47 protein-coding genes and 2 pseudogenes (1 of these 49 running past the window's edge) are annotated in these 57671 nt (G+C 62.5%); 29 read left to right on the top strand and 20 right to left on the bottom strand.

Going from position 1 to position 57671, the window contains the following annotated elements:
* The 5 genes from F753_RS26540 to F753_RS26520 form a co-directional block, all read left to right on the top strand.
* Window positions 1-593: the end of a type I restriction-modification system subunit M gene (locus tag F753_RS26540; protein ID WP_023443830.1), read on the top strand. The gene continues 874 nt to the left of window position 1, outside the view; the window shows 593 of its 1467 coding nt (coding positions 875-1467); its start codon lies beyond the left edge, outside the window; the stop codon is at window positions 591-593.
* The gene (locus F753_RS26535; RefSeq protein ID WP_003285667.1) at window positions 590-1558 is read left to right on the top strand and encodes a virulence RhuM family protein/type II toxin-antitoxin system death-on-curing family toxin; all 969 of its coding nucleotides are present in this window, start codon (window positions 590-592) and stop codon (window positions 1556-1558) included. Before F753_RS26540 ends, F753_RS26535 begins: the two co-directional genes overlap by 4 nt.
* Window positions 1555-3276 carry a restriction endonuclease subunit S gene (locus F753_RS26530; RefSeq protein ID WP_023443829.1) on the top strand — a complete coding sequence of 574 codons (1722 nt, stop codon included), beginning with the start codon at window positions 1555-1557 and terminating at the stop codon, window positions 3274-3276. Before F753_RS26535 ends, F753_RS26530 begins: the two co-directional genes overlap by 4 nt.
* A 15-nt stretch (window positions 3277-3291) precedes the next feature.
* A complete protein-coding gene (locus F753_RS26525) occupies window positions 3292-4377 on the top strand; it encodes a PDDEXK family nuclease (protein ID WP_023443828.1) in 1086 nt (361 codons plus the stop codon).
* Between the two features lie 476 nt (window positions 4378-4853).
* Window positions 4854-6815: a methyl-accepting chemotaxis protein gene (locus F753_RS26520; protein WP_031297117.1), complete on the top strand. Its 1962-nt coding sequence runs from the start codon at window positions 4854-4856 to the stop codon at window positions 6813-6815.
* Between the two features lie 97 nt (window positions 6816-6912).
* On the opposite strand, the pseudogene F753_RS26515 reads toward F753_RS26520, so the two are convergent.
* The 3 genes and pseudogenes from F753_RS26515 to F753_RS26505 all read right to left on the bottom strand — a co-directional run bounded on the left by F753_RS26515 (window position 6913) and on the right by F753_RS26505 (window position 13110).
* Window positions 6913-9050: pseudogene (locus F753_RS26515) on the bottom strand (TonB-dependent siderophore receptor).
* A 224-nt stretch (window positions 9051-9274) separates the two neighbouring features.
* Complete coding sequence (locus F753_RS26510; RefSeq protein WP_031297116.1) at window positions 9275-10825, bottom strand: sensor domain-containing diguanylate cyclase; 1551 nt, start codon at window positions 10823-10825, stop codon at window positions 9275-9277.
* 407 nt (window positions 10826-11232) lie between these two features.
* On the bottom strand, window positions 11233-13110 hold the full coding sequence (locus F753_RS26505; RefSeq protein WP_023443823.1) for an NAD(P)/FAD-dependent oxidoreductase: 1878 nt from the start codon (window positions 13108-13110) through the stop codon (window positions 11233-11235).
* 257 nt (window positions 13111-13367) lie between these two features.
* Here F753_RS26505 and F753_RS26500 point away from each other — a divergent pair, with 257 nt between their 5' ends.
* On the top strand, window positions 13368-15254 hold the full coding sequence (locus F753_RS26500) for a sigma-54-dependent Fis family transcriptional regulator (protein WP_023443822.1): 1887 nt from the start codon (window positions 13368-13370) through the stop codon (window positions 15252-15254).
* Window positions 15255-15285: 31 nt separating this feature from the next.
* On the opposite strand, the gene F753_RS26495 is transcribed toward F753_RS26500, so the two are convergent.
* The 8 genes from F753_RS26495 to F753_RS26460 all read right to left on the bottom strand — a co-directional run bounded on the left by F753_RS26495 (window position 15286) and on the right by F753_RS26460 (window position 25940).
* Entirely contained in the window at window positions 15286-16269 is a 984-nt protein-coding gene (locus F753_RS26495; protein WP_023443821.1) for a lipid A deacylase LpxR family protein, read from the bottom strand.
* Between the two features lie 77 nt (window positions 16270-16346).
* Window positions 16347-17411: a hypothetical protein gene (locus F753_RS26490; RefSeq protein WP_023443820.1), complete on the bottom strand. Its 1065-nt coding sequence runs from the start codon at window positions 17409-17411 to the stop codon at window positions 16347-16349.
* Window positions 17412-17414: 3 nt separating this feature from the next.
* Entirely contained in the window at window positions 17415-17663 is a 249-nt protein-coding gene (locus F753_RS26485; protein ID WP_008567163.1) for an acyl carrier protein, read from the bottom strand.
* Window positions 17660-19561 (bottom strand): HAD-IIIC family phosphatase, encoded by a 1902-nt coding sequence (locus F753_RS26480; protein WP_023443819.1) that lies wholly within the window; start codon window positions 19559-19561, stop codon window positions 17660-17662. The genes F753_RS26485 and F753_RS26480 overlap by 4 nt, the downstream gene beginning before the upstream one ends.
* A 21-nt stretch (window positions 19562-19582) precedes the next feature.
* Window positions 19583-21121 carry an MBOAT family O-acyltransferase gene (locus F753_RS26475; RefSeq protein WP_023443818.1) on the bottom strand — a complete coding sequence of 513 codons (1539 nt, stop codon included), beginning with the start codon at window positions 21119-21121 and terminating at the stop codon, window positions 19583-19585.
* Between the two features lie 399 nt (window positions 21122-21520).
* Window positions 21521-21754 (bottom strand): hypothetical protein, encoded by a 234-nt coding sequence (locus tag F753_RS26470; RefSeq protein ID WP_014819843.1) that lies wholly within the window; start codon window positions 21752-21754, stop codon window positions 21521-21523.
* Between the two features lie 135 nt (window positions 21755-21889).
* On the bottom strand, window positions 21890-22549 hold the full coding sequence (locus F753_RS26465; protein ID WP_023443817.1) for a response regulator: 660 nt from the start codon (window positions 22547-22549) through the stop codon (window positions 21890-21892).
* On the bottom strand, window positions 22536-25940 hold the full coding sequence (locus F753_RS26460; RefSeq protein ID WP_023443816.1) for an ATP-binding protein: 3405 nt from the start codon (window positions 25938-25940) through the stop codon (window positions 22536-22538). Before F753_RS26460 ends, F753_RS26465 begins: the two co-directional genes overlap by 14 nt.
* Before the next feature lie 416 nt (window positions 25941-26356).
* Between F753_RS26460 and urtA the strand changes: the two genes are divergently transcribed.
* The 14 genes from urtA (at window position 26357) to F753_RS26390 (ending at window position 39959) form a co-directional block, all read left to right on the top strand.
* The gene (urtA, locus tag F753_RS26455; RefSeq protein ID WP_312723655.1) at window positions 26357-27526 is read left to right on the top strand and encodes an urea ABC transporter substrate-binding protein; all 1170 of its coding nucleotides are present in this window, start codon (window positions 26357-26359) and stop codon (window positions 27524-27526) included.
* Window positions 27527-27589: 63 nt separating this feature from the next.
* Window positions 27590-28507, top strand: coding sequence for an urea ABC transporter permease subunit UrtB (gene urtB / locus F753_RS26450; RefSeq protein ID WP_003295665.1), 918 nt, complete (start codon window positions 27590-27592; stop codon window positions 28505-28507).
* Window positions 28508-28553: 46 nt separating this feature from the next.
* Window positions 28554-29750 carry an urea ABC transporter permease subunit UrtC gene (gene urtC, locus F753_RS26445; protein WP_023443814.1) on the top strand — a complete coding sequence of 399 codons (1197 nt, stop codon included), beginning with the start codon at window positions 28554-28556 and terminating at the stop codon, window positions 29748-29750.
* Window positions 29747-30499: an urea ABC transporter ATP-binding protein UrtD gene (gene urtD, locus F753_RS26440; RefSeq protein ID WP_023443813.1), complete on the top strand. Its 753-nt coding sequence runs from the start codon at window positions 29747-29749 to the stop codon at window positions 30497-30499. Before urtC ends, urtD begins: the two co-directional genes overlap by 4 nt.
* Before the next feature lie 143 nt (window positions 30500-30642).
* The gene (gene urtE / locus F753_RS26435) at window positions 30643-31332 is read left to right on the top strand and encodes an urea ABC transporter ATP-binding subunit UrtE (protein WP_023443812.1); all 690 of its coding nucleotides are present in this window, start codon (window positions 30643-30645) and stop codon (window positions 31330-31332) included.
* 283 nt (window positions 31333-31615) lie between these two features.
* Window positions 31616-32845 (top strand): formamidase, encoded by a 1230-nt coding sequence (fmdA, locus tag F753_RS26430; protein ID WP_023443811.1) that lies wholly within the window; start codon window positions 31616-31618, stop codon window positions 32843-32845.
* 78 nt (window positions 32846-32923) lie between these two features.
* Complete coding sequence (locus F753_RS26425; protein ID WP_023443810.1) at window positions 32924-33271, top strand: FmdB family zinc ribbon protein; 348 nt, start codon at window positions 32924-32926, stop codon at window positions 33269-33271.
* A 104-nt stretch (window positions 33272-33375) separates the two neighbouring features.
* Window positions 33376-34416: an aliphatic amidase gene (locus F753_RS26420; RefSeq protein ID WP_023443809.1), complete on the top strand. Its 1041-nt coding sequence runs from the start codon at window positions 33376-33378 to the stop codon at window positions 34414-34416.
* Between the two features lie 268 nt (window positions 34417-34684).
* Complete coding sequence (locus F753_RS26415) at window positions 34685-35722, top strand: AAA family ATPase (RefSeq protein ID WP_023443808.1); 1038 nt, start codon at window positions 34685-34687, stop codon at window positions 35720-35722.
* A 70-nt stretch (window positions 35723-35792) separates the two neighbouring features.
* The gene (locus F753_RS26410; protein WP_023443807.1) at window positions 35793-36668 is read left to right on the top strand and encodes a YihY/virulence factor BrkB family protein; all 876 of its coding nucleotides are present in this window, start codon (window positions 35793-35795) and stop codon (window positions 36666-36668) included.
* A gap of 154 nt (window positions 36669-36822) precedes the next feature.
* Complete coding sequence (gene gpgS, locus F753_RS26405) at window positions 36823-37938, top strand: N-acetylglucosaminyl phosphatidylglycerol synthase (protein ID WP_023443806.1); 1116 nt, start codon at window positions 36823-36825, stop codon at window positions 37936-37938.
* Window positions 37931-38692, top strand: a complete 762-nt coding sequence (gene gpgD, locus F753_RS26400; protein WP_023443805.1) for an N-acetylglucosaminyl phosphatidylglycerol deacetylase — start codon at window positions 37931-37933, stop codon at window positions 38690-38692. The genes gpgS and gpgD overlap by 8 nt, the downstream gene beginning before the upstream one ends.
* The gene (gene gpgF, locus F753_RS26395; protein WP_023443804.1) at window positions 38689-39681 is read left to right on the top strand and encodes a glucosaminyl phosphatidylglycerol flippase; all 993 of its coding nucleotides are present in this window, start codon (window positions 38689-38691) and stop codon (window positions 39679-39681) included. The genes gpgD and gpgF overlap by 4 nt, the downstream gene beginning before the upstream one ends.
* Window positions 39682-39767: 86 nt before the next feature.
* A complete protein-coding gene (locus F753_RS26390) occupies window positions 39768-39959 on the top strand; it encodes a CsbD family protein (RefSeq protein WP_014819859.1) in 192 nt (63 codons plus the stop codon).
* A gap of 80 nt (window positions 39960-40039) precedes the next feature.
* Here the strand turns inward: F753_RS26390 and fdxA are convergent, their stop codons facing one another.
* The gene (gene fdxA / locus F753_RS26385) at window positions 40040-40363 is read right to left on the bottom strand and encodes a ferredoxin FdxA (RefSeq protein ID WP_003285709.1); all 324 of its coding nucleotides are present in this window, start codon (window positions 40361-40363) and stop codon (window positions 40040-40042) included.
* Window positions 40364-40484: 121 nt separating this feature from the next.
* Window positions 40485-43064, bottom strand: a complete 2580-nt coding sequence (gene mutS / locus F753_RS26380; RefSeq protein WP_023443803.1) for a DNA mismatch repair protein MutS — start codon at window positions 43062-43064, stop codon at window positions 40485-40487.
* A 470-nt stretch (window positions 43065-43534) separates the two neighbouring features.
* Here mutS and F753_RS26375 point away from each other — a divergent pair, with 470 nt between their 5' ends.
* The 4 genes and pseudogenes from F753_RS26375 to recA all read left to right on the top strand — a co-directional run bounded on the left by F753_RS26375 (window position 43535) and on the right by recA (window position 46994).
* Entirely contained in the window at window positions 43535-44647 is a 1113-nt protein-coding gene (locus tag F753_RS26375) for an acyltransferase family protein (protein WP_014819875.1), read from the top strand.
* A gap of 97 nt (window positions 44648-44744) precedes the next feature.
* Window positions 44745-45242: a CinA family protein gene (locus F753_RS26370; RefSeq protein ID WP_014819876.1), complete on the top strand. Its 498-nt coding sequence runs from the start codon at window positions 44745-44747 to the stop codon at window positions 45240-45242.
* Window positions 45243-45325: 83 nt separating this feature from the next.
* A pseudogene (locus F753_RS26365) lies at window positions 45326-45844 on the top strand (ATPase domain-containing protein); the annotation flags it as partial.
* Between the two features lie 103 nt (window positions 45845-45947).
* Window positions 45948-46994, top strand: coding sequence for a recombinase RecA (recA, locus tag F753_RS26360; protein WP_023443801.1), 1047 nt, complete (start codon window positions 45948-45950; stop codon window positions 46992-46994).
* 312 nt (window positions 46995-47306) lie between these two features.
* Here the strand turns inward: recA and F753_RS0124545 are convergent, their stop codons facing one another.
* From F753_RS0124545 to F753_RS26330, 7 genes are all read right to left on the bottom strand, one after another.
* Window positions 47307-47630, bottom strand: coding sequence for a hypothetical protein (locus F753_RS0124545; RefSeq protein ID WP_187272758.1), 324 nt, complete (start codon window positions 47628-47630; stop codon window positions 47307-47309).
* A gap of 182 nt (window positions 47631-47812) precedes the next feature.
* A complete protein-coding gene (locus F753_RS26355) occupies window positions 47813-48286 on the bottom strand; it encodes a nuclear transport factor 2 family protein (protein ID WP_023443799.1) in 474 nt (157 codons plus the stop codon).
* A 48-nt stretch (window positions 48287-48334) separates the two neighbouring features.
* Complete coding sequence (locus tag F753_RS26350) at window positions 48335-50395, bottom strand: pyridoxamine 5'-phosphate oxidase family protein (protein WP_031297110.1); 2061 nt, start codon at window positions 50393-50395, stop codon at window positions 48335-48337.
* Window positions 50396-50442: 47 nt separating this feature from the next.
* Window positions 50443-51072 (bottom strand): glutathione S-transferase family protein, encoded by a 630-nt coding sequence (locus F753_RS26345; protein WP_023443797.1) that lies wholly within the window; start codon window positions 51070-51072, stop codon window positions 50443-50445.
* A gap of 122 nt (window positions 51073-51194) precedes the next feature.
* Window positions 51195-52121 carry a LysR family transcriptional regulator gene (locus F753_RS26340; protein ID WP_023443796.1) on the bottom strand — a complete coding sequence of 309 codons (927 nt, stop codon included), beginning with the start codon at window positions 52119-52121 and terminating at the stop codon, window positions 51195-51197.
* 1 nt (window position 52122) lies between these two features.
* The gene (locus F753_RS26335) at window positions 52123-53037 is read right to left on the bottom strand and encodes a LysR family transcriptional regulator (protein ID WP_031297109.1); all 915 of its coding nucleotides are present in this window, start codon (window positions 53035-53037) and stop codon (window positions 52123-52125) included.
* Window positions 53038-53177: 140 nt separating this feature from the next.
* On the bottom strand, window positions 53178-53846 hold the full coding sequence (locus F753_RS26330) for a transglutaminase-like cysteine peptidase (RefSeq protein ID WP_023443794.1): 669 nt from the start codon (window positions 53844-53846) through the stop codon (window positions 53178-53180).
* A 238-nt stretch (window positions 53847-54084) separates the two neighbouring features.
* On the opposite strand from F753_RS26330, the gene tnpA reads away from it, so the two are divergent.
* The 5 genes from tnpA to F753_RS50270 all read left to right on the top strand — a co-directional run bounded on the left by tnpA (window position 54085) and on the right by F753_RS50270 (window position 57417).
* On the top strand, window positions 54085-54420 hold the full coding sequence (gene tnpA, locus F753_RS26325; protein WP_023443793.1) for an IS66-like element accessory protein TnpA: 336 nt from the start codon (window positions 54085-54087) through the stop codon (window positions 54418-54420).
* On the top strand, window positions 54417-54752 hold the full coding sequence (gene tnpB, locus F753_RS26320; RefSeq protein ID WP_023443792.1) for an IS66 family insertion sequence element accessory protein TnpB: 336 nt from the start codon (window positions 54417-54419) through the stop codon (window positions 54750-54752). The genes tnpA and tnpB overlap by 4 nt, the downstream gene beginning before the upstream one ends.
* Window positions 54753-54840: 88 nt before the next feature.
* Window positions 54841-56385, top strand: a complete 1545-nt coding sequence (tnpC, locus tag F753_RS26315; protein WP_023443791.1) for an IS66 family transposase — start codon at window positions 54841-54843, stop codon at window positions 56383-56385.
* A gap of 216 nt (window positions 56386-56601) precedes the next feature.
* Window positions 56602-56946, top strand: a complete 345-nt coding sequence (locus F753_RS0124540) for a hypothetical protein (RefSeq protein WP_023443790.1) — start codon at window positions 56602-56604, stop codon at window positions 56944-56946.
* Window positions 56947-57072: 126 nt separating this feature from the next.
* The gene (locus F753_RS50270) at window positions 57073-57417 is read left to right on the top strand and encodes a GFA family protein (RefSeq protein WP_084799352.1); all 345 of its coding nucleotides are present in this window, start codon (window positions 57073-57075) and stop codon (window positions 57415-57417) included.
* Window positions 57418-57671 lie beyond the last annotated feature (254 nt).

The raw sequence follows: 57671 nt of genomic DNA, 5'->3' as shown, positions 1-57671 counted from the left end.
CCGCCTTCCGTACCCGTGAAACCGCCGACCTGTTTCTCGTGCTGATCATGCACCTGCTGAAAGAGGGCGGTCGCGCTGCCGTGGTGCTTCCTGACGGCTTCCTGTTCGGTGAAGGCATCAAAAGCCGCATCAAGGAAAAGCTGCTCACCGAGTGCAACCTGCACACCATCGTTCGCCTGCCCAGCGGTGTGTTCAACCCCTACACCGGCATCAAGACCAACCTGCTGTTCTTCACCAAGGGCACGCCGACCAAAGAGGTGTGGTTCTACGAGCACCAGTACCCAGCCGGCGTGAAGAACTACTCCAAGACGCGCCCCATGCGTATCGAAGAGTTCGCCGTAGAAGAGGCGTGGTGGGGCAGCGAGGCCGATGGTTTTGCCGCACGCGTGGAAAACGAGTTCGCCTGGAAGGTCAGCCTGGATGACCTGAAAGCTCGCAACTGGAACCTCGACTGCAAGAACCCCCATGTCGGCGAGCAGATCAGCCACGACCCGGACCAACTGCTGCGGGACTACGCCCAGCTGCAAGGCGAAATCAGCCAGCTGCGCGACCAGCTCAAGGCCGTGCTGGCCGAGGCGCTGGAGCGGCCATGAGCGACGTCGCGATCTATGAAAGTGCCAGCGGCCAGATCGCCGTCACCGTCGAGCACGACAGCGTGTGGCTACGCCAGGAGCAGCTGGCCGAGCTGTTCGGCCGTGACCGCACTGTGATCGGCCGGCATATCCGCAACGTCTTTGCCGAGGGCGAGCTGGAGCGTGAAAGCAATGTGCAAAATCTGCACATTGCTGGCTCTGACAAGCCGGTGACCTTTTACAACCTCGACGTGATCATCTCTCTCGGCTACCGGGTGAAGTCCCGTGAAGGCACGCGCTTTCGCCAATGGGCCAATGAGGTACTCAAGCAACACCTGACACGCGGCTACAGTCTCAACCGCGAACGCTTCGAGGCCAACGCTCGCGAGCTGGAGGCGGCATTGGAACTGGTGCGCAAGGCCGCTCGCACGCCCGAACTGGGCGAAGCCGGCGGGCGTGGGCTAGTGGAAATCGTCAGCCGCTACACCCAGACCTTCCTCTGGCTGCAGCGCTACGACGAAGGCCTGCTCACCGAGCCAACGGGCAGCCCCGGCGGTGAGTTGCCCGACGCAGCCCAGGCGCGCCGGCAACTGGCTGAACTCAAAGCCCAGCTGATGGCCCGTGGCGAAGCCAGCGACCTGTTCGCCCGCGAACGCGGCGATGGCCTGGCTGCATTGCTCGGTAACCTCGAACAGAGCGTATTCGGCGAGCCGGCCTACCCGAGCCTGGAGAGCAAAGCGGCGCACCTGCTGTATTTCGTGGTCAAGAATCATCCCTTCGCCGATGGCAACAAACGCAGCGGCGCCTATCTCTTCGTCGACTTCCTGCACCGCAACGGCCGCCTGCTCGATGCTGAGGGCAATGCCGTGATCAATGACACCGGTCTGGCAGCCCTAACCCTGCTGGTTGCCGAATCCGCCCCCGCACAGAAAGACACCCTGATCCGCCTGATCATGAACATGCTTGCCCCGGAAAATCGCCCATGACCGCTCTGCTGACCGACAACCTGCCGCTGCTGGCCGGTGCACCTAATGGCATCAAGAAACTGCGCGAACTGATTCTGGAACTGGCGGTGCGCGGGAAACTAGTGCCGCAAGATCCGAATGATGAGCCGGCCAGTGAGTTGCTAAAGCGCATTGCCGAGGAAAAGACGCGGTTGGTGGTCGAGGGCAAGATTAAGAAGCAGAAGCCGCTTGCGAAGATTGAGGACCAAGAAAAGCCATTCGTCATACCCACTGATTGGGAGTGGGTAAGGCTTGATTCTCTGCTCAAAAAAATTGGGGCCGGTAGCACTCCATTAGGCGGGAAGCAGGCTTACGTGGCTAAAGGGGTCAAATTCCTTCGATCTCAGAACGTTTGGAATGAAGGACTTCGTCTTAATGACGTTGCTTTCATACCTGAAGCAACACACCAAAAAATGTCAGGAACACATGTTGAAGCAGGTGACCTGCTTTTCAATATCACAGGCGCGTCCATTGGGCGCTGTGCCGCAGTTCCTTCTAACTTTGATACAGGTAACGTTAGTCAGCACGTAACTATTATTCGGCCAGTTTCAAGCAACACTCAGCCGTTCCTTCATGTGGTGCTGGTCTCGCAACTGGTCCAGCAGACCGTTATGGATGTGCAGGTAGGGGTTTCGCGTGAAGGACTCAGCATTGGGAAGCTGTCTCAATTTCTAATACCTTTCCCCCCCGAAGCCGAACAACACCGCATCGTCGCCAAAGTCGATGAGCTGATGGCCCTGTGCGACCGCCTGGAAGCCCAGCAGGCCGACGCCGAAAGCGCCCACGCCCAACTGGTGCAAGCGCTGCTTGATAGCTTGACTCAAGCCGCCGATGCCGAGGACTTCGCCGCCAGCTGGCAGCGCCTGGCTGAACACTTCCACACCCTGTTCACCACCGAATCCAGCATCGACGCCCTCAAGCAATCCCTGCTGCAACTGGCCGTGATGGGCAAACTGGTGCCGCAAGACCCCAACGATGAGCCAGCCAGTGAATTGCTTAAGCGGGTTGCTGAGGAAAAGGCGCGGTTAGTAGCGGAAGGCAAGCTCAAGAAGCAGAAGATACTTTCTGAAATCGACGAAGAAGAAAGGGCTTTTGAGTTGCCACAAGGCTGGCAATGGGTGAGAAAAGCAGAGGTTTTCAGCTTCCTTAATGGCTACGCCTTCAAAAGCGAATGGTTCCGACCAGAGGGCATTCGGTTACTTCGCAACGTCAACGTTTCGCATGGAGTAATCAACTGGAAGGAAACTGCCTGCATTTCGGAAGAGCAGGCGGCCGAATTTGAAGGATTCGTACTGGACGAAAACGATGTCGTCCTGACGCTTGATCGTCCGATTATTTCAACAGGCCTGAAGTATGCGGTCATACGCTGTGCTGACCTTCCCTGCCTGCTGCTACAGCGGGTAGCCAAGATAGCCCCGTATGCGGGCGCTGTTACCGTCAGTTATCTATCTGCTTGGCTAAATTCACGCTTCTTCGTCGACTCCATTGATCCGGGAAGGAGTAACGGGGTTCCACATATATCGACGAACCAAGTCGCGAGCATGCCTTTTGCTCTCCCCCCCCTTACCGAACAACACCGCATCGTCGCCAAAGTCGATCAACTGATGGCCCTCTGCGATCAACTCAAAACCCGCCTGACCCAGGCTCGCCAACTCAACGAACAGCTGGCCACCGCATTGGTCGAGAAGGCTGTGGTCTGAACAAGGAGTGCAGGGATGCCTATTCGCACGCAAGTCTGGACTGTCGGCGCGCAACCCGTAGCCCTCAAGGCGGCGCGGTTGGTCAGCGAGCAGCTGTTGGAAAACATGATCGTCGCAGCGCCGGCGCTGCTGTCCGAGGACTGGCTGCTGATCGGCCAGCAGGAAAGCACCGGCTACGGCGGGCGTATCGACCTGCTGGCGCTGGCGCCGGATGCCTCGCTGGTGCTGATCGAACTCAAACGCGACCGCACCCCACGCGAGGTGGTGGCACAGGCGCTGGACTATGCCGCCTGGGTCGAGCGGCTGGAGGCGGACGAGATTGCCGCCATCTATCAGCGCTTCAAGCCGCAAGGCGATCTAGCCGCCGATTTTCAGGCACGTTTCGGTGCGCCGCTGGATATCGAGTCGCTCAATCAAAGCCATCAGATCGTCATCGTCGCCGCCGAGCTGGATGCTAGCAGCGAGCGCATCGTCAGCTATCTCAGTGAGCGCGATATCGCGATCAATGTGCTGTGCTTCCAGGTGTTCCAGCTGGGCGAGCAGCAACTGATCAGCCGCGCCTGGCTGTTCGACCCTGCCGAAACGCCGCAACCCACCGCAGTGGCCAAGCCTGGCACACCCGGTGAGCCCTGGAACGGCGAGCTCTACTGCTCCTTCGGCCACGGACCCAGCCGCTCCTGGCCCGAGGCACGGCAGTACGGTTTCATCTGCGGGGGTGGTGGCAGCTGGTACAGCAACAGCCTGAAGGTGCTCAGCCCTGGCGACCGCATCTGGGTCAACGTACCCGGCGCCGGGTATGTGGGCGTTGCGCTGGTTACAGGCCATGCCACCCCGGCCCTTGAGTTTCGTATTCCCTATCAGGGCAACGAGGTCCCGGCGCTGGAGCTGCTCAACGGCGCTAATTATCACCGCGACCTGGCCGATGACCCGGAACGTTGTGAGTACTTCGTCTCAGTGGAGTGGCTGTTCAGCCTGCCGCTCAACGAAGCCATCAAGGAAGTCGGCCTGTTCGGCAACCAGAACACTATCTGCCGCCCAACCACCCCGAAGTGGCGCTGGACGGTGGACCGATTGAAAGAACGCTTCGGCGTGAAAGCCTGATTCGCGAATTGGTTTGATCCACTTCTGCTTCTTTCTCCAGAGCCAATGAAAGAAAAGGTCAGCTTCGGCTAGCCCTTTGGCTTTTGGTGTGTTCGCCGAACTATCCCTTCGTTGTCAGACTCAGGCTGCATTACCAATCCCTTCTCGCCAAGCCCGGCTAACCGCCGCGGTTCTGGACTGTTCGATTGCCTCCGGGGCTATGTCCGACAGCCGGCAGTAGCTTGACGTTAATTTATTGACTTTGGTCAGGGTTATGCGCCTGTGCAACAGAAAGAATGTGTGCCAGTTCAAAACGGTCGCTGATAAGCCCTGTAAGGGCCGTTCGTCCTGCGACGTGCTACAGCATCAACGCAACGGTTCGACCGACCAATAAACCGATAAATCGCTTCCTCGCGCGTACCGAACGGTGCGCGGCGGTTGCGCGCACCCTGCCTTCTGCCACTGGTAAATCCATGACCTGGAGCACTGAGGTACACATGCTTAGAAACATTCCTTTGAGCGCGAAGCTTCTTTTGATCCTCGCGTGTCCTATGCTCGGTTTTCTATGGCTGGCCAGCCTGTATGTCGCTGACAGCTACGCCACCCTGAGACAAATGGAGCGCACCGTCGAGGCCAGCGTGGCCGCGCAGAACGTAAGCCGGCTGATCACCGCATTGCAGCGTGAGCGTGGTGCGAGCGGCGTCTATCTGGGGAGCCAGGGACGTACCATGGCCAGGCGCCTACCGGGGATGCGGCAAGCGACTGACGAAGCGTTGAGTGCCATGCAGGTGCTTGCCAAACAGGAAGGCTCGCAGATCGGGGGCGTCTTGGCCTCGCTCGATGAGCTTCAGGCAACACGTTCGCAAATCGACTCGTTCGTAATCAACAGCATCGACTCCGGTTCTCGCTTTACTGGCTACATCAAGGCGTTGATCGGCTTTACCCACGAGGTAGAGCGCAGCGTGCAGGACGTCACGCTTGCACGAGCGCTAGGCGGGCTCAATCAGTTCGTCGAGATGAAGGAGCGAGCCGGGCGCGAACGGGCGTTGTTGGGCGTGGTGTTCGGTCAGGACCGGTTCGACGCGGCACTGCTTGCCTCCTTCAGCCGAAACCTGGGTGAATTCTCGGCCTATATGGACGGCTTCCGTCGTGCGGCCTCGGAGCACTTCATCCGTTTGCTGGATGAAAAGCTTCAGCAGCCGAGCGCCGTTGAAGTTGCACGTCTGCAACGTCTGGCTTTTGAGGTGCCGATCGGGCAGAGCCTGGGTATCGACAGCGAGAGCTGGTTCGATACGGCGACCAGCCGGATCGACCTGATGGGTGAGCTGGAGCAGGCCTTGTCGCAGGAAGTGGGCACACTGGCCGCTCGGGCTCGCGATGAGGCGAGCAACGCGCTTTGGCTGACGCTCGCTGCGGTGATCATTGCGCTGCTGGTGGTGACCGGCCTTTCCTTCCTGATCATTCGCAACATCAAGCTGGCGGTGCAGGATGTGAATCGTGCGCTGTTGTCGCTTTCCGCTCGGGATCTGACCGCAACGGCGCACTACGAAGGCAGGGACGAGTTTGGCGAAATCTCGCGCAACCTCAATCTCATGGCCGTCGAGCTCAAGCAGGTCGTCGGCGAGATCAGTAACGCCACCGCGCAGGTGGCCACGGCGGCGGAGGAGTCCTCTGCGGTGACCGTGCAGACAAGCCAGAGCATCGATCGCCAGCGGCAGGGAACCGAGCTGGTGGTTACCGCGATAAACGAGATGAGCGCGACCGTGCGCGACGTTGCGAGAAGCACCAGCGATGCCGCCGAACTCTCGCAGCAGCTCAATGCCAACACTGCGCAAGGCCGGGCCGAAGTCGAGAGCACCATCGAGCTCATTCGCCAGCTGTCGAGCCAAGCCGATCAGACCGCAAGCATCATTGCGGACCTCAAGCGTGAGAGTGATTCGATCTCGTCCGTGCTGGATGTGATCCGCGGCATTGCCGATCAGACCAATTTGCTGGCACTGAACGCGGCTATCGAGGCGGCGCGAGCAGGGGAGCATGGCCGCGGCTTCGCTGTCGTTGCGTCCGAGGTGCGTACGCTTGCCCAGAAGACACAGGAATCCACCGGCAGCATTCAGGACATGATTGCCAATCTCCAGGGCGGGGCTGACCGGGCCGCGCGCTCGATGCAGGAGACGCTCTCCAAGGCTCAGACCGGCTCGAGCAACATCGGCCGTGCCGGTGAGTTGCTGGCGGAGATTGCCGACGGCGTTTCTGCCATCAGTGATCGCAATCTGCAGATTGCCACGGCGGCGGAGGAGCAGAGCGCGGTGGCCGAAGACATCAATCGCAACGTCGTCGAGATCAACGATGTCGCGATTCAGGTGAGCGCCGGTGCGGAGCAGACAGCGATGACCAGTCTGGAGCTTGCGCGCCTGGCCGAGCAGCAACAGCAGCTCGTTGGTCGGTTCAAGGTCGCTTGACGCGTGCGCCTGCTGAGTTGAGTCCATAAGCCCGGCCGCAGCTGGCCGGGGTAGCGCGAGGCGGGGGGCGCAGCCATACAGGCTGGGCCCTTCTTCGTTACAGCGTGATCGCGATGCCGGCCTGGAGAGTGCGGGGGGCGCCCGGGTAGGCCCAGATGTTGCCCCAGGCGCGCTCTTCGTACTCTTCGTCGAACAGGTTGTTGAGGTTCAGGTTCAGGCGAACCCGTTCGGTCAGCGGGTAGTAGGCGAGCAGGTCGACGGTGGTGTAGGCGTCCATGTCGAACGCGGTGCTGGTGGCGCCGCCCTTGCGGTCGCCGACGTACTTGACGCCCATGCCAACGCCGAGCCCGGCCAGCGGACCTTCGGCGAATTCGTAGGTATCCAGCAAATTGAAGCTGTGGCGCGGCACGTTGGCCAGGCGCGTGCCGGTCGGCATCGATACGCTCGAGCTTTCGGTGACTTCGGCATCGACGTAGGCGTAGCCGCCGATCACGCGCCATTGCGGGGTGATGTTGCCGGCCACGCTGATGTCGAAGCCGCGGCTGCGCGCTTCGCCGGCGGCGACCTTGAAGGATTGGACGCCTGTGTTTGCGGGGTCGTCGGTAAGCACGTTTTTCTTAGTGATGTGGAACAGCGCTGCGGTGACGCTGAGGTCGTGCTCCGGCAGCTCGTACTTGATGCCGACTTCGTGGGCGATGCCTTTTTCCGGGTCGAACGCCTGGCTGCTGCGGTCGGCGCCGCGGTTGGGCTTGAACGAGCGCGAGGTGTTGGCGTAGACGGCCAACTCCTCGGTGAGGTCGTAGATCAGCCCGAAACGCGGGGAGACGGCGTTGTGCGCCTGGTCCCAGCTGCCGGCGGGGGTGAGCTTGTTTTCATAGCGCTGCTCGAAGCGTTCCAGGCGCGCGCCGACCTGCGCTGTCAGGCGCTCGGTGAGGGCGATCTGGTCCTGCAGGAAGAACGCGTAGGACTTCAGGTTTTCGTCATCGTAGGTCGTGGTGCGGGTCAGCGCCGGCAGCGGCTGACCATAGACCGGATCATAGAGGTCGATCGGGAAGTCGCTGGTCGCACCACCCGAGCGATCGATCTGGGAGTCGTAGTTGAAGTCGTCGAATTCCACACCGAGCAGCAGTGTGTGGGCCAGGCCCGCTGCATCGAAGTGACCCTCCAGATTGGCCTGCACTGCCAGGTCGTTCCAGTTCAGCCAGCGCTCGCTGTAGTTGCGTCCTACCGTGCGGCCATCGGCGGCCAGGCCATTGTTCTCCACCGCGCCGCCGTCCAGGCTGCCGTCGAGGTACTGGATGCCGCCGCGCAGCATCCACTGGCTGTCCAGCTGGTGCTCCAGTCGCAGTTGCGTGGTGGCGTTCTGGTTGGTCAGCTTGCCGGCACTTTCCTCCCCAGGAAGCGATCGCGCGACAGGTCGCCGGCCTGGTTGGGGTAGCGGGTAAGACCACGGTCCATGGGGTGGCGGTTGTGCAGATAGTCGCCTTCGAGGATCAGCGCGGTGTCGTCGCTGAGCTGCCAGCGCAGCACTGGCGCGATGTTGTAGCGCTCACTTTCGACGTGATCGCGGAAGCTGTCGCTGCCTTCGGCGACCAGGTTGAGGCGATAGGTAAACGCGGCGCTCTCGTCCAGTGCGCCGGTGGTGTCCAGTGTGCCGCGGCGCAGTCCGTCGGTGTTCACCTGGCTGCCGAGTACCGTGCGCCGTTCCGCCTGCGGCTGCTTGCTGACGATGTTGAAGGTGCCGCCCGGATCGCCGCGACCGTACAGCATCGAGGCAGGGCCGCGCAGCACTTCGATGCGCTCCAGCGTGCTGGCGTCGGGCATGTTGGGGTAGCCGCGGTTCACCGCGAAGCCGTTGCGGTAGAACTCCTGGGTGCTGAAGCCGCGCACGAGGAATTCGGTCAGGCCCTGGCCGCCGAAGTTGTTGCCACGTTCCACCCCACCGGCGTAATCGAGCGCATCTTCCAGGCGCGTTGCGCCGATGTCTTCGACGACCTGCGCCGGGACCACGCTGATCGACTGCGGGGTTTCGTGGATCGCGGTGTCGGTGCGGGTGGCGCTGGCCGAGCGGGTTGCCCGGTAGCCCTGCACAGGCCCGTCGGCGCGCTCGGCCGATGCGGTGACCTGCATCTCCTCCAGTGCCAGCGGTTCAGCAGGCGGTTCGTCGTTGGCTGAAACCACGGCAGGGCAAGTGAGGGCGGGAATCGCGAGCATCGGGAGGAGAAGGCGCCGCATCGAATGATCCTTGAGGGAAGGGAGCGAGGGCGGGCATCCTAATCTCAACGAAAACTATTATCAAATAGAAGGTAATCTCAACTGCTGTGCGCTACGGCTGGTTGCGACAGGGCGCAGTGGGCGCAGATCGAGCGCGTGGCGACAGGCACCCAGCGTGCCGCGCAGCGCAGGTGAGCGGCGGCTGCCAAGCGGCTCGGGGGTCACATCTGGCGGCTGCTCGGCGCTCAGTTGGAGGCGAGGACGACGCGGTCGCGGCCGGCTCTCTTCGCTTGGTACAGCGCTTCGTCCGCGGCTTTGAACGTCGCGTCGGGCGACGCATAGCGGTCACTGCAGGCGATGCCGATGGAGGCCGTCACCGGTACGCCAGTCGGGCTTGCGGTTTGCCGCAGGCGGGCGAGCAGGCGTTCTGCCGCAATGCTGGCGCCGGCGGCGTCCGTCTCGGGCAGCAGCATGAGGAATTCTTCACCACCCATGCGGCACAGCACGTCAGTGGGGCGCGAGCATTCCTTCATGATCTCGGCAAGAAAACGCAGCACCGCATCGCCCACGTCATGGCCGTGCTGGTCGTTGACCTGTTTGAAGTGATCGATATCCAGCGTCACTGCCGCGTAGTGCTGGTCGAGCAGGTCGAACTGCTTGAGTGCCAGCTCGAGGCCGCGGCGGTTACGCAGGCCGGTCAGCGGGTCGGTCATGGAAGCCGCTTCCAGTGCGCCCATCTTCTGCTGTAGCAGGGAGACGCCTGCGAGCATCGCGACCTTCAATCGCGAGACCTCGAAATACCAGGAGTTGACCATCGAAATACGACTGGCTGCCTCCGGTGCGCCCCAGTGTTCGGCGGTATCGGCCAGGGCGCGAATGGGCCGGGAGATGAGTATGGACAGCCACCAGAACACCGCGAGCGAGATAAGCGTGAACGGTACCGCGTTGAGCAGCGTGGTCCGCGCCAGTTGTTCGAGCTTCGCGGTGATGGCTGCGGTCGGACGCTGGGCGATGATGCCCCAGCCGGTGCTCTGCATGGGCGCGAAGCCGGCGAGCATGTCCACGCCGAGCGTATTGATGACGCGCTGGCTGCCCTCCTGGCCCGACAGCACCTGCCGGACCACGGCATTGCTCGATACGTTCTGGCCGACCCGCTTACCGTCTTCGTGGAAGATCAGCCGGCCCTGTGTGTCGACCACGTACAGGTAGGAGCCGTCGCGGTAGTAATGCACGCCCAGCAGGCCGTGCAGTGCGTTGCGCTCGCGCAGGAACAGCGACGCACTGATGAAGCCGAGGTAGCGGCCATCGGGGGCGAAGATGGGGTGGGTGACCGCGATCAGGTAAGTGCCGTCCGTGGCGATGTAGGGATCGCTGGTCTGCGGTATGCGCTCTTTCAGCGCGCGGGTTGCCCCTATGCTGTTCACCTTTAGGCCAACCAGGTCAGTACTTTCAGGCGAGGCGGAAACGATCTCCCCGGCGGCGCTGACGATCACGGCCCGGCTGAACTGCTCGCTCTTGAGCTTGAGCCGTTCGGTCTCGTTGTCCCGCGCGCTTGGGTCGGCGAAGCGTGTCGACAGCACCTCTGCCGCGTAGGCGAGCTCGCGACGACTATTGAGAAAGAACTGATCGGTGGTGTCGGCGAGCTTGCGCGCATAGGCCCGGTTTGCCTCCAGAGTCTGCTCGAACAACTGATCGCGCTGTGAGCTGTAGCCGGCGAAGAAGCTGTTACCGAAGGTCAGCAGACCGGCGACGAGTGCCAGCAGCAGCGTGAGTTTCTGTAGATCCAGCCGGGACATGAAGCGCGATTCTCCGAATGCGTGCTTGGCGTGCGCCAATGGAGGTTGCTGTCGGGCTTCAGGCAAGCGGAAGCCAAAGGGCTGGGAATGATACAGGCAGCGCGCGGCTGACGAGTGGCTTCTCATACATATAGAGCTGGCGGCCTGCTCTGGGTCAATCGCCTGCTGCTGGTACAACTATCGCAGTGTGGCAAATGAGAGGTGCGGGTGTTCTTCCTGATCTGGGCGGCCGCTCGGGCCCCATGTGCTGTGGCGGCTGGCGCAGCTCGGCTGAGCCGATAACTGGCGCTGCCTTGTCTGGCTCTGCCTGTGCTGAACGTGATGGTTGTTGCCCTGGGCGGGGGTGAGCTGACTACGAAACAGGCCCGCTGATGCGGGCCTGTTTCATTCGAGCTGGCCGATGCGGTTCAGCCCTGGTGATAGCTCGGAGCAAGCTTGTAGACCGAGGTGTCCAGCCCCTCGAAGCGCGCTTTCAGTTGCAAGGCCAGGTACAGCGAGTAGTGCCGTGACTGGTGCAGGTTGCCGCCGTGGAACCAGAGGTTCTGCTGCTGGGTGGGCTTCCACATGTTGCGCAGCTCGCCTTCGTACGGGCCCGGGTCCTTGGTGGTGCCGGAGCCGAGGCCCCAGCAGCGCCCGACCTTGTCCGCGACGTCCTGGGAGATCAGCCGCGCCGCCCAGCCGTTCATGGAACCGTAGCCGGTGGCGTAGACGATCAGGTCGGCCGGCAGGCGGCTGCCATCGTTGAGTACCACGGCATCCGGCTCGATGTGATCGACGCCGAGGCCGGGTCCGCTTTTCAGCTTGATGGTGCCGTCGGCGATCAGCTCGCAGGCGCCGACGTCGATGTAGTACCCCGACCCGCGGCGCACGTACTTGAGGAACAGACCGGATTCGTCATCGCCGAAGTCGAGCATGAAGCCCGCCGCGGCCAGGCGATCGTAGAAGGCCTTGTCGCGTTCCTTGACCTGCTCGAAGGCCTGGCGATGGAACTGCGGCAGCACCTTGTAGGGGATCGAGGCGAACAGCATGTCGGCCTTGTCGGTGGTCAGTCCGCTCTCGAGCGCATCCTCCGAATAGAGTGGGCCGAAGACCACCTCCATCAAGGTGTCGGAGCGCACGATATGGGTGCTGGAGCGCTGCACCATGGTGACGTCCGCGCCGTTTTCCACCAGGTCTGCACAGATGTCGTGAGCCGAATTGTTGGCACCGATGACCACCGCGCGCTTGCCGCGCCAGGCGTCGCCGCCGGGATGCTGGCTGGAATGGTGCTGCTGGCCGGCAAAGGTTTCCGCACCCGGATAGACCGGCACGTTGGGCACACCGGACATGCCGGTGGCGAGGATCAGCTGCGCGGGCTTGAGCGTCATCGGCTTGCCGTCGCGCAGGACCTCGACCGTCCAGCGGCCCTCGGCTTCGTCGAAGCTCGCCTTCACGCATTCGGTTTTCGCCCAGTAGTTCAGCTCCATGACCTTGGCGTACATCTCCAGCCAGTCGCCGATCTGGTCTTTGGGTGTGAAGATTGGCCAATGGTCGGGGAAGGGCAGGTAGGGCATGTGGTCGTACCAGACCGGGTCGTGCAGGCACAGCGACTTGTAGCGTCCGCGCCATTGATCGCCGGGGCGCTCGGCCTTGTCGACGATCAGCGTCGGCACGCCGAGGCGCTTGAGCCGCGCGCCGAGGCCGAGGCCGCCCTGGCCGCCGCCGATGACCAAGCAATAGGGCTGTTCCGTGATGCCCAGTGCGGCTTCCTCGTCGCGGCGCTTTTCCAGCCAGTTGCGCTTGTCGGCCAGGCCGTGGCCGTGTTCGGCGCCCAGTGGCCGACGGCGTCCGAGCGGTTCCTCGTGCCCCTTCAGCTCGCGCATGGTGGTCAGCAGCGTCCAGCACAGGCCGTCCTTCAGACGCACATAACCCTTGCCGCGGGCGGCGTCGGTTTCCAGGCCGATCCAGCCTTCGAGCACGCCGTCGGCCAGGCTCGCTTCGCCTTCGAGCTTCCAGTTGTCCGGCTGGGTCGCTTCGAGCTGCTTTTCCAGCATGTCGCGGATATCGGCCTTGCCCTCAAGAGTGACCAGGTTCCAGCTGAACAGCACCAGGTCACGCCAGTGGCAGTCGTCGGCGAATAGCTCAAGCGTGCCATCGACGTCGCGTTGCGCCAGGCGCTGGCCGAGGCGTTCGACCCAGGCGGCCAGTTGTTCGGTGGGCGAGCGGGTGTCGGTGGCCTGGCGGTCACCGCCGAGGTCGCTGCCGTTATCGGTTTTCAGATCGAAGGGAACGTCGTTGGGACGCATGGTGGTTCTCCTGGTCATTGTTGTTATTCACGGGGATACCGTGCTTGCAGCAGAGCAAGCGGCGGGCCAGCAACCGGCGCGCAGCGTCGTATCTGGCCTGGAGTCGTATCGGGACTGCTCGGTCGAGCGTGTGCTGTGCCATCCCCAGTACGGCGGGGGTGACACTCTGTACCAGCCGTGGCACAGCATGCGGCGGCCGGGCGATTGGCCTATGCTGGGCGCGAAACCGCCTCGAAACATCGCGGAGAACAACAAGAATGACCTCTCGCCTCAGTCAGCACGCGCACCAGGTCCTCAGCTTCGGTGACGGCACGTCCGCCAGCCAGGGCCCGGCTGCCGATCCCGCCATTGCGCGTTCCTGGCGCCGTTGCCTGGAGCAGCATCAGCTCGACCCCACCAGCCCGCGCGCGCCCTGCGTGATCGAGAGTCCGCGGCTCAATGAGCATCGCGAGCGGCTGGACCGGGTTATCGCCGTCGCCCACTGGCAGATGAACAGCCTGCACCAGCAGCTGGGCAGCAGCGGCCACGCGGTACTGCTGACCGACGCCAGCGGCGTGGTGATCGACAGCGTGGCGGATCAGGCCGAGCGCGCGGAATTCCAGCGCGCCGGGCTCTGGCTCGGGGCGGTGTGGAACGAGGCGACCGAGGGCACCAATGGCGTCGGCCTGTGCCTGCTGGAGCGCCAGGCGCTGACCATTCGGCGTGACGAGCACTTCCGTGGTCGGCACGCAGCGCTAACCTGTTCGGCGAGCCCGGTGTTCGATGCCGAAGGCGGTTTGCTTGCCGTACTCAATGTGTCGTCGGCGCGCGAAGACCTGTCGCGCCAGCGGCGCTTTCACACCATGGCGCTGACCAACCTGTCGGCCAAGCTCATCGAAAGCTGTTTCTTCCTGCAGCACTGCGAGGGCAACTACCTGCTGCGCTTCCATGCCCAGCCCGAATACATCGGCCTGCTCAGTGAAGGCCTGCTGGCGTTCGATGGCGAGGGACGGATCACCGCGATCAACGAAACCGCGCTCAACCTGCTCGCCAGTAGCCGCGAGGCGCTATTAGGCCGGCCCTTGGAAACTGTGCTCGATGTGCGTCTGGATCAGTTGCTGGAGCGTGCGCGACCGCAGCCGGGGGCTTGCTGGCCCTTGCATACCCATGACGGTCAGCGGCTGTTCTGCCAGCTGCGCGGGCCGCAGCTGCGCGTGGTTGCTGCGCCGCGCCAGGAGCCGGCCGATGTGCCGGGCCTGTGTCTGCTCGATCCGTCAATTCGCACCGGTTTCAGCCGTGCGCTGAAGGTGCTCGAGCGGGACGTGCCGGTGTTGCTGCAAGGTGAGACCGGCACCGGCAAGGAGGCATTCGCCAGCGCACTGCATCGCGCCAGCAGCCGCGCCGGTCGGCCGTTCGTGGCACTCAATTGCGCGGCGATTCCCGAGACGCTGATCGAAAGCGAACTGTTCGGCTATCGCGGCGGCAGTTTCACCGGCGCGCGGCGCGAGGGCATGGTCGGCAAGCTGGAGCAGGCCAACGGCGGGATTCTCTTTCTCGACGAGATTGGTGACATGCCGCTGGCGCTGCAGACGCGCTTGTTGCGGGTGCTGGAGGAACGCAAGGTCACCGCGCTGGGGGCTGCCGCGCCGACCGAACTTAATATCCGTCTGATCAGCGCCAGTCATCACGACCTGCGCGCGCTGGTTGTCAGCGGCGCGTTCCGCGAAGACCTGTATTACCGCCTTGGCGGGCTGATGATTGCGTTGCCACCGTTGCGCGAGCGCAGCGACAAGGCTGCGCTGCTCGATCACCTGCTGGCGGAAGAAGCGCAAGGCGAATCGATCTGTCTCGAGCCGGCCGCGCGGCAAGCCTTGCTGCGCTACAGCTGGCCGGGCAACGTGCGGCAGCTGCGCAATCTGCTGCGCACGTTGGTCGCGCTGAGCGAGCAGGGGCGCGTTGGGCTGGACGACGTGCTTGCCGTGCTGCCGGCCGAAATGGGCGAGGTCGAGGCACCTCGTGACCCGTTGCAGTCGGCCGAGCGCGAGGCCCTGCTCACGGTGCTACGCGAACGGCACTGGCAGGTCAGTCGGGTGGCGGAACAGCTGGGGATCAGTCGCAATACGCTCTATCGCAAGCTGCGCAAGCACGGCATCTCGCGTAACTGAACCGGCGGGCGCGATGCCCGCCGTCAGTGGGTCAGAGCGCGGTGGAGAGGGTGATCGAACCGAACTGGTCGTGTTCCTGCTGGCCCTGGAATTCGCGAGTGCGCCAGACGCTGGCGAACGCCAGCTGCCAGCGGCTCCAGGTCAGTGCCACGCCGAGCTTGGCGTCGCCGACCCACTCGCGACGGTTAACCGAGTGGCTGTCCTCGAAGGTGTTGCCGTCCAGCAGCATGTTGTGCGCCATGTAGCGGCCTTCGAGATTGGCGAAGCCGTACCAGGCGAAGTCGCCGCCGGGGCGGAAGAACTGGCTGCCGCTTTGCGCCGGCGTCACCGCGGGGATGCTGAAGCTGCGCTGCAGGTTCTGCCCCAGGCGCAGGCCCAATCCGGCCGAGCCGTAGCTGTATAGGTTACCGAGGGCGAAGCCCACGCTCGGACCGTACTCCAGCTCTAGCCCGGCGAAACGCTCCTGCAGCCACCAGCGATGCTGATAGCCCAGATTGACGAAGGGCTCGTTCTCCAGCTGGTTATCCCAGCCGTTGGGCTCGTCGCTGTCGGTTACCTTGTGCACGGCACGCTGCAGGCGCTTGCCGCCCGCCGCCGGGCCAACTATGCCGACATCCAGGTGCAGCCCTTGCGCGGCGCGCCAGCCGTCGTACTGGGTGTCGGAAAACATCGACATGCCGGCGAACAGCAGGCCGGCGTAAGGGCGGTCGTCTTCGATCAGATTTCGGGTTTCGATTTCCTCTGGCGTGTAGATCTGGTGGCCGAAGCGGTAGGCGACGTTGTCGACGGCATTGCCCGACCAGCCGGGCAGCAGATCGGCGAAGCGCCGCGTCCAGCTCTGGTCGTCCGGTTCGAAACCCCAGATGACTTCCAGGCCGTTGGTGTAGTGACCATCGCTGCCCGAGGCGATGATGTCGTTCTCCGCCTTGATGGCGAGGATGTCCGCATGGCTGACGGCGGGGGCAGTGATGGATGCGGCGAGCAAGCACAAGCACAGCAAAGAACGAGAATGCATGATTCAACTCCTGGCTTACGTTCTTGTTTGTATGTTCTTTCTCGGACCATCGCCGCTTCCAGCGGTTCGCTTGTCGATCAGGGCGCGTCGTACGCGCCGTTTCTGGCCAGCCCCGCCTTGCTGACCATCTCCTGTCTGGCTTCCTGCAGTTGCTCGGCCAGTGCCGCGGAAAAGTCATGCACGGCTGACCAGCGCAGGTGAATGGCGTCGACGAAGGCGGCCGGTGGAGCAACCCATTCGCGATCGGCGTTCCAGTACTGCGCTCCGGCATTCCCGGCGATGGCGGCGTTCAGCTTGGCGTCGAAGCGGCCGAGAAAGCTGCCATCGGCATCGACCTTGGCTTTCCACTGCGGGTGCAGGGGCGTGGAAACCACCAGCAGCTGGCGTTGCTCGTTCTTCAGGCGTTTCGACAGCTCGCCCAGGGCGACAAAGCAGCTGTCATCCAGCGCGTCCGGTTTGTCGTAGAACAGGCCGCGATCACCCTGCGGCTCCAGCGGCCCGTCGCCGTGGCGGGTGAACACCAACGGGTCCCATTCGATCTGGTTGGCCCGCTGCGCCTTGACCGTCTGCGCATTGCGCAACAGCGAACGCGGCGAGAAGTAGCGCATGTAGTAACCCCAGCGCGAGGCCTGCTGATAGACGTAGTGATCGGCATCCTCGCGGTCGAACACCGCATCCGGCACTTTCCAGCAGCCGGCGAAGTCCAGCGGATCGACGATCATCACCACCTGGCGGACGCCCGGTTCACGATCCAGCAGCCAGTTGGCGACATAGGTCGACTGATTGGCGTGCAGGCCGCAGAACGCACCGTTGAGCGGACGCAAGCCGGGCGTCTGCTCGATCAGCACGTCACCATCGACATGGCGCCAGGCGACCGAGGAACCGACGATCAGCAGGTTCGGATCGGCGATGGGGTTGTGCCGCAGAAAGTGCAGCTTTTCGTCCACACACAGGCTGTTGGAGAAGGCCGGTGGCGGCAGATTGTCAGTGTGATTGAGCCAGGCGAGCAGGGCGGCAAAGCCGCCGAGCATCCCGAACAGCCCGGCGAACATGCCCAGCAGGTAGCCGGCACCTATCCGCCGCTGGTCTGCTTCGGCCCGGGCGGCAACGCCGTCCGGGCATGTATCGACGGATCTGGCCATGACTCAACGCCCTCCGAGTTTGGTCTGGATCAGCTGGGCGAAGTGGCCGACGTTCTTCAGCGATTCCAGTTCGGCGGTGCGGAACTTGATGCCGAAGCGTTGCTCGGCGGCCACGATCAGCAGGACATGGGTCTGGCTGTCCCAGCCATCGATGTCGTCGGCGGTGGTTTCGGAGGTGAGGACGATATCGTCATCGTCGAACACGTCGTGGAAGACCTGGGTCAGCGCCTGGAGAATTTCCTTTTCGTTCATGCTTGCACCTGGATGTGATGGTTGATGGGAGCGCGCGAGGCCAGCTCGTAGCGCCAGAAACTTGCATCGGTAGCGGCGTTGGCAGGGGCGGGGCGCTGCTCGAAGCCCAGCCGCGGATAGTGCTCGGCGACCATGCCGTTGCGTTCGGTGGGGCGGTATTCGCCGACCAGTGCGCCCCGGCCGGCAGCTGCTGCCGCATCGGCCAGCACCTCCAGCACTGCCGCTTCGACCTGACGGCCCAGCACGCGGCAGCTCATCAGCCAGCTGTCGATCAGCAGTTCGTCAGCCTCGATGGCGGCATCCGGCCGTGCCAGCACCACGCTGATCAGGCCGTTATCGCCGAACTTGTCTTCCAGCCGCAGGGCCAACGCGATGGTTTGCGGATCGCTGGCCATGCGCTCGACTTCGGCTTCGGTATAGCGGCGGGTGGTGAGATTGAACTGGTTGGTCTTGTTGATCAGCTGGGTGGCTCGGGCCAGTTCGGTGGCGCCGATGTGGCTGACGCGCAGCACCATCTGCAGCCCGCACAGGTAGCCTTCCATGTCCGTGGCCTGGTTCAGCGCGGCCTTGCGTTCGGCATTCAGCGCATAGCTGCGGCCGCGCTCGGCGTCATCGGAGGTAAAGGACACGGCCTCGAAATAACCCGCGGCGGCGATGCGTGCGGGGTAATCGGCGACATCGTCGGGCAGTTCCGGTACGGCGACTTCCGGCAGCTCGCGGCGCACGATGTCGCGCTCGGCGGGGTTGTCGTCGACGAACACCAGGCTGTCCAGACCGATATCGAGCATGCTCGCGATGCGCCGCAGGTTGCCGGCCTTGTCTTCCCAGTTGGCGACGAATGCCGCGATATCGCTGCGCTTGAGCGCCATTTCCGGGTGTGCGAATGCCGCCTCGGCAACGTGCAGGTCGTTCTTGCTGCACACCGCAAGAATCACCCCGCGGCGCGCCAGTTGCGCGGCATAACGCTGGAAGGTGAGAAACGCCTCGCCGCTGGGGCTGCCCTGGCCGAGCTGGATACCGTCGATGCCGTCATCACCGATCACGCCGCCCCAGAGGGTGTTGTCCAGATCGAGTACCAGGCATTTGCGCGAAAGCCCGGCAGCGGCCGCCGCAATGCGTGCCAGCTGCTCGCCATAAAGCGGCGCCAGGGCCGGGCTGACCAGCTGCTTGGCCTGATGCCAGCGCACCGGCTCGCCCAGGCCGTCGCCATAAGCGGCTGCGTGCCAGGCCAGATCGAGCAGCAGCACGCCATCCTCGCGGGCAGCGGCTCGGATGGCCGCATTCAACCGTTCGATGACTGCCCGCGGCGAAGCCGGCACCAGTGCTTCGTAAGAGCCGAACAAGGGCGGTGCGACTGGCACCAGGGTTTGCTGCACCACCTGCGCGGCATAGCGTTCGCGGGCCCGGCGCCAGAGCAGGCGCAGTTCTTCGACGCGCTCCGCCACGGCGGCATCCACCTCCGCCTGGCCTGCCTGCAAGGGGAGTTGCAGCGGCGCGTCATGGGCGTCCAGGGCCAGCACCACCAGTTGCGGGGCGAAGGCGTTCAGCGCCGGGTCATCAGCCAGCAGTGCCTGTCGGTACATACCGTAGGGCGCAACGTGCAGCGAAAGCGCCAGGCGCCGTTGCAGTCCGGCCACGCGGATGGCCGGCAGCAGGTGATCGACCGTATGCGAGGACAGCAATGCCACCCGCAGTGGCGTCAGTCGTGCCGCCGTGGCGTTCTGCTCGATACCGGCGGTGGCCAGCTTGTCCAGCCGTGCGGTCAGGGTGAAATCCCGTTGATGAGCGGCCAGCTTGGCGGCTTCATGCAGCCGCTGCAGCGGATCTTCGATGCGTTTGGCTTGGCCGATGGCACCGGATAGATCCGCGTGCGTCGGCAGCCAGGAGAGTTGTTGCATGCCTGGGACTCCTTGTCGTGGTCAGAACTGGAAGTAGAGGAATTCAGTCGGCGCCATGGAAAAGGCGATGGCCAGGGCGAAGAAGCCGAGCACGCCGATCGCCATGCCGTGGATCGCCGTCGGCCGCCAGGCGCTGACCGGCAGCAACCGCTCGGTCCAATGCGGCTGGGCCTGGAAGTTGAGCGCGGTTCGGAAGTGGCCCATCCACTGCTGCACGTTGGGCATGCCCCAGACGAACACCAGCAACGCGGCGATATAGACGAAGTCGGAGCGATCCATCGCCGTGCTGGTCGGGCTCAGGCCGAGCATGCCGGCGAGGATTGCCATGGCGGCCGGCACGTCGCTGGCGCGGAAGAACACCATCGCCACCACCACGCAGCCGAAGGTCAGCGCGACAGCCGCCGCCTTGTGCCACCAGATGTCGCTGTCCAGCTTCCAGCCCTGGCGCACCTTCCAGGCACGCCAGCCGTGGGCGACCACCAGATAGAAGCCGTGCAGCAGGCCGAAGGCAACGAACTGCCAGCCGGCGCCGTGCCAGATGCCGGAAATGAACATGGTGAAGACGGTGGGGTAGGCGACCAGCGCAAAGAAGGTGCCGGCGGTCATCTTGCCGCGGCGTGGCTGCGGCTTGCCGGCGGCCATGCGCGCGCGGGTCACCCGCAGCACGATGGGGTTGTAGATGTAGGCGGTGAGAAAGCGCGTCAGCGTCATGTGCCAGCGCGACCAGTAGTCGATGACGTTGCGCGCCTTGAACGGGCTGTTGAAGTTGGCGGGGAGGCTGATGCCGAACAGCAGCGCGAGGCCGATGGCCATGTCGCTGTAGCCGGAGAAGTCGAAATAGATCTGCAGTGTGTAGGTCAGCGCGCCGGTCCAGGCATCGTAAAACGCCGGGATGGTGCCGTCGGCGGCGAGGCTGAAGACCGGCGTGGCTTTCAGCGCGAGGGTGTCGGCGATCACCACCTTCTTGAACAGCCCGAGCAGAAACACCGTGGCGCCCAGCGACAGGTTGTCGATGCGCGCGCGGAAGCTGTCGCGGTCGTTGAACTGCGCAAGCATCTCGCCGTGATGGGTGATCGGCCCGGCGATCAGTTGCGGAAAGAAGCTGATGAACAGGCAGTAGTTGGCGAAATCGTGCTCTTCCACCACGCCATCATGGGCGTCGACCAGATAGGCGATCTGCTGGAAGGTGAAGAAGGAGATCGCCAGCGGCAGGATGATGTCTTCCACCCGCCAACCGAGATCCAGCGCCGCATCCAGCGTGCCTAGCAGGAAACCGGTGTACTTGTAGTAGACCAGCAGCAGCACGTTGGCCGCGACCGCCAGCCCAAGCACCAGGCGCGAGGGGTGCCGGCGCAGGTAGCCACCGAGCAGATAGTTGACCAGCATGCTGCCGACCAGCAGCGGTACGTAGACCGGGTTCCACCAGCCGTAGAACACCAACGAGACGACGGTCAGCCAGATCCCCGCGAGCCGTTGTCGGCCCGATCCAGTCAGCACGAAGAATCCAATCAACACCACCGGTAGAAAGCCGGCGATGAATTCCACTGAATTGAAAAGCATCTTCCCTATCCCTGCTCAGCGTACGTGCATCGCTGCCCAGGCCGCCGGCAAGGCGGGGCGAGTCATCCATAAAGTCCTAGCGCCACGCCACCGACAATCCATCCTGGTCGGCGTCACGGCATCCTCGGTCCATCAGTGGGTGCTCGCTCGGGTTACGGCCACCTTGGCCGGCTTCCCCTGAGCTCCTATGGCTCGGACTTTAAGGTGTAAAAAAAAGTTTCAACGATTGTTGCGCCACCTGGCGCTTTATTGTCGCAGGTCACAAAGCCCCCGGACGGAGCGGCCTGCGGCCGTTTTCCGTCGGTCGGGAAAGTTCCCGGTATTTTTCGACGCTCGGAACATTTGAGCGCGAACGGGCGACCGGCGTGTTCAGCCGACCGAGTAAAGCTGCCGGTCCGCTCAGCGGACGCTGCTCAACCCTGCGCTGCTGCGCGCGCGCTGAACGCTTCTCGACGTGGCGACAGGCGGTTCGACCTTGCGCTGCAGGTGCCGCACGGTGCGCTTTAGCCGCTGCACCTTGTCTTCCAGTTGGAAGACCTTGCGGTTGTTGTAGAACATGCCCAGCACGAACCCCACCGAAGTGAAGACCAGGCCATAGATGAGTGCGGCTTCATAGAGATAGCTGGAAAACATCCTGTCGTCCTCTGCGGGTAATGGCCCACGCTCGTCGAGCGAATCAACCCGGAATGGGCTGATGCCAATCTGCCTTTATGTGACAGAACGCACATTGAAAACGTTCCCAGTGCGATGGCTGCGCTTGTCGTGCGGTCAGCGAGCGCCGGCGGACATGGCGATGGCCGCGGCTGCGGTCCGGGTCTCCACACCGAGCTTCACGTAGACGTGCTCCAGATGCTTGTTCACCGTGCGCGGGCTGAGCCCGAGGATGTCGCCGATATCGCGGTTGGTCTTGCCGCAGGACACCCAGTGCAGCACCTCGACCTCGCGCCCGGTAAGCTGGAAACGCTCGGTCAAGGCGGCCTGGATCTGCTTCTCGTCGGCCGGAGCCTGGGCCTGGCGAGCGCTCTGCAGCGTGCGCGCGGTGCGCAGATGTGCGGCGACGCGGGCCACCACCTGTTCCGGGTGAATTGGCTTGGTCACGTAGTCGATGCCGCCCGCCTCGAAGCCGGCAAGCACATGCTCGCTTTCGGTCAGTGCTGTCATGAACAGCACCGGCACGTCTTCCAGCTCGGCCTGCGCCTTGATCCGGCGGCAGGTATCGAAGCCGTCGAGCCCGGGCATCATGGCGTCGAGCAGAACGATGTCCGGCTTTAGCCGCTGCATTCGCTCCAGCGCGCTGAGGCCGTCCAGCGCCACCAGCACCATGTAGCCGGCTTGGTCGAGTGCGCCGGAGAGCAGGGCGAGGTTGTCGGGCACGTCATCGACGATCATCACGATGCCCTGGTTCTGCGGATGATCAGCTGGATGCATGGGTGTTCTCCATGGGCGTCTGAATCTCTTTGTTCATGGCCTGGTCCAGGCGCTGGCCCAGTTCGTTCAGCTGGAAGCGCCTGGCCAGCTGGCGCAGTTCCTGGAGTTGCGCGGCGGCGGCCGGCAGGTCGCGCTCGAGCTGGTCGAGCAGTTCGAGCACGCCGCGCACATACCCGAGCGAGGCCTGTTGCTGCAGCGCATGCAGGGCATTGAGCGGCAGGCCCGCGGCGGTCGAAGTGGTGGCCGCCGCATCGCGTCTGAGCCAGTCCAGCGCCAGCTGCTGGCGAATCTTGTCCAGCAGCACCGGGGCATGCACCGGCTTGGGCAGGTAGTCACTGCAATCGGCGGCGACACTCGCGCCGTCGACGAAGGCATTGGCGGAAATGACGATGATCGGCGCCTTCGAACCCACCGAGCGGCGAATCAGCCTGGCGGTCTGCCAGCCGTCGAGCTGCGGCATGGAAAGGTCCATCAGGATCAGGTCGGGGTTGTGCAGCGAGACCTGGCTGAGCGCTTCCTGGCCGTTGCTGGCCATGAGTATCTCGAAGCCCAGTGGTTCGAGCATGCCGGCCAGCACCTTGCGGTGTTCGATGTGGTCGTCGACCACCAGCACGCGGCGGCGCGGGCCGTGGTAGCCGATGATGTCATGTTCGACATGGACCACCGCCTGCGGCACGCGCACTTCGGAGAGGAACAGGCGCAGCTGGAAAACGCTGCCGCGACCTTGCTCGCTCTTCATCGACAGCTCGCCGCCCATCAACGCGGTGAGCATGCGGGTGATGGTCAGGCCGAGGCCCAGACCGCTGTCCTGACGCAACGGATTACCGCGCTCGAACGGCTGGAACAGACGCTCCACCTGTTCGGGGGCGATGCCGATACCGGTGTCGGCGATCTCGAAGGTCGCGGTTTCGCGCAGGTAGCTGGCGCGCAGGGTGATGCTGCCTGCGTCGGTGTAGCGCACCGCGTTGCCGAGCAGGTTGATGAGAATCTGCCGCACGCGCTTCTCGTCGCCGCGCACAACGGCCGGGATGCGGCCCTGGGTTTCGAAGTGGAAACGCAGGCCCTTTTCCTCGGCCTGTGGCGCGATCATCTGGCGTAGTTGCAGGAGGAATTCGGGAAAGGCGATCTCGGAGGGCTCCAGATTGAGCTTTCCGGCCTCGATCCTGGCCACGTCGAGCAGCCCGTCGATCAGCGAGAGCAGATGAGCGCCGCTGCGATGGATGGTGCCCAGCGCTTCCTTGTGTCGCGTCGGCAGCTCGCCATCGCGCAACAGGATCTGCGCATAGCCGAGGATGCTGTTCAGCGGGGTGCGTAGCTCGTGGGAAAGGCCGGTCACATAGCGGCTCTTGGCGGCATTGGCCGCCTCGGACGCCTCCTTGGCCTTCTGCAGCTGTTCGTCGGTCTTGCGGTGGGCTTCGATTTCCTGCATCAGCAGGTGGGTCTGGCGATCCGATTCCTGCTGGGCGACGTGGCGGCTTTCGCGGGTCAGCACCACCCACCAGGCGAGAATCCCGGCGAACAGCGAGAGCACCAGGAATGCCTTGAGAAACGCCTGATAAAGGGTTTCTCCCGCCTCCTGCGGGCTGGCTGCGACGCTCGGCGAAACCTGGCTGTAGATCAGCCAGAGCGCCAGCGAAAGCAGGCCGATGATCAGACCGAGCACACCGAGGTAGTGCGCCAGGCGGGTGTGCAGGCGCGGGATGGACACCTGCGGGAAGGCCCAGCGGAGGAAGTTGTCCCACTGCGCCGAGAGCCGCGCGTGCGGCTTGCACAGGTCGCCACAGCGGGCATCGAGCGAGCAGCACAGCGAGCAGATCGGCGCACCGTAGGCGGGGCAGAAGGCGGTGTCCGGCTCTTCGAAGGCGTTGCTGCACAGCACGCAGGCGACTTTGCCGCGCTCGGTATAGGGGTAGAGCAGCTCTGGCTGACGTTCGCGGGCTATATAGAAGCGCCCGCCGGTAAGCCAGGCGATCAATGGTGCGCAGACCAGTGCGGTGCCCAGCGCGATCATCGGTGAGGCTGCCTGAGCCAACGCACCGAGCACGCCGCTGTGGGCGAGAATCGCCAGCAGCGAGGCGATCAGCATGGCGCCGACACCCACCGGGTTGATGTCGTAGAGGTGTGCGCGCTTGAATTCGATCTGCCGCGGCGACAGGCCCAGCGGCTTGTTGATCACCAGGTCCGCGACCAGCGCGCCGATCCAGGCGATGGCCACGTTGGCGTACAGCCCGAGCACCTGCTCGATGGCTTCGAACACGCCCAGTTCCATCAACATCAGCGCGATCGACACGTTGAATACCAGCCAGACCACCCGCCCCGGATGGCTGTGGGTGACGCGCGCGAAGAAGTTCGACCAGGCCAGGGAGCCGGCATAGGCGTTGGTCACGTTGATCTTCACCTGCGAGACGATGACGAACAGCACCATGGCGCCCAGAGCCCATTCCGGCGAGGCGAACACGTAGCTGAAGGCCACCAGGTACATCTGTGTCGGCTCGGCCGCCTTGTCCACCGGGATTTCGTGCTGCAACGCGAGAAAGGCGAGAAAGGCGCCAGCGAGCATCTTCAGTGCGCCGGGGATGATCCAGCCGGGGCCGGCGGCAAGCATCGCCAGCCACCAGCGAACGCGGTTCTGCCGGGTCTTCTCGGGCAGGAATCGCAGGTAGTCGACCTGCTCGCCGATCTGTGTGATCAGTGCCAGCGCCACCGTGCAGGCGGCGCCGAAGGACAGCAGGTTGAACGAGCCACCGTCGCCTTCGCGGCCGGCGAAACTGGTCAGATCGCTCAGCGCATCGGGGTTCTTGGCGATGACGAAGATGTAGGGCAGCAACAGCAGGATCAGCCAGACCGGTTGCGTCCAGAGCTGCAGGCGGTTGATCAGGGTGATGCCGTAGGTCACCAGCGGCACGATGATGATCGAACAGACCACATAGGCGAGCGCCAGCGGGATGCCGAAATACAGCTCCAGCGCCAGCGCCATGATCGCCGCTTCGAGGGCGAAGAACAGGAAGGTGAAGCTGGCGTAGATCAGCGAGGTGATGGTCGAGCCGATGTAGCCGAAGCCGGCGCCACGGGTCAGCAGGTCCATGTCCACGCCGTAGCGCGCCGCGTAGTAACTGATCGGCAACCCGGTGAGGAAAATCACCAGCGCCACCGCGAGGATCGCCCAGAGTGTATTGGTGAAACCGTAGGAAAGGGCCAGCGTGCCGCCGATGGCTTCCAGAGCCAGGAACGACACCGCACCGAGCGCGGTGTTGGCGATACGAAATTCCGACCACTTGCGAAACGACTTGGGGGTGAAACGCAGGGCGTAGTCTTCCAGCGTCTCGTCGGCGACCCAGCTGTTGTAGTCGCGGCGAATCTTGACGATGCGCTGTGTGCCTGTGATCTGCACGCTGGCGGCCCCGGCTGGTTGTCGTTTCCCTGGTTTGAGCAACTTCCGTGCCCCCGTTCGGTACTGCTGATGACCCGCGGCGAAGCACCGGTACGCATGTCGGCGCAGCGCTGCCGTGATCGGCAGGGGTGAGGGTTGCCGGCTGCCGGCGTGCTCCATACCGGCGCAAGGATGCACCAGCAGTGCGCCTGCAACGGATACGTCAGATGACGTACCCGCTTACGTCATCCTGCGTATACCCCGGCCAGACAGCCGAGCCCATTCTTGCTCCCGACCCGATGCCGGCCCGCAGCAGCAATGTTGCGGCAAGCCAAGCACGGCCCACCGAGACAGGAGCAATCATCATGGATTCAAAACTGACGGGTTCGTCACGCCGCCTTCCCCGCCGGCTTGCGCAGGGGGCTGCGGCACTCTCGATGCTGGCAATGAGCATCTTCGCCTCGAGCGCCAGCGCCGAGGTCAACACCACCGGCTTGGCGGTCACCGATACGGAAGTGGTGGTCGGGCAGCTGCATTCGGCGACGGGCACCATGGCCATCTCCGAGACCGGCTCGATCCAGGCCGAGCGACTGGCCATCGAGCAGATCAACGCGGCAGGCGGCATCCTGGGCCGGCAGATCAAGGTGGTGCAGGAAGACGGCGCGTCCGACTGGCCGACCTTCGCCGAAAAGGCCAAGAAGCTGCTGGAGCGCGACAAGGTCGCCGCGGTGTTCGGCTGCTGGACCTCGGCCTCGCGCAAGGCGGTGCTGCCGATCTTCGAGCGGGAGAACGGGCTGCTCTACTACCCGACCTTCTATGAAGGCCTGGAGCAGTCGAAGAACGTCGTCTATACCGGCCAGGAGGCCACCCAGCAGATCCTCGCCGGCCTCGACTGGGTCGCCAAGGAGAAGGGCGCCAAGACCTTCTACCTGCTCGGCTCGGACTACATCTGGCCGCGCACCTCGATGAAGATCGCCCGCAAGCACATCGAGAACGTGCTCGGCGGCAAGGTGGTGGGCGAGGAGTACTACCCGCTGGGCAACACCCAGTTCGGCTCGCTGACCAACAAGATCAAGCTGAAGAAGCCTGACGTGATCTTCGCTGCCGTGGTCGGTGGTTCCAACGTCGCCTTCTACAAGCAGCTCAAGGCCGCCGGCATCACCGCGGACAAGCAGACCCTGCTGACCCTCTCGGTCACCGAGGACGAACTGCTCGGCATCGGCGGCGAGAACATGGCCGGCTTCTACGCCTCGATGAAGTACTTCCAGAGCCTCGATAACCCCAACAACGTCGAATTCGTCAAGGCGTTCAAGGCCAAGTACGGCAGCGACGCGGTGATCGGTGACGTCACCCAGGCCGCCTATCTCGGCCCCTGGCTGTGGAAGGCCGCGGTCGAGAAGGCCGGCAGCTTCGACGTCGACAAGGTGGTCGCCGCCTCCGCTGGGCTGGAGCTGAACACCGCGCCGGAAGGCTACGTGAAGGTGCACGAGAACCAGCACCTGTGGAGCAAGACGCGCATCGGCCAGGTGCAGGCCGACGGCCAGTTCCAGGTGGTCTTCGAGTCCGACCTGATCGAGCCGAATCCCTTCCCGAAAGGCTACCAGTAACCCTCTCTGCGCCGCGTGCCGGCAGGCCCGCGGCGATCTCTTTTGCCATCAGGAGACATCATCATGGAATGGCTATCGGAGTTTGGTGCCATCGCGGCCATGCAGGGTTTCAACGGCTTGTCGGTGTTCTGCGTGCTGCTGCTGATGGCTCTGGGTCTGGCGATCATCTTTGGTCAGATGGGCGTGATAAACATGGCCCATGGCGAGTTCCTCACCGTGGGTGCCTACACCACCTATCTGGTTTCGGTGCTGACGCTCAAGTACCTGCCTGAGCTGCAGCCCTACTACTTTTTCGTCGCCATCGTGCTGTCATTCGTGATTGCCGGTGCGCTGGGCTGGCTCGCCGAATGGGCGTTGATCAGCAAGCTTTACCATCGCCCGCTGGACACGTTGCTGGCGACCTGGGGCCTGTCACTGGTGATGCAGCAGGCGTTCCGTTCGATCTTCGGTGCGCGCGAGGTCAGCGCCACGCTGCCGGACTGGCTGATGGGGTCCTGGATGCCCACCGACACCATCGACATCCCGCTCAACGGGCTGTTCGTGATGGCGCTGACACTGCTGCTCACCACGACGATCTTCGTCCTCATGTACCGCTCGCGCTGGGGCCTGCAGGTGCGCGCCACGGTGCAGAACCGGGTGATGGCACGTTCGGTGGGGATCAACACCAAGAAGGTCGACCGCATGACCTTCGCCCTCGGCTGCGGCGTGGCCGGGGTCGCTGGCGCGGCGTTCACCACCATCGGTTCGACGGGCCCGACCTCCGGTTCGCTGTACATCGTCGACACCTTTCTGGTGGTGGTCTTCGGCGGCGCGGCCAGTCTGTTCGGCACCATTGCCTCGGCGTTCTCCATCGCCCAGACGCAATCGATGGCCGAGTTCTTCATCAGCGGCTCGATGGCCAAGGTGCTGACCCTTTCGGCGGTGATCCTGATCCTCATGCTGCGTCCGCAGGGGCTGTTCACGGCCAAGGTGCGCAAATGATGAACAGTTTTTTTGTGGCAGTGGCGAACGACGTGAGGGCCAAGGCATGAACTCGACACTCGATAAATTCTTCGGCGGAAAGCAGGGCGGCATCGGTCTGCTGATCCTCGTGGCGCTGCTCCTGCTGGTGTTTCCGCTGCTGCTCGACAGCTTTCGCCTGAACATGGTGGGCAAGTACCTGACCTACGCCTTCGTTGCCGTGGGCCTGGTGCTCTGCTGGGGCTACGGCGGCATTCTCAGCCTGGGGCAGGGGATCTTCTTCGGCCTCGGCGGCTACTGCATGGCGATGTTCCTCAAGCTCGAGGCATCCGACCCGGAAAGCACCAGGATCCAGTCCACGCCCGGCATCCCGGACTTCATGGACTGGAACCAGATCACCGAGCTGCCGTTGTTCTGGCAACCCTTCCAGAGCTTCGGCTTCACCCTGCTTGCCGTGGTCGCGGTGCCGGCGATCCTCGCGCTGATCATCGGTGTGGCGATGTTCAAGCGCCGGGTGGGTGACGTGTACTTCTCCATCGTCACCCAGGCCATCGCGGCGATCCTGACCATCCTGATCATCGGACAGCAGGGCCTGACCGGCGGGGTGAACGGCATCACCGACCTGAAGACGCTGCTCGGCTGGGACATTCGCACTGACGAGGCGAAGACCATTCTCTACTTCGTCAACGCGGCGCTGCTGATCGGCTGCATCCTGATCGGGCGTTTCATCCTCGCCTCGAAGCTCGGGCGCCTGCTGATGGCCATGCGTGACAAGGAAGAACGGGTGCGCTTCTCCGGTTACGACGTGGCCAGCTTCAAGATTTTCGTGTTCTGCGTGGCGGCGAGCTTCTCGGCCATCGGCGGGGCGATGTTCACCCTGCAGGTGGGCTTCATGTCGCCGAGCTTCGTCGGCATCGTGCCATCGATCGAGATGGTCATCTTCGCCGCCGTGGGCGGGCGCATGTCGCTGCTCGGCGCGGTATACGGCGCGTTGCTGGTCAACTACGGCAAGACGGTGTTCTCCGAGAGCTTCCCCGAACTCTGGTTGTACTTCATGGGCGGCCTGTTCATCGCCGTGGTCATGTATTTCCCCAACGGCCTGGCAGGCCTCTGGCAGAGTCATGCCCGCCCCTGGCTGGCGCGTCTGCGGCTGCCGGATCGGCGCCAGCCACTGATGAAGCCCAAGCCGCCGGCGGAGCAGGCGGGGGTGGGCGGTGCAACGATTGATGCGGTTCCCGCCAAGCAACTGGAGAGCACGCCATGACTGGATTTCAGATGCCCAAACCGGTGCTGGCCATCGAGGGCCTGACCGTTTCGTTCGATGGTTTCAAGGCTGTCGATGACCTGAACCTCTATCTGGACCGCAACGAGGTACGCGTGGTGATCGGCCCCAACGGCGCCGGCAAGACCACGGTGCTCGACCTGATCTGCGGGAAGACCCGCGCCACCGGCGGCTCGATCCAGTTCGACGGGCGCGAGCTGACGAAGATGAAGGAGTTCGACATCGTTCGCGCCGGGGTCGGGCGCAAGTTCCAGAACCCGTCGATCTACGAAAACCTCAGCGTGTTCGAAAACCTGGAGATGTCCTATCCGGCCGGGCGCAAGGTGTTCGGCGCGCTGTTCTTCAAACGCAGCGCCGAGGTCATCGCCCGGGTCGAGGAAATCGCGGCGGAAATCGGTCTGAGCGAGCAGTTGTACAGCGAAGCGGGACTGCTCTCACACGGCCAGAAACAGTGGCTGGAGATCGGCATGCTGCTGATGCAGGACCCGGAGTTGCTGATGCTCGACGAGCCGGTGGCGGGCATGAGCGTCAGTGAGCGGGCACAGACCGCCGAGCTGCTCAAGCGCATCAGTCAGGGCCGCTCGGTGCTGGTGATCGAGCACGACATGGAGTTCGTCAAGAGCATCGCCCACAAGGTCACCGTGCTGCACCAGGGCAAGGTGCTGGCCGAGGGCAGCATGGAAGCGGTGCAAAGCAATCCCAAGGTCATCGAGGTTTATCTGGGGCATTGAGGCGGTGCGGGCCCTGGCACGCGTGGATAACGCTTTGCGGTTATCGACGCTACGCCGACGGCTGGCCCGCGCACCGTAGGGTGGACATCGCCGCAGGCATGTCCACGCGTGTCGCACCCAACAGGTACAAACAGGAGTTCAGCATGTTCCAGATCAGCAGCCTCGCTTCGGGCTACGGCCAGAGTCAGATCCTTCACGACCTCAATCTGAAGGTCGAAAAGCAGGAAATCGTTGCGGTCATGGGCCGCAATGGCATGGGCAAGACCACGCTGTTCAAGACACTGATGGGAATCGTCCCGCAGACGGCAGGCAGCGTGCAGGTGGATGGGCAGGAAGTCGCCGGGCTGGAGACCCATCAACGGGTTGCCAGCGGTGTGGCCTACGTGCCCCAGGGGCGGATGATCTTTCCCAGCATGACGGTGCTGGAGAACATTCAAACGGGTTTGCCGGCAGCCGCAGGCGGCAAGGTGCCGGATGATCTCTACGCGCTGTTCCCGGTGCTGCACGACATGCGCAAGCGCAAGGGCGGCAATCTGTCCGGCGGACAGCAACAGCAGCTGGCGATCGCCCGGGCACTGGCGACCAATCCCAAGGTGCTGCTGCTGGACGAGCCGACCGAGGGCATCCAGCCGTCGATCATCAAGGACATCGCGCGCACGCTGAAGGAGATCCGCTCGCTTCGCGATCTGACCATCGTGGTTTCCGAGCAGGTGCTGTCATTCACGATGGAAATCGCCGACCGCTTCCTGGTCATCGAGAAGGGCCGCTTCGTGCTGGAGGAAAGCGCAGCCAATGCCGACGAGGCGACCATCAGTCGTTACCTGTCGGTGTAGTGTGCTTATTTCGTGAGCGCGAACCGTGCAGGCTGGTTCGCGCGCCAAGGGCCTTTCGCGGAGCGATGGGGCGACGCAATTCTTCTCTTTTGCCTGATCCTCAGGCTGGTGTGCATTCCCTGCACGCCGGCCTTCTCCTGCCTGCCCAACAGAGCTGTAAGCCGCGTATTTGCTGGCTCCGCACATACGTCATCCAACGTATTTCGGAAAAGCTGGCGACGGAAAAGACTAGCTCCGTGTTCAGCGCAACGCTGATGTCCTTCCAACGCAAAGGAGCTTCGTCATGACCGATACCCTGATCAAGGTCGACTTGAACCAGCCTGCCACCGAGAACGAGCAGATCCACAACCGCTGGCATCCCGGCATTCCGATGGCCTGCTGGGTCAAGCCGGGCGACGACTTCATTCTCGAGACCTACGACTGGACTGCAGGCGCGATCAAGAACGACGACGATGCATCCGATGTGCGCGACGTCGACCTCACCACCGTGCACTACCTGTCCGGTCCGGTTGGCGTCGAGGGTGCCGAGCCGGGCGACCTGCTGGTGGTGGACCTGCTCGACATCGGTGCCAAGCAGGATTCGCTGTGGGGCTTCAATGGCTTCTTCTCGCAGCAGAACGGCGGCGGCTTCCTGACCGACCACTTCCCTCATGCGCAGAAATCCATCTGGGATTTCCAGGGCCTGTTCACCAGCTCCAGGCACATCCCGGGCGTGCGTTTCGCCGGGCAGATCCATCCCGGCCTGATCGGCTGCCTGCCGGACCACAAGATGCTGGCGACCTGGAACGAGCGCGAGCAGGGCCTGATCGACACTAATCCCAACCGCGTCCCGCCGCTGGCCAATCCGACATTCGCTGCGAGCGCGCACATGGGCAAGCTCACCGGCGAGGCGCGTGACAAGGCCGCGGCCCAGGGCGCGCGTACCGTGCCGCCTCGCGAGCATGGCGGCAACTGCGACATCAAGGACCTTTCGCGCGGCTCGAAGATCTTCTTCCCGGTCTATGTAGATGGCGCCGGGCTCTCGGTCGGCGACCTGCACTTCAGCCAGGGTGACGGCGAGATCACCTTCTGCGGCGCCATCGAGATGGCCGGCTGGGTGCACATGAAGGTCGAGCTGATCAAGGGCGGCATGGCCAAGTACGGCATCAAGAACCCGATCTTCAAGCCCAGCCCCATCGTGCCGACCTACAAGGATTACCTGATCTTCGAAGGCATCTCGGTCGACGAGAGCGGCAAGCAGCACTACCTGGACGTCAACATCGCCTACAAGCAGGCCTGTCTGAATGCCATCAACTACCTGACCAAATTCGGCTACTCGCCGGCGCAGGGCTACTCGCTGCTCGGTTCGGCGCCAGTGCAGGGCCATATCAGCGGTGTGGTGGACATACCCAACGCCTGCGCCACGCTCTGGCTGCCGACCGAGATCTTCGAGTTTGACATCCACCCGAACGCGTCCGGGCCGACCCGGTTCCTCGACGGCAGCATCGACCTGCCGATCGCCTACGACAAATGAGTTCGTTCATTCGGGCGGGGCAGGTGCTCTGGACGGCGGCCTGGCACGCCCGGATGGAGGGACACGGAGGATGATGCGATGCCGATCTATGAATACGACTGCGACGCCTGCGGTGACTTCACTGCCCTGCGCCCGATGAGTGTGCGCAGCGACCCCTGCGATTGCCCGGCCTGCGGCATGCCCAGCCCGCGAGTGATTCGCACCGCCCCAGGCCTGGCAACCATGGCCGGCAGCACCCGCGCGGCGCATGAGACCAATGAGCGCGCCAGCCACGCGCCGAAGACAGTCGCCGAGTATGCCGCCAGCAAGCGCCACCCGGCCGGCTGCAGCTGCTGCGGCCCGAGCAAGCCGGTGGCGCCGACCAAGGCGAATCCCCATGCGCTCAAGACCAGCCCGTCGAACCGGCCGTGGATGATCAGCCACTGAGGCGTCACTGAACCCCGTGGAGTGCCTTTGGCCGCAGTGGCTGAGCAATGCGGCAGACGCCACTCCCACGATCGCACTGACTCGACAACCAAGAGGAGGCGCTCATGCGCCACGGTGATATTTCCAGCAGTCCCGATACCGTCGGCGTAGCCGTCGTCAACTACAAGATGCCGCGCCTGCACACCCGCGCCGAGGTGCTCGACAACGCGCGCAAGATCGCCGAGATGATCAAGGGCATGAAGCTCGGCCTGCCGGGCATGGACCTGGTGGTGTTCCCCGAATACAGCACCATGGGGATCATGTACGACCCCGGCGAGATGATGGAAACCGCCACCATCATTCCCGGCGAGGAAACCGCGATCTTCTCGGCTGCCTGTCGCGAGGCACGGACCTGGGGCATCTTCTCGCTCACCGGCGAGCGCCACGAAGACCCGGGCAAGGCGCCTTACAACACGCTGGTGCTGATCGACGATCAGGGCGAGATCGTGCAGAAGTACCGCAAGTGCATCCCCTGGTGCCCGATCGAGGGCTGGTATCCGGGTGATCGGACCTACGTCAGCGATGGCCCGAAGGGCATGAAGATCAGCCTGATCATCTGCGACGACGGCAACTACCCGGAGATCTGGCGCGACTGTGCGATGAAGGGCGCCGAGCTGATTGTGCGCTGCCAGGGCTACATGTACCCGGCCAAGGAGCAGCAGGTACTGATGTCCAAGACCATGGCCTGGGCCAACAACTGCTACGTGGCGGTGGCCAATGCCGCGGGATTCGATGGCGTTTACAGCTACTTCGGCCACTCGGCGATCATCGGCTTCGACGGTCGCACCCTGGGCGAGTGCGGCGAGGAGGAAATGGGTATCCAGTACGCCCAGCTGTCCATCTCGCAAATCCGTGACGCCCGTGCCAACGACCAGTCGCAGAACCACCTGTTCAAGCTCCTGCACCGCGGCTACACCGGCGTCTACAACTCCGGTGACGGTGACAAGGGCGTGGCTGACTGTCCGTTCGAGTTCTATCGCACCTGGGTGCTGGATGCGCAGAAGGCGCAGGAAAATGTTGAGGCCATGACCCGCGCCACTGTCGGCGTCGACGACTGCCCGGTGTACGAACTGCCGCACGCGGGGCGGGAGCGGACGCTGGGTTGAAGGGTTGCCCGCCGCCTTGGGGCAACTGTTCCAAGGGTTTGCTTGCCATCGGGGGGCGTGCGCCCTCAGCCCTCACTTCTCCTTGGAGAGGTGAGGGTGGCAGGCCTGTGTCTACTTTGGGTTGTGATTACCCGCCTCGTTGCGATGCAGGCTATGCCTTTCGGAGAGCAGGTAGCGGCGGACACGCAGTGTTTATCGCACCCATCCCACGCGGCCCTTCGCTGCTGTGGTTGAGGGGGCACGTTCAATACTCCGCACCGGGACGCCCATGCCTTTCGTGAATGAACTGATCGAGCACAACCGTACCCAAATCGCGCAAGCCAGCGATCGGACAGGCCAAGGGCCGATGCCGGCGTCACGCTTCCTGTTCGACGTCGAGACCGTCATGGTGCTGCTGCGCAGCCGCATTATCGGCCAGGACCCTGTGCTGAGCGAAATCGAGGCGCTGCTTCGCGTGGTCAAGGCCGGAATCGGCGATCCCGAACGTCCGCTGACGGTCAATCTCTTCCTCGGCCCGACCGGGGTTGGCAAGACCGAGATCGTCCGTCTGCTGGCCCACGCCATTCATGGCAAGCCGGACGCCTTCTGCCGCATCGACATGAATACCCTGGCCCAGGAACACTACGCCGCCGCGCTCACCGGAGCCCCGCCCGGCTACGTGGGCAGCAAGGAAGGCACCACCCTGTTCGACGCCGAGGCCATCGCCGGAAGCTTCAGCCGGCCCGGTATCGTGCTGTTCGACGAGCTGGAGAAGGCCAGCCGGGAAGTCGTACGCAGCTTGCTCAATGTGCTGGATAGCGGACGACTGACCTTGGCTGCTGGCAACCGAACCCTGGATTTCCGCAACGCGCTGGTGTTCATGACCAGCAACATCGGCGCACGGCAGGCTGCGCGGTGGGAGCGCTGGCCGATACCACGCATGGGCCGTGCCGCGTTGCGAAGCCGTAGCTTCGGGCAGGCGCTGCATCGGCATTTCGATCCGGAGTTTCTCAATCGCATCGACCGCACGCTGCAGTTCGAGAGCATCCAGGGCGATCGGCTGAAGGCTGTGCTCGATGTCGAACTGGGCAAGCTGGCACAGCGCCTGGCCCGACAGGGCGTACGGCTGCAGGTCGATGAGGCCGTCAAACACACCATCTGCCGCACGCACGACTCGCGTTTCGGTGCGCGCGACCTCAGCCGGCGGCTGCGCACGCGCCTGGAGCCAGCGTTGGCGGAAGCCCTGTTGCGCGATCCCGTCGAGCGGCTATGGCGAGCGGTTCTGCAAGATGGTGCGATCCGTGTGGAGCCGCTCGCGAGCGACTAGCAGCGAACTCTCCAGCAGAGCGGTCGTCCCATTTTCTAGACCGCACATTTCACTGATTGGGGAAACATCGATGGCCATGCTGGACACCCGCGGTATCGGGGCCGTGACCTTGCTCAAGCGTACGTTCAAGGAATTCGGCAACGATGACATGTCGACCTATGCCTCGGCGCTGGCGTACCGCGGCCTGTTCTCGATGTTTCCGTTCCTGCTGTTTCTTATCACCTTGCTCGGGTTTCTCGATCTGCAGAACTTCTTCGACTGGTTGCGCATGCAGGCCGAGCTGGCCTTGCCGCCGATGGCGATGGAGCAGATCAATCCGGTCATTGACCAGTTGCAGGAACAGAAGGCGGGGCTGCTGTCGTTCGGTATCGTCGTGGCGCTGTGGACGGCCTCGGTCGGTTTTCGCTCGCTGATGAATGCGATGAACCGCGCTTACGACGTGGAGGAGGGGCGACCGAGCTGGAAGCTGATCCTGCTTTCGTTGGCCTATACCGTGGGCATCGCCGTGCTGCTGCTGTTGTCGGCCGGGCTGATGATCGTCGGGCCGCAGGTGATGGAGTGGCTGGCTTCGCAGGTCGGCCTGAAGGACATCGTCGTGCTGCTTTGGACCTGGCTGCGCTGGCCGGTGATCGTGCTGATGCTGATGCTGGTGGTGGCGCTGCTGTACTACGTGGCGCCGGATGTGAAGCAGGAGTTTCGCTTCATCACGCCGGGCTCGGTGCTAGCCGTGCTGGTGTGGATTCTGGCCTCGATCGCGTTCGGCATCTATGTGCAGAACTTCGCCGACTACAACGCGACCTACGGCAGCATCGGCGCCATCATCGTCTTGCTGCTTTATCTGTACATCTCATCGGCAGTGCTGCTGTTCGGTGCCGAACTCAATGCGGTGATCGAACACGCTTCGGTCGAAGGCAAGGACCCGGGCGAGAAGGTGCCGGACGCCTGAGACGCCGTCTGGCGCCCCGCTGCGAACAACCCTTCTACGTAACGGTCATCTATTTCATTACAGAATTATTCCGCAGGGATTGCGGAGCATGCCGCTGACGCGCGACGTGCCCGGCGAGGCCGGAGTTCTGCTATGGGACCGACGGAGAAGTACCTTGCATATCGCGGATATGACCATGTTCTACGCGCCCGCCAGTGGTGGCGTGCGCACCTACCTCGAGGCGAAGCATCGCAGGCTGCAGCTTTACTCCGGCGTGCGGCACAGCATTCTGGTGCCGGGCGGCGACTACAGTCACAACGACGGCCTCTATGAGGTGCCGGCACCGATCCTGCCGTTCGGCAAGGGCTACCGCTTTCCGATCCGCCGCGCGCCCTGGCGCAATCTGCTGCGTTCGCTGCGTCCTGATCTGATCGAGGTCGGCGACCCCTACATGACCGCATGGGCGGCACTGGATGCGGGGCGCCGGCTCAATGTTCCGGTCATTGGTTTCTATCACTCAGACCTGCCACTGCTGGTCAGCAACCGCATCGGCAGTTGGCTGGGCACCAACCTCAACGGCTACGTTTCAAAGCTGTACGGAAGTTTCGACCGGGTGTTGGCACCCAGCGAAGTGATGGCCGACAAGCTCTTGCACCTCGGCGTGAAGAACGTCTTCGTGCAGCCCCTGGGGGTTGATCTGGACACCTTCTGCCCCGAGCGGCGCGACCCCGATCTGCGCCGCGAGCTGGGCCTGGCCGACGACACCCGGCTGATGATCTTTGCCGGGCGCGGTTCGCGGGAGAAGAACCTGCACATCCTGCTGGAAACCGCGCGCCAGCTCGGCAAGCCGTACCACCTGTTGCTGGTGGGTTCGAGCATGCCGCAGCGGGTGCCGGACAACGTCACGGTGATCGACCGCTTCTGTTGTGCCAGCGAAGTGGCGCGCTACATGGCCAGTAGCGATGTGCTGCTGCATGCCGGCAATCAGGAGACGTTCGGCCTGGTGGCGCTCGAAGCCATGGCCAGCGGTATTCCGGTGATCGCCGCGCGTGCCGGTGCGTTACCGGAGCTGGTGCCGTTCTACACCGGGCGCCTGTGTCGGCCGCTCGACCCGAGGGCCATGGCGCATGCCGTGCGCGAGCTGTTCGAAGACGATCCGCGACTGCTCGGACAGCAGGCGCGCCAGCATGTCGAGGCGCACCATGCCTGGGATGCCGTAGTGGCGGGATTGCTCGCCCATTATCACGCGGTGCTCGGCACAGCGGACCTGCCGGTAGCCGTACATGGCTGAGACTGCTCTGACGCTGGTGCTGCACGACGTGGCCGCGGAAACCTGGCCGGACTACCGGCCCTTCGTCGAGGCGGTGGACGCCATCGGCGGTGTACCGATTACCTGGCTGGTGGTCCCGGACTTTCATCAGCGCAATCCGCTGGAGCGGCAGCCGGATTTTTGCCGGCTACTGGACCAGCGTGTGCAGCGTGGTGACGAACTGGTGCTGCACGGCTGCTACCACGCCGATCTCGAGCCCGCGCCGAAGACGCCGCGGGACTGGTTCATGCGCCGGGTGTACACCCATGAAGGCGAGTTCTATGGCCTTGGCGAACAGGCTGCCGGCGAACGGCTGGCGCATGGCCTGGAGTTGTTCCGGCGCCAGCAATGGCCGCTGCATGGTTTCGTCGCCCCCGCCTGGCTGATGAGCGAGGGCACCCGGCGTGTACTGGCCGGCAGCGGGCTAACCTATACCAGTGATCCAGGCCACCTTTACCTGCTGCCGGATTTCACTCCAATCGTCGCTCCTGGCTTGGTCTGGAGTGCTCGCAGCCCCTGGCGTCGTGGTGTGTCCTGGCTGGTCAGCGAACGCCAGTTGCGTCAGAGCCGTCAGGCGCCATTGCTGCGATTGGGCCTGCATCCGGTGGATATGCGCCACGAGTTCCCCCGCCGCTATTGGCTCGATGTGCTCGAGCGGCTGCTGCAGGACGGCAGGACACCGCTGACCAAGATCGACTGGCTGCGCCAGTACCGCCAGACGAGCGCCGTGGCATGAACCGGCGCTGGTGGTTGCTGGGCGGTGCCTTGCTCGCGGCGGCCATGGTGCCGCTTCTGCTTGGCGGCACCGGCCTGTTCGAACGACTGCGCCACTTTCCGGGTAGCCTGTTGGCCACCATGCTCGGCATGGTGCTGGTCGGCTGGAATCTGAATGCGCTGCGCCTGCGCCTGTTGCTCGGGCGTCGAAAGCTGGGCCAGCGCCGCGCATTCGGCATCGTCGTCGCCACCGAATTCGCCATCTGTGCGACGCCTGGAGGTGCCGGTGGGCCGCTGACCCTGATGGCGCTGCTCATGCGCCAGGGCGTGGCGCCGGCCAAGGGCACGGCGACTTATGCCGTGGAGCAGCTGAGCGATCTGCTGTTCTTCGCCTGTGCCCTGGTCGGCGTGCTGTTCTATGCACTGACCCACAAGTTCAACACGCATATTGCCAGTCTGCTGGGCTTCAGCGTCGCGCTATTGATCGGAGTGATGGTGCTGCTGGCGCTGCTCGGGCGTTTCCACCGGCAGGTATTTCTGCTCAATGGCTGGTTGGTTGGCCGGCTCGGCATGAAGCCGTCACGCAAGCGCCGTTGGGCACGCAAGGTGCTGGGCTTTCGAAATGCGCTGGTCGACTGTTTTCGCCTGCCGCGTCGTCTTTTGCTGGCGGTGTTCGGGTTGACCACGCTGCACTGGCTGCTGCGCTTCAGCGTGCTCTATCTGACGCTGCGTGGCCTGGGCGGCGAGCTGGCGTGGGCCTGGACCTTTCTCGTCCAGTTATTGGCGCTGACCGCCGGCCAACTGAGCCTGCTGCCCGGTGGGGCGGGTAGCGCCGAACTGGCGTCGGCCGCGCTGCTGACGCCGATGGTGGGCAAGTCGACGACGGCAGCGGCGATTCTGATCTGGCGCTTCGTGACCTATTACTTCTACCTCATCGTGGGCGCGCCGGTGTTCCTGCACCTGGCAGGGCGACCGTTGCTGCGCCGCCTGGTCCCTTCGCGCCATGCGTGAGCCGCTCTGTTCCGATGGCCGGGGGAAACTAACGTTTCGCACGGGCGGTCCACCCTATGTCACCAATGAGAAGCCAGGAGTTCGTCATGAGCAGTACTGAAGACAAAGTCAAGGGCAACACCAACGAAGCCGTCGGCAAGATCAAGCAAGGCGTGGGCGAGGCGACCGATAACGAGCGCATGAAGGGCGAAGGCCAGCGCCAGGAAGTGAAGGGCGAGGCCCAGCAGGTCAAGGGTGATGTGAAAGACACCCTGAAGAAGGGCATCGACAAGGCCTGATCTGCCGACGTTCTTGCGGCAGTACAAATGAAAATGCCCGCATCGCTGCGGGCATTTTTTTGTCTGGAATTGGCTGGCGATCAGCGCTCCAGATACTGCAGTTTGTCCTTCACGCCGTCCCACTCTTCGGCATCGGCCAGGGCGTCTTTCTTCTCGGTGATGTTCGGCCAGACTTCCGCCAGATCTGCGTTGAGCTCGATGAACTCCTGCTGATCCTCCGGTACCTCGTCTTCAGAGAAGATCGCCTGGGCCGGGCACTCCGGCTCGCACAGTGCGCAGTCGATGCACTCGTCCGGGTGAATCACCAGAAAGTTCGGGCCTTCGTAGAAGCAGTCCACCGGGCAGACTTCCACGCAATCGGTGTATTTGCACTTGATGCAGTTGTCGGTGACGACGAAGGTCATGTCTAGCTATCTCCTCAGGCGTGTCAGGTAGGCGTTACGGTGACGCCCCTGCGAGTAGGCGGCACAGGCAAATGCCGCTTATCAAAAAAATGCGCGCGATTCTAGCAGCTTTCGCGGCGTATCAAATGCGAGTTTTCAAGCTGTATAGCAGGTCCAGCGCCTGGCGCGGCGTCACATCATCGGGATTGATCCGTGCCAATTCCTCGAGCACCGGATGCGGCAGGCTGGCGAACAGGTCGCTCTGCATTGGCGGTGCCGGCTGGCCGGGCGCTATTCTCGGCGCTTCGTGGGGCAGGCTGGTGGTTTCCAGCCGCGACAGATGGTCGCGTGCACGCTGGATGACCTCGCCCGGCACGCCGGCCAGTTGCGCCACCGCCAGGCCGTAGCTCTGACTCGCCGGCCCTGGCAGCACATGGTGCAGGAAGACGATGCGCTCGTTGTGCTCGGTAGCGGAAAGGTGGACGTTGGCCACCACTGGCTCGCTTTCCGGCAGCACCGTCAGCTCGAAGTAGTGGGTGGCGAACAGCGTGAACGCGCGCAGCTTGGCCAGGTGCTCGGCAGCCGCCCAGGCCAGCGAGAGGCCATCGAAGGTACTGGTGCCGCGACCGACTTCGTCCATCAGCACCAGACTGCGATCACTGGCGTTGTGCAGGATATTCGCGGTTTCGCTCATTTCCACCATGAAGGTGGAGCGCCCGCCGGCGAGATCGTCCGATGAGCCGATGCGGGTGAAGATGCGGTCCACGAGCGACAGCTCGCAGGCGGCTGCCGGGACAAAGCTGCCGATCTGTGCCAGCAGCACGATCAGCGCGGTCTGGCGCATGTAGGTCGATTTACCACCCATGTTCGGCCCGGTGATGACCAGCATGCGGGTGGCGTCGTCGAGGCCCAGGTCGTTGGCGACGAAAGGCGTCTCCAATACCTGTTCGACCACCGGGTGGCGACCCTGCTCGATGCGCATGCACGGCTGCTCGACGAAGCGCGGACGATTGAGGTCAAGGTTCAGCGCACGCTCGGCGAGGTTGCTCAGCACGTCCAGCTCGGCCAGTGCGGCGGCGCTTTCCTGTAGTGGTGCCAGGTGGCCGATGAGCATTTCCAGCAGCTCGTCGTAGAGCAGTTTTTCGCGGGCGAGGGCGCGGCTCTTGGCCGACAGCGCCTTGTCCTCGAACTCCTTGAGCTCAGGGGTGATGAAGCGCTCGGCGCCCTTGAGCGTCTGCCGGCGGATGTAGTCGGCCGGCGCCGATTCGGCCTGTTTGCTCGGCAGCTCGATGAAGTAGCCGTGCACGCGGTTGTAGCCGACCTTGAGGTTGGCCAGTCCGGTACGCGCCTTCTCGCGGGTTTCCAGGTCCATCAGGTACTGTCCGGCGTTCTCGGAAAGCGACTGAAGTTCATCCAGCTCGGCGTCGTAGCCGGTCTTGAGTACGCCGCCGTCGCGGATCACCGCCGGCGGGTTGTCGATGATGGCGCGGGCCAGTAGTTCGGCCAGTTCTGGGTAGGTGCTGATGCTTTTCGCCAGTTCGAGCAGATGCGGTGCCACCAGGTCCTGCATGCCCGCCTGCAGTTGCGGTAGCGCCGCGAGGGCGTCACGCAGGCGCGCCAGATCGCGCGGGCGGGCATTGCGCAGGCCAATTCGGGCGAGGATGCGTTCCAGGTCGCCGATGTCCTTGAGCTGCGGCTGCAGCTGCTCGAAGCGGTAATGCTCGAGCAGGCAGGTGATCGAGTCCTGGCGCGCTTCGAGAGTCTCGCGGTTGCGCAGCGGGCGGTTCAGCCAGCGGGTCAGCAGGCGCGAGCCCATGGCGGTCTGGCAGCGGTCCATGACCGATTGCAGCGTGTTCTCGCGGCCGCCGGCCAGATTGACGTCCAGCTCGAGGTTGCGCCGGCTGGCGCCGTCGAGGATCACCGTGTCGTCGAGGCGCTCGTGACGCAGGCTGCGCAGGTGGGGCAGGGCGGTGCGCTGGGTTTCCTTGGCGTAGGCGAGCAGGCAGCCGGCGGCGCCGATGGCCAGCGTCAGGTTCTCGCAGCCGAAGCCCTTGAGGTCCTGAGTGGAGAACTGCTGGCAGAGGCTCTTGAATGCCGAATCGCGATCGAAATCCCAGGGCGCGCGACGGCGCACACCGCGGCGTTTCTCCAGCGGCAGGCCCTGCGCCCAGTCGTCCGGGATCAACAGTTCCGCCGGGCTCAGGCGCTCCAGTTCCGCGAGCAGGGTTTCCCAGCCCTTGAGTTCCTGCACGCTGAAGCGGCCGCTGGCGATGTCCAGCACCGACAGGCCGAACAGGCGCTCATCACCGACCACCGCAGCCAGCAGGTTGTCGCGACGCTCGTCGAGTAATGCCTCGTCGCTCACCGTGCCAGGGGTGATGATGCGCACCACCTGGCGTTCCACCGGCCCTTTGCTGGTCGCCGGATCGCCGATCTGCTCGCAGATCACCACCGACTCGCCAAGCTTCACCAGCCGCGCCAGATAACCCTCGGCGGAATGGAACGGAATGCCTGCCATCGGGATCGCCGTGCCCGCCGACTGCCCGCGTGCGGTCAGGGTGATGTCGAGCAGCGCGGCGGCTTTCTTGGCATCGTCGTAGAACAGCTCATAGAAGTCGCCCATGCGGTAGAACATCAGCTGGTCTGGATGCTCGCGCTTGAGTCTCCAATATTGCTGCATCATCGGCGTATGGGCGGAAAGGTCAGCGTTGGGCTTGGTCATCGGCTTGCGTGCGGTTCGTTGAGTGGCGGGGAAGGCTATCGGATGACGGTGCGGTCGGACCGTCCGCAGCCAGGTTCCCGCGGGAAAGCCGGCAAGGTTAACACGGGCCGAGCGGCTCGACAGGTGAGGGCGAGGACCGGTTCCCGCTTGGTCGGGTGTCGTTTGTCGGGCCGGGCGCGGAATGCGTTGACAAGCGAGCCGGTGCTGTTGGTAACTCTGGCCTGTCGACAGGTTGCCGGTGCGCCTTGTGCCTTGCGCGCGCCGGGCCTGCGACTCCCTCGATCATGCAGTCGCGCAGGCCCCCTCGGTGCCTGGTGCGGTAGCTTGCCTGATTGTCGCTCGTGCTTCGCCGTCTTGTGGATTGCAGCCCCGGCCATCCCGCCTCGGCGAATGCCTGTTCTACCCTCCTCGCGTCAGTTCTTCCTGCAGTAATGCTGGCGACCTCCCTTTTGGTCAAGTGAGCAGCAGACATGTCTCGACTACTCGGACTCGACGCCCTGCGCGGCGTTGCGGCGTTGTGCGTTGCCTATTCCCATCTGATCGCAAAAATGAAGCGTGACGGCCATTTCGATGGGCTGACCAGCGATCTGTTTCTTGTCAGCAAAACGGTACTGGATGTCGGCAAGACCAGCGTGCTGGTGCTGTTCGCCCTGAGCGGCTATTTCGTCGTTGCGGCGCTGTACAAGAGCCGCCATCGATACGAACGGCCGATCGCGGCGTTCGTCTATCAGCGCTTCTTCAGGCTGTTTCCCCTGTACTGGCTATCGCTGCTTCTCGGCGTGATGTTTCCCTGGGACGATCCGGCTCGGGTGTTCAGTCCGGCTGTCATCGCGATCAATGCGACGATGCTGCAAGGCTTCGTGTTTGTCGAAAACGTGATCGGTTTGTACTGGACGCTGCAAATAGAGCTGACCTTCTACGTGCTGTGCATTGTCATCTTCGCGCTGCGTCTGGGCGGCTCGGCCAGGCGCGATCTGCTGTTTCTGCTGGCCCAGTACGTCTTCACCCTGCTGCTCGCGTTCCTGCGCTACAAGCTGGAAATGAAGCTGCCGGTGGCTCTGCCGCTGATGCTGAGTGTGTGTTTTCTCGGCGCATTGTGGAAGGCCACGGATAACGGTCGCGCACCCGATACCGGGCATTACGCGCGCATCGCAGTGGGCCTGTTCTACCTGTTTCTGTTGCCGATCTGCGTGCTGGCCTACTCGCGCGATACCGGTATCGGGGAAACCTGGTATCGCTACTTCGTCAGCTATGCGGTGGGTGTTGCCCTCTTCATTGGCGCGACACGCATCAGTGGTAAGGGGCTGCGCTGGATCGCGCCGCTAGGCGGGATCGGCTATATCGTCTTCCTGTCTCATCCATCGGTATTCGCAATCGCCGAGCGGCTGGGCTTCGGCGCTGGAGCGCTGGCCATTCCCGGCCCGCTCTACATCGCGGTGATGCTGTTACTGGTGACGCTGTTCGGCTTCTTCGTCAAGCGAACCCTGGCAGATCCCATCCAGCGCTATGGTGATGCAGTGGTAAGCCGTCGCGGACGGAGCATCGGCGAGCGTGTCGTGCTGCCGGTTCGCCAGGATGCCTGATGGGCGACGCGTAACTCGACCATTGGCCATCCGGATGGCTGAACTCGGGAGCCCGCTGGTGTAGGGTATCGGCCACTTTCCTTTGGCTGGAGCCCTGATGAATCTCACCGAACTGGCCGCACAGCTGGGTGATGCGCTGCAACGACTGGGTGCGCAGGTCAGCACCGCGGAATCCTGCACCGGTGGTGGCATTGCCGAGGCCATCACCCGTATCGCCGGCAGCTCGGCCTGGTTCGAGGCCGGCTACATCACCTATTCCAATGCCCAGAAGACGCGCCAGCTCGGCGTACCGGCGGAGCTATTCGAGCAGGTCGGCGCGGTCAGTGCCGAAGTGGTGCAGGCCATGGCGCGGGGCGCGCAGCGCAACAGTGGTGCGCGCTTTGCGGTGGCTGTCAGCGGCATTGCCGGACCCGGCGGCGGCACGGCAGAAAAACCGGTTGGTACGGTCTGGATTGCCTGGGCCGATGACTCGCATGTGCAGGCCCAGCGCTATCTATTTACCGGTGACCGCGAGGCCGTACGTGAGCAGACGGTCGCGGCGGCTTTGCAAGGTTTGCTTGCGCTGGCGGTCGGAGAAAAACAGTTTCGGGGCTAGGCGAGTAAATTTGCCTATGTTCTAATACTGGCTACTTATACAGTTGTTGTGGCCTCCGGCCCTCTTGATCAAGTGAGGATTTGATGGACGAGAACAAGAAGCGCGCCTTGGCTGCAGCCCTGGGCCAGATCGAAAAGCAGTTCGGCAAGGGTGCAGTGATGCGCATGGGCGATCATGATCGCCAGGCCATTCCGGCCATCTCTACCGGCTCGCTGGGCCTGGATATCGCGCTTGGAATTGGCGGCCTGCCCAAGGGCCGTATCGTCGAGATCTACGGTCCGGAATCCTCCGGTAAGACCACTCTGACCCTGTCGGTAATCGCTGAAGCGCAGAAGATGGGCGCCACCTGTGCCTTCGTCGACGCCGAACACGCGCTGGACCCGGACTATGCCGGCAAGTTGGGCGTGAATGTCGACGACCTGCTGGTTTCGCAGCCGGACACCGGCGAGCAGGCGCTGGAAATCACCGACATGCTGGTGCGCTCCAACGCGGTTGACGTGATCATCGTCGACTCCGTGGCGGCACTGGTACCCAAGGCCGAGATCGAAGGCGAGATGGGCGACACGCACGTCGGCCTGCAGGATGCAGTATTAGCCACTGCGGCATAGTTTAGGTTCACTTAGGAGGTATCCCTTTCTCATTAGGGAAACGCCCTAAGCTAATCAGTAAGACCCGATTAATTATTAATTTAAATGGTCATCAAGAATGGATCAGGCAAAAAGCAAGGCGTTAGAAGCGGCTCTTTCTCAAATTGAGAAGCAGTTTGGTAAGGGTTCCATCATGCGGCTGGGCTCCGACCGCACTATGGATATAGATGTTATATCGACTGGCTCACTCGGCTTGGACATCGCCTTGGGGGTGGGTGGGTTGCCGCGCGGCCGTATCGTTGAAATCTATGGGCCGGAGTCTTCTGGTAAAACCACGCTTACGCTGTCGGTGATTGCTGAAGCGCAACGTCAAGGTTTGACTTGTGCATTTGTCGATGCTGAGCACGCGCTTGATCCGATCTACGCAGCCAAGCTCGGCGTTAATATTGATGAGCTCCTGTGCTCACAGCCTGACACTGGTGAACAGGCACTTGAAATCGTAGACATCTTGACGCGTTCTGGGGCAGTCAATCTTATTGTCGTTGACTCTGTTGCTGCTCTTGTTCCGAAGGCTGAAATTGAAGGTGAAATTGGGGATTCCCATGTAGGCCTTGCCGCCCGAATGATGTCGCAGGCGATGAGGAAGATCACTGGTAACCTGAAGAACTCCAATACTATGTGTATCTTCATTAACCAGATTCGTATGAAGATCGGTGTGATGTTTGGCAGTCCTGAAACTACCACTGGTGGTAATGCCCTGAAGTTCTACGCCTCGGTGCGACTGGATATCCGCCGTACCGGCGCGGTCAAGGAAGGCGACGAAGTAGTAGGCAGCGAAACCCGTGTGAAAGTAGTCAAGAACAAAGTTGCTGCTCCATTCAGGCAAGCAGAGTTCCAGATCGTTTACGGTCAGGGTATTAGCAAGGCCGGTGAGATTGTTGACCTCGCTGTTGCTAACAACTTTGTTGAAAAGTCCGGCGCTTGGTACTCCTTCGAAGGTAACAAGATCGGCCAAGGTAAGGCTAACACCATGAAGTGGCTGCTGGACAACAAGCAAACCATGGACAAACTGGAAAGTCTGATCCGCGACAAGCTGATGTCCAAGCCGCAGACTGAAACCTCTGCCAACCTCGCTGCCTTAGAAGAGCCGGCTGACGAATATTGATATCTCGTAGCGGTTTAAGGTCGCTGATGACAATCGATAGTTAAGCTTCTACCCCATATAAAGCCTAGCCTCCCCAGCTAGGCTTTATACTTGATGCCACATCAGGTTCCTTTCCGATCAAGGTTACTTACAGGTTCGCTTCCCACTCAGCTACTCTCCATAATTATCTTCAAATTCTTTTTTAATCAAAACAGCTTTCCCCTCCTCAATCAAAAACGGATACCCTCGTCCTAGGGTGAACCTGGAGAAGACTTTCGGTTTCTGGTGAAATACGTCGATCCCTATGCCTTGCAAAGTTAAATAGCGCTACCGCTAGTTCTTGGGAGATTTCTCAAGGTTGCTCTTCAGTTCTTCCGGCAAACGGTTGTAACGCAGCGTGCTCACGCTTCCATCATCCCGTTTGACCTGATAGGCCACACCGGTTTGACCAGTGACCTGTTGTACGCCACCACCGGTGAAGTAACCGATTGCGGCTCCAGCCAGGGCGCCGATAGGACCGCCGGTTGCGCCGCCCAGAAGCACACCGACACCGCTGCCAAATACTTCACCCACGCGATTGTCCGGGCCGGTGCCTATGATTTCGGCTGCGTGAGCCATTGGCGCTAGCAGTACAAGGCTAAGCAGTAGTTTTTTCATGAGCCTCTTCTCCAGATCGATTGATTAAGGCCTGCTGGCCGTCGGATACAGTCTCTCGCTAATGATTCGCCGCAAGAATCATCAGTTTGCGGATTACTTAATTTCATCTAAGGAAATTATTGGTCTGAGCGAATGCCTGATTCCGGGCGGAATCAGGCATGTGCCGAGTTTGTTCTGTGCGGTCAAAGCCCCAGTTCGCTAAGGCCAGGGTGATCGTCCGGACGGCGGCCTTGGGGCCAATGGAATAGGCGTTCGCTGGTCTGGATCGGCAAGTCGTTGATGCTGGCATGTCGGGTTTGCATCAAGCCTTGCGCGTCAAATTCCCAGTTTTCATTACCGTAGGAACGAAACCACTGCCCACTGTCGTCATGCCATTCGTAAGCGAAGCGCACCGCGATGCGATTACCCTGGAAGGCCCAGAGCTCCTTGATCAGACGGTAGTCGTGCTCACGGGCCCATTTACGCGTCAGAAACGCTCGGATCTGTTCACGCCCCTGGGGGAATTCGCTTCTGTTACGCCAGCGACTGTCGACGGTATAGGCCAGCGCGACGCGGTCGGGATCGCGCGTATTCCAGCCGTCTTCGGCCAGGCGCACTTTTTGCGTCGCGCTGGCAAGATCAAACGGTGGATAGGGCGGGCGTGCATTCTCTGTCATGGATAGCTTCTCGCTAGTGGGTTAAAGCATCGTAAGTTCAGCCTGCGTCTACAGGTCGAGTACCAGGGGGTGGGGGCCCGTTGCAGTGGCAGCCGGCACGGCACAGCAGAGCAGGGCATGACCATCGGCAGGCTGTTCAGGTGGTTGATGCAGATAAGTCACAGCGCCGCTCAGCACTGGGGTCTTGCAAGTCCCGCAGTTGCCGCTTCGGCAGCTGAATTCAGGGCTCAGGCCACGTGATTCGGCTAGCTCAAGCAAGCTGCCACTGTTTGGTGTCCAGCGGGCTTCCTTGCCCGAGCGCTGAAATAGCACGGGCACGGCAACCGTTGCTGGCGACAATGTCGGGGCGCTATTCAGTGCGTCCCCTGAGCGGCGCAGGCTGGCGGGACCAAAACTTTCGGCATGAATCCGTTGATCGCTGATATTCAGCTCGCGCAAGCCATCATAGAGGTTCTGGGTGAAGGCCCCTGGCCCGCATAGATAGAAGTCGTAATCATCCCAAGGCAACCAGGCTTTGAGCAGCGCGACATCTACATGCCCGGCCAGGTCATAGTCATGCTCCAGGCGGGCTGTTGCTTCGGGCTGGCTAAGTACGCGGAGCATGTGCAGCGGTGTGTCGCCCGGTTGCAGCAAGTCGGCCAGTTCTTCACGAAAGATCAGCTCACTTGCACTACGAGCAGCTTGAATCAGCCATACGGTGCGATGTCGGCGTAGACGGCGGTTCTGATAGAGTGTTTCACGCAGCATCGACAGCAGGGGAGTAATGCCTATCCCCGCAGCGAGCAGCACCAGGGGGCGGCGTTGTTCGGTATCCAGGCGCAAATGTCCTTGGGCCGCTCGCCCTTCAAGCAGGCTGCCGACCTGCAGATGCTCATGCAGATAGGTCGATGCCTGCCCTTCGCGCTTGACGCTGATGCGCATGAATCGATCGGAGGGTGCGCTTGACAGGCTGTAGGTACGGATTAGCGGCCTAGGCTGCCCGGTGAGATTGAGCCGCAGCGCCATGTGCTGGCCTGCAATGAAGCTGGGCATTCCAGCCCCATCGCTCGGCTCAAGATAAAGGGAACGTACGCTGGGACTTTCTTCGACAATCCTCACCACTTGCCAGGGTCGCCATTGCTGCTGCAAGTCCATGGCCGCCAGGCGAGCCTGGGCTTCTGCCCAGGAGCCGGTCATCAGGCTGTTGGGTGAGTAGTCCGCGAAGTGCCAGCGCAGATGTAGTGACGCCGGACGGCGCACGACCTGCTCAACTTGCACATGCCATAACCGCTCGGCGCCCTGAAACGCCTGCACCTCTTGCCCTTCCAAGACCAGTTCGGTGGTTCCGCTGAGCTGGAGCAGGTCACCGCTGCTGAAATCGATAAAGAGCAGGCCAGCGCGCGGGTTGAGTAGCAGATTGCCGAGGGTGTTGAAGTGCAGGTTACCGGCAAAGTCTGGAATGCTTAGACGGTTGCCTTCAACGCGAACAAATCCGGCCTGACCGCCACGGTGTGATACATCCACGGCCAATTGGCCATTGGCCTGCTCGATATAGCTGGCGACGAAGAAGGTATCGGCTCGACTAATCATCGCCTGGTCAGCAGGACTGAGCTGGTTTGCGCGCTCGACCGGCAGTTCTTCGTGGGGCTTGGCCTTGGCTGCTTGCAGCTGGCGTAGCTGGATATATTGCGGGCAGTTACCAAAGCTCTGCTCGACCACAATCTCCAGATGATCATGCTCGCGTCTGATAATCCGGCCATTGACTCGGTTGCGGCGACGGCTGTGCAGTTCAATACCCAGCAGGCCAATGGCTTTGCCCGCAGTCAAACCGCTGCTGCATGGGTCGTCCGCATCCAGATGGGTTTCCAGGCGCAGTGTCTGCGCTGTGGGGGAGTGGGCGAACCCGGGCTCGCCAGCCAGTATGCCGGCCCAAGGAAGTCCCTCGGGAGAGACTGTGCCCATAAGGATAAAGGGCAATTGCTGGTAGAAGGCGCGGTGTTGCTCCGGCAGGTGGTCGCGGATCACCTTGCGGCCGAAAACCTCCATTTGTTCGGCCACGCCGACCCGGGCCTGCAACTGCTTTTCTCCAAGATGCCAAGGTGAGGGGGTATTGGCGTCTGACATGGCCATGGCTCCAGGCGTTAAGGCTGGCCCCATGGAGCGGGGCCAGTGAGGTATCAGGCGCTTTGCAAGCCTACAGCTGTGCGTTGCATGGGCACGAATCCCGGCAGCGCCTCGATACGCTGCAGCCAGCTGCGTAGGTGAGGGTAATCACTCAGGTCCACGTTTCCTTCAGGGGCATGGGCAATATAGGAGTAGCAGGCCACGTCAGCGATGCTCGGATGGTCGCCGACCAGGAATGGGCTAGCAGCCAGTTCCTGCTCAATCACCTTGAGTAGTGCATGGGCGCGCGCAATGGTCGATTCAGCGTCATAGGGCGCGCCGAACACGGTAATCAAACGTGCAGTTGCAGGGCCTGAGGCCAGAGGGCCGGCCGCCACTGACAGCCAACGTTGCACCTTGGCGGCGGTAAGGGGGTCTTCCGGCAGCCAACGGCCGCTGTCGTCATACTTCTTGGCCAGATAGACGAGGATGGCATTGGAGTCGCTGAGCACTGTGCCGTTGTGGTCGATTACCGGCACCTGGCCAAAAGGGTTCATGGCGAGAAATTCGGGTTGTTTGTGCGCCCCCTTGGCCAGGTCGACGAAAACCAACTCTGCCGGTACATCGAGCAGTGAAAGCATCAGCTCGACACGATGAGCGTGGCCCGAGAGAGGGTGACGGAACAGTTTGATGGTGTCTGACATGATGAGCTCCAGATAGTCCTAGGGAATGACTCAGGCGGTGGCGTAGGCCAACGGATATCGCGCTGATGGGCGCATCATGCTGTCGGTTGAAGACTTTAAGAATCGTCAGAAATGGCAATCCTTTATTTCAATAAGTGAAATAAAGCCGCTTCGCTAATGGCGGGGTGCTGACGCAGCCGTGCGACTACGAAGTCGATAAAGCTGCGGACTCGCTCGGTTGCCCGTCGCCCTTCGCGGTAGACCAGGTGGATATCCAGATCGGCAGGGGCATATGGGGCAAGTACGCTGCGCAGTTGCTTCGTGCCGAGCTGTTCATGCACCTGATAGGCCATGCAGCGAGCCAGCCCAGAACCTTGACACGCGGCGATAATGGCTGCCTGACTGGTTGTACAGTGCAGTCTCGGCGCGATACGCACGCTTAAAGGTTGGTCGTCCTGGCGGAAAGTCCATTCCGATGTCTGCGCATCGCTACTGGTGTGGATGATCGAGTGAGTCCGCAGCTCAGAAGGGTGTTGCGGTTCACCATGAGCGAGCAGATACGCTGGGCTGGTACAAATAACGGGGCGAGAGCTGCCGACCTTGAACGCGAACAGGGATGAGTCGGGCAGGGGGCCGATAGCCACCGCCACATCCACGCCTTCTTCATGCAGGTTGGGGCAATGTTCCTGGTACTGCACGCAAATCTGCACCTGAGGGTACTGCGTCAGGTATTCAAGCAGGACGGGAGTGAACAGAAATTGGCCAAACAGCAGGGGCATGCTCAGATTGATGCGTCCACACACGTTGTGGTGCAGCCCTCTGGCAGACGCTTCTGCGGCCCAGACCTCGCCAAGGATGCGCTGGCTGTCATGCCGGAATTGTTCGCCGGCCGCTGTCAGGGTCACGCCTTGGGTGCTGCGCTGGAGCAATGGGATACCCAGGCGGTTTTCCAGGGCGTCCACGGCCCTGGTCACGGTGGCCGATGACAGGTGCAGATGCTTGGCCGCAGCAGCCAGGCTGAGTGTCTCGGCCACGGCCAGAAACACCTTCATCTGCTGATAACGGTTCATTTCAGGCGTCCTGCACCGGGTTGAGTGCCGGGTTCTGTTGCAGGGTGCTGGTGCAGAAATCGACAAAAGTGCGAAGCTTGGCCGATAGCTTGCGCCCGCCTTGGTAGACCACATGGATAGGCAGCAATGGCAGCTCATAGTCGGCCAGCACGATTTCCAGCTCGCCAGCCTCGACTTGCCGGGCAATCTGGTATGACAGTACGCGAGTCAGTCCCCAACCGGCGCATGCAGCACGGATCGCTGCCTGATTGGCCGAGACCACCAGCCGCGGTTGTGGCCTGACCGTGATCGCACCTTCAGGCCCCATAAATTGCCAGTCGCTGACCAGCGTGCTGCTCGCGGCCAGAACCACTGAGGCGTCACGCAGATCATTGGGATGTTGCGGGCGGCCGTATTCGGCCAGAAAGCCGGGGGAGGCGCAGATAACCCGACGCACTGAACCGACCTTAACCCGGTGCAGATTGTTCTCGGGCAGGTCTCCAATGCGAATGGCCACATCGATATCTTCTTCCGCCATATTGACCACACGATCGACCAGCAGCGCCTTGGCCTGGACCTGCGGATACTGAGCAAGGTAATCCACCAGCAGCGGTGTCACGAACAGTTCGCCGAACAGTACGGGAGCGGTCACGTTCAATTGCCCACGGGCAACCGCATGACTGCCGGCCGCTGACTCTTCGGCCTCTTCCAGCTCGGCCAGAATCCGCCGGCAGTCTGCCAGATAGCGCTGACCGGCCTCAGTGATATGCAGGCTGCGGGTTGTTCTGGCGAGCAATCGAGTCCCGATGCGTTCCTCAAGAGCCGCCACGGCACGGGTCACACTGGGGGCAGACATGTTCAGCCGCCGCGCGGCTGAGGCAAAACTCTGCTCATCGGCTACCGCGACAAAGACCTGCATTTCCTGAAAGCGATCCACGTTCGGCTCCTGTTCCATGTCCGCAGAGTCTTTAGCTTATTGCAAAAACTGAAATAAACGCAGGTCCAGGATGTGGTTCGGTGTGTTTTATGAAATTTTCAGGGGCAACAAGCGCATTACGGCGTGCAATGCATGCCAGGCTATGGCTGCAACTGCGCCAGGCTTAACTGAGCCCCTGCCATCCGCTGCAGCAGGGTGCGCCAGGCGGGCAGCAGAGCGGCATCGGCCACTGCCCGCAGCGTTTCACCTTCTGGCTTGTAGAGGTGGCGGGCATCGAATGCAAACTGGATACGCAGATCCTGGCGTTGCAGCACAGGGGTCAGGTCAGCGTCCAGATTATCCAGAACCAGCCCCTCGTGCTGCGGGGTAGGCCAATAGGCCAGCACCATATGCGCCTGGCCATTGCCGGCTAGGGTGGTGTACAGCAAACGCAGATGCTCAGGTGCGACGCCCAATAGGCGAAGGGTGAAGTACTTGGCCAGAGCAAAGTCTTCACAGTCACCTGCACCTCGCTCAAGGGTTTCTTCAGGTGAGGCCCAGTAATCGCTGACGCCCCACAGATCGATATCTTCTGCGTAGCGGACATGGGTATTGAAAAAACGATTGACCTGCTGAAGTTGCTGCGATTCGGAGGCCCCCGCCAAGTCGTGCATCAGCTTGTGCCAAGCCTGCAGGCGTTCGGCGGAGCTGTGTTCGCCCCTCGCCATGTCGCCCCCTGCATGGGCAAGTGTCCAACTCTGCATGTGCAAAAGCAGTAGCAGGGCAAGCACGCGTGGCAGTTGCAGGAAATGGGGCGAGAGCTTTGGCAAGAAAGGCTCCTTAGGACAGGGCGGTATTGAGCCGGCGTGCCGCTGCACCTTACTGCTCGTGTTGCTGTGGGATCAAGCGACGTTCGTCGGTCAAGGTGACGAGAAAACTGCTGGCTGTAACAAAGGTACACGCTGGGTAACCGTCCGCCGAACCCATCTCCCCGCTTCTTCCCGATAACGGCATGGTGTCCACCTATTTTTGGTGGACACCATTTCAAGCCACTTTCTGGAGGGTTTCGTGTCTCGACAGCGCCGTACATTCCCCAAGGCTTTCAAGGCCCAAGTCATCGAAGAGTGCGCCCAGTCCGGGGCTTCCGTCGCCGGCGTGGCGCTCAGTCACGGGCTCAATGCCAACCTGGTGCATAAATGGATTCGCAAGCAGCGCGAGCCGCTACCGGTCGTGTCTGCACGCTTTGTCCCGGTGCCGCTCGGCTTTCTGCCTGCCGGGCGTACCGGCTCCGAGGAGCTGACGATACGAATCGAAATTCCCTACCACGCCGGCAGTCTGTCGGTGCACTGGCCGGTGGAGGACGGCGAGGGCTGTGCACGTTTGCTTCGCGGGCTGCTCGCATGATCCGCATCGAACGCATCTGGCTGGCCACCGAGCCACTGGACATGCGCGCCGGCACTGAAACAGCCCTGGCGCGGGTTGTTCAGGTGTTCGGTGCGGCGCAGCCGCACACGGCTTACCTGTTCACCAACAAGCGCGCTAACCGGATGAAAGTGCTGGTGCACGACGGCTTCGGTGTCTGGCTCGCGGCCCGCCGCCTTAACGAGGGCGGCTTCGTTTGGCCCGGTCGCGAGCAGGGCACGCAGCGCGAGCTGAACCCCGAGCAGTTGCAAGCGCTGGTGGTCGGCCTGCCTTGGAAACGGCTGGGGCAGGACGCCGCGATCAGCCTGCTGTAACACCCGCATCGGCTATCAACCATCGCTGCGCGGCAATTCACCGAACGCCTTATCGTCAGGTAAGGACGGGGCCGTCACAATCGGCCACATGCCCTCGACGACCTTCGACCATCTGACCCCCGAGCAACTGCGCGAACTGGCCGCGCAGTTGGCCGAGCGTGTCGTCCACCTTGATCAGCAGGTATCCGGTCTCAGCCAGCAGGTTCACTTCCACAAGACCCGCAACGAGCAGTTGGCCCACGAGATCGCGATCCTCAAGCGTCACAAGTTCGCCAAGCGAAGTGAGCAACTGAGCCCCGATCAGATCAGCCTGCTTGATGAACTGCTCGACACCGATATCGCCGCTATCGAGGCAGAACTGAAAGCCGTAAATCCCCCAGCGGCCCAGGGCGAACCCCGCCAGCAGCCCAAGCGTGCGCCGCTACCGGCCCAGTTTCCGCGCACCCTGATCCATCACGAGCCGGACAACACCCAGTGTGCCTGCGGCTGCCAGCTCAAGCGGATCGGCGAGGACGTCAGCGAAAAGCTCGACTACACGCCGGGCACCTTCACGGTGGAACGGCACATCCGTGGCAAGTGGGTCTGCGACCAGTGTGAGACGCTGATCCAGGCACCGGTGCCAGCTCAGGTGATCGACAAGGGCATCCCCACTGCCGGCCTGCTGGCTCATGTCATGGTGGCCAAATACGCCGACCATCTGCCGCTGTACCGGCAAGAGAAGATCTTTGGCCGTGCGGGTCTACCTATCGCGCGCTCGACATTGGCACAGTGGGTCGGACAAACCGGCGTGCAGCTCCAGCCGCTGGTCGACGCCTTGCGCGAAGCGGTACTGGCGCAAGGTGTGATTCACGCCGACGAAACCCCGGTGCAGATGCTGGCCCCAGGCGAGAAGAAAACCCATCGGGCTTACGTTTGGGCTTACTGCACCACGCCCTTCGCCGACCTGAAGGCGGTGGTCTACGACTTCAGCCCGAGCCGCGCTGGCGAACACGCACGTAACTTCCTCGGCTCCTGGGGCGGCAAGCTGGTCTGTGATGATTTTGCGGGCTACAAGGCCAGCTTCGAGCAAGGCATCACCGAAATCGGCTGCATGGCCCACGCCCGGCGCAAGTTCTTCGACCTGCACGTAGCTAACAAAAGCCAGTTGGCCGAGCAGGCGCTGCACTCGATCGCCGGCCTCTATGAAATCGAACGGCAGGCGCGTGACTTGAGTGCTGAGGATCGGTGGCGGATACGGCAGGGAAAAACCTCGCCGATCCTCAACGCGCTGCATAAATGGATGCTGGCCCAGCGCGACCTGGTGCCTGATGGATCAGCGACCGCCAAGGCACTCGACTACAGCCTTAAACGCTGGAAAGCGCTGACGCGCTACCTGGATGACGGCGCCGTGCCCATCGACAACAATCGGGTCGAGAACCAGATCCGGCCTTGGGCGCTTGGACGCTCGAACTGGCTGTTTGCCGGCTCGCTACGCAGCGGCAAACGGGCGGCGGCGATCATGAGCCTGATCCAGTCGGCGCGCCTTAACGGTCACGACCCGTATGCCTATCTGAGAGATGTGCTGATGCGCCTGCCGACGCAACGGGCGAGCGAGATCGGCCAACTGCTCCCACATCAGTGGATGCCTGCCTGAGGCAAGCAAATAACGACAGCGGTGTATCACCCCAAACAGCCTACCCGTAATAGTCTCGCACTGATTTTTATGCGTGCAGCGTGTGATACAGAGCAGGCGTGCAGCATGTGATACAGCCTACCCGTGCACCGTGTGATACAGCTTGGGAAGGTGACTTGGCTAGACGCTTACGGCCAGTCATCTGAGTGATGTAAGACAACTTAAGAGGATTACATCATGAAAACCTTAATCACCATGACCGCTCTGGCCACTCTGCTGGTGGGCTTTGGCACTGCGGCTCAGGCTTCGGAAAATCTATCGCCCTGGTCCGCTCAGGCCCCGCAACTGCTGCTCGCCGAAGGCGGTAGTGAGCGGGTTATGCGCAATCAACAACGCCTGCAGGCATTGGCTGCGCAACGTGGTCGGAGCGAAGAGGGCCAGCGTTTTGTCCAGCTGATCGAAGAGCAACCGACTGCTGCCGGCAGCCTGGACGACACGCTGGATGCGCAGCAGAGCCAACCTGAACCAAGCTACAAATCGCCCATCCTGCGTGACCGTGCCATCTATGGTAGCCAGCATTGATGGGGGGGCTGTCTGTTGGAGGAGGGGCCGACCACGCTGGCTTCTTTATCCCTGGGCACAAGGAGGTGCCAACCCATTGTTGCGTCTTGGCCGGAGTCGGCATTCCTTTGACCGGGAGGGCAGTCTATGGCCGAGTCGTATCGAGGCGCCTGCCATTGTGGGCTGGTGCGTTTTGAAGTCAGTTGCATGCCCACAGAGGTGTTGAGGTGCCATTGCGCTTACTGCCGACGTAAAGGTGTGTTGTGGCATGCCATCACCGAAGCTCAGTTGTGCATACGCTCAGGTAAGGAGCATTTGCGTGAGTATCGCTTCGGCACGCTGAAGGCCAGGCATTACTTTTGCCAGGGGTGTGGTGTGAGTACCTTCAGCCGCCCGGCAGTGTTGCCCGAGTCCTGGGTGGTGAACTTGATGTGTGTGGATGATCTGCAGTTACAACGAATCGAGAACACGAACTCAACAGTGCTCCACTAGGCTGCAGTGGGGTGTGGTTTGCTGGCTGGCCAGAGATGAGCGTTTTAGGGGTTGCTTCCTAGGCTTTACGGGAGGGGCCGGTCTGTTCTGAGAGGGATTATTGATGCTGTCTTTTCTAAGTGGCTGGCGAAAGCATACGCTGCCTGTGCCTGACGAGCAGGAAGCGGCTGGCGCCTTGATCAGTTCCTTGCTGCTGATGGCCTGGTTTGTCGAGGCCAGAGACCCCTATACCGGCGGCCATCTGTGGCGGGGGG

Source organism: Stutzerimonas chloritidismutans AW-1, assembly GCF_000495915.1.
Classification (GTDB): domain Bacteria; phylum Pseudomonadota; class Gammaproteobacteria; order Pseudomonadales; family Pseudomonadaceae; genus Stutzerimonas; species Stutzerimonas chloritidismutans.
This window is presented reverse-complemented; position numbering and strand designations above follow the sequence as displayed.

Bases quoted from the DNA above. Each gene is read 5' to 3' on its own strand.
- F753_RS26520 (WP_031297117.1), top strand. From the start codon at position 4,854: ATGCTTAGAAACATTCCTTTGAGCGCGAAGCTTCTTTTGATCCTCGCG.
- gpgD (WP_023443805.1), top strand. From the start codon at position 37,931: ATGGCTGAGACTGCTCTGACGCTGGTGCTGCACGACGTGGCCGCGGAA.
- F753_RS26480 (WP_023443819.1), bottom strand. From the start codon at position 19,561: ATGCAACAACTCTCCTGGCTGCCGACGCACGCGGATCTATCCGGTGCC.
- F753_RS26415 (WP_023443808.1), top strand. From the start codon at position 34,685: ATGCCTTTCGTGAATGAACTGATCGAGCACAACCGTACCCAAATCGCG.
- F753_RS26525 (WP_023443828.1), top strand. From the start codon at position 3,292: ATGCCTATTCGCACGCAAGTCTGGACTGTCGGCGCGCAACCCGTAGCC.
- F753_RS26370 (WP_014819876.1), top strand. From the start codon at position 44,745: ATGAATCTCACCGAACTGGCCGCACAGCTGGGTGATGCGCTGCAACGA.
- F753_RS26410 (WP_023443807.1), top strand. From the start codon at position 35,793: ATGGCCATGCTGGACACCCGCGGTATCGGGGCCGTGACCTTGCTCAAG.
- F753_RS26350 (WP_031297110.1), bottom strand. From the start codon at position 50,395: ATGGCCATGTCAGACGCCAATACCCCCTCACCTTGGCATCTTGGAGAA.
- F753_RS26530 (WP_023443829.1), top strand. From the start codon at position 1,555: ATGACCGCTCTGCTGACCGACAACCTGCCGCTGCTGGCCGGTGCACCT.
- fmdA (WP_023443811.1), top strand. From the start codon at position 31,616: ATGACCGATACCCTGATCAAGGTCGACTTGAACCAGCCTGCCACCGAG.
- recA (WP_023443801.1), top strand. From the start codon at position 45,948: ATGGATCAGGCAAAAAGCAAGGCGTTAGAAGCGGCTCTTTCTCAAATT.
- gpgF (WP_023443804.1), top strand. From the start codon at position 38,689: ATGAACCGGCGCTGGTGGTTGCTGGGCGGTGCCTTGCTCGCGGCGGCC.
- urtD (WP_023443813.1), top strand. From the start codon at position 29,747: ATGACTGGATTTCAGATGCCCAAACCGGTGCTGGCCATCGAGGGCCTG.
- F753_RS26355 (WP_023443799.1), bottom strand. From the start codon at position 48,286: ATGACAGAGAATGCACGCCCGCCCTATCCACCGTTTGATCTTGCCAGC.
- F753_RS26505 (WP_023443823.1), bottom strand. From the start codon at position 13,110: ATGCGTCCCAACGACGTTCCCTTCGATCTGAAAACCGATAACGGCAGC.
- F753_RS26510 (WP_031297116.1), bottom strand. From the start codon at position 10,825: ATGTCCCGGCTGGATCTACAGAAACTCACGCTGCTGCTGGCACTCGTC.
- F753_RS26425 (WP_023443810.1), top strand. From the start codon at position 32,924: ATGCCGATCTATGAATACGACTGCGACGCCTGCGGTGACTTCACTGCC.
- urtA (WP_312723655.1), top strand. From the start codon at position 26,357: ATGCTGGCAATGAGCATCTTCGCCTCGAGCGCCAGCGCCGAGGTCAAC.
- F753_RS26465 (WP_023443817.1), bottom strand. From the start codon at position 22,549: ATGCATCCAGCTGATCATCCGCAGAACCAGGGCATCGTGATGATCGTC.
- F753_RS26485 (WP_008567163.1), bottom strand. From the start codon at position 17,663: ATGAACGAAAAGGAAATTCTCCAGGCGCTGACCCAGGTCTTCCACGAC.
- F753_RS26475 (WP_023443818.1), bottom strand. From the start codon at position 21,121: ATGCTTTTCAATTCAGTGGAATTCATCGCCGGCTTTCTACCGGTGGTG.
- F753_RS26495 (WP_023443821.1), bottom strand. From the start codon at position 16,269: ATGCATTCTCGTTCTTTGCTGTGCTTGTGCTTGCTCGCCGCATCCATC.
- F753_RS0124545 (WP_187272758.1), bottom strand. From the start codon at position 47,630: ATGAAAAAACTACTGCTTAGCCTTGTACTGCTAGCGCCAATGGCTCAC.
- F753_RS26490 (WP_023443820.1), bottom strand. From the start codon at position 17,411: ATGGCCAGATCCGTCGATACATGCCCGGACGGCGTTGCCGCCCGGGCC.
- F753_RS26420 (WP_023443809.1), top strand. From the start codon at position 33,376: ATGCGCCACGGTGATATTTCCAGCAGTCCCGATACCGTCGGCGTAGCC.
- fdxA (WP_003285709.1), bottom strand. From the start codon at position 40,363: ATGACCTTCGTCGTCACCGACAACTGCATCAAGTGCAAATACACCGAT.
- urtB (WP_003295665.1), top strand. From the start codon at position 27,590: ATGGAATGGCTATCGGAGTTTGGTGCCATCGCGGCCATGCAGGGTTTC.
- F753_RS0124540 (WP_023443790.1), top strand. From the start codon at position 56,602: ATGAAAACCTTAATCACCATGACCGCTCTGGCCACTCTGCTGGTGGGC.
- F753_RS26500 (WP_023443822.1), top strand. From the start codon at position 13,368: ATGACCTCTCGCCTCAGTCAGCACGCGCACCAGGTCCTCAGCTTCGGT.
- urtC (WP_023443814.1), top strand. From the start codon at position 28,554: ATGAACTCGACACTCGATAAATTCTTCGGCGGAAAGCAGGGCGGCATC.
- urtE (WP_023443812.1), top strand. From the start codon at position 30,643: ATGTTCCAGATCAGCAGCCTCGCTTCGGGCTACGGCCAGAGTCAGATC.
- F753_RS26345 (WP_023443797.1), bottom strand. From the start codon at position 51,072: ATGTCAGACACCATCAAACTGTTCCGTCACCCTCTCTCGGGCCACGCT.
- F753_RS26375 (WP_014819875.1), top strand. From the start codon at position 43,535: ATGTCTCGACTACTCGGACTCGACGCCCTGCGCGGCGTTGCGGCGTTG.
- F753_RS26535 (WP_003285667.1), top strand. From the start codon at position 590: ATGAGCGACGTCGCGATCTATGAAAGTGCCAGCGGCCAGATCGCCGTC.
- tnpC (WP_023443791.1), top strand. From the start codon at position 54,841: ATGCCCTCGACGACCTTCGACCATCTGACCCCCGAGCAACTGCGCGAA.
- F753_RS26470 (WP_014819843.1), bottom strand. From the start codon at position 21,754: ATGTTTTCCAGCTATCTCTATGAAGCCGCACTCATCTATGGCCTGGTC.
- mutS (WP_023443803.1), bottom strand. From the start codon at position 43,064: ATGACCAAGCCCAACGCTGACCTTTCCGCCCATACGCCGATGATGCAG.
- tnpB (WP_023443792.1), top strand. From the start codon at position 54,417: ATGATCCGCATCGAACGCATCTGGCTGGCCACCGAGCCACTGGACATG.
- F753_RS50270 (WP_084799352.1), top strand. From the start codon at position 57,073: ATGGCCGAGTCGTATCGAGGCGCCTGCCATTGTGGGCTGGTGCGTTTT.
- F753_RS26340 (WP_023443796.1), bottom strand. From the start codon at position 52,121: ATGAACCGTTATCAGCAGATGAAGGTGTTTCTGGCCGTGGCCGAGACA.
- F753_RS26390 (WP_014819859.1), top strand. From the start codon at position 39,768: ATGAGCAGTACTGAAGACAAAGTCAAGGGCAACACCAACGAAGCCGTC.